Here is a 57671-nt window from a genome sequence, read left to right on the forward strand (position 1 = left end):
CCCCTCCCTCCTCCGTGCTGTTCCCGGAACACCCGGGCCTCGAACTGCGCACCGCAGGTGGTCTCGCCCTGCTGTGGCCACAGCCTGCCGGAGACCTCCCCCGCCGCGTGATCGCTCTCGACGCCGACGACCGCGTGATCTTCGAACGTCCCCTCCACACGACCAGGAGCTCCGCGTGACCCGATCCCCCCTCGACAGACCGGAGATGCCCGCACCCAGCGGCATCCCCCGCTACGCTGCGGTGATCTTCGACTTCGGCGGTGTCCTCACCACGCCGATGGACGACACCGCTCGCTGCTTCGCTCGCGAGGTCGGCCTGCCGGACGACGCCTACCGCCATGCCGTCGCCGTCCACCCCACCGGTCGGCAGCTCTACGCGCAGCTCGAACGCGGCGAAATCTCCCAGGAGGAGTGGAACACCGGAATCGCCGCGCTGCTCGGCATCGACGGCACGAACCTCATGGGCCGGGCCCTGGCCACCCTCCGCCCTGAGGAGACCGTGGTCGCCGCCGCCACGGCGATCCGGGCCGCGGGACTGCGCACGGCGATCCTGTCCAACTCCATGGGCCTGACCCCGCACGACCCCTACGAGCCGTGGTCGCTGGACGCCTGTCACGACATCGTCGTCTTCTCCGAGCAGCACCGCCTGCGCAAACCGGAGCCGGAGATCTACCAACTGACCCTGGACTTGCTCGGACTCTCGGGACCCGAGTGCATCTTCGTCGACGACAACCCGGCGAACCTCGTGCCTGCCGAAAAGCTCGGGATGACCACGATCCACGCGACCGCCCCGGCCCTCACCGTCGCCCAGCTCCAGCGGTTCGTGCCCCACCAGCAGTAGCCCGTCACCCCCTCGCCGCGGGCGTCCCGTCGATGCCCCCGGCGATCACACAGCGAGGAGAGTTCATGCAGCACGAGCGAGTCGCAGCCGGCTCCGCCCCCTACCGCGCCCCCGGCGACGTCTTCACCGGGACCGCCCGCTACTACGCGGACTTCCGCCCCGTCTATCCGGCGGAACTGATCGACGTCTGCGTGCAGTTCGCCTCGGCCTTTCCCGGCCGGCGCGTCCTCGACCTGGCCACCGGTACCGGCGCTGTGGCCATCGCCCTGGCCGAGCGAGGGGGCGACGTGGTGGCCGTCGACCCGTCCTCGGAGATGCTCGATGAGGCACGGCGCAGCGCCGCCGAGCGCGGCGTCACGAACGTGGACTGGCAGGAGGGCAGTTCGTACGGGCTGCCGGACTTCGACGATGTCGGTCTGGTGACCATCGGTGATGCCTTCCACTGGATGATCCCCCGCTCGGATGCTCTGGCCGCCCTGGACCAGCGGGTGGTGCCCGACGGGGCCGTCGCTCTGCTGTCCCATCGCTGGCCCGGTCATCCCAAGCCGTCATGGGATCCGTTTCTGAACCGGGTCCGGGCACGTCACCTCGGCCCGACGTTGACCGCGGGCCCCACCGGGGAAGTCAGCCGCGACGAGGTGGGAACCCAGGAGGACGTATTCCGCAACTCCGCGTTCTCGCACCTGACGAAGATGACCACGGACTACACGCTGAACGTCACCCTGGACCAGCTCGTCAACTGGCAGTTCTCGCAGGCTCAGACGTCCATCCCGGTCCTGGGCGAACGCCGTGGAGCGTTCGAGGCGGACCTGCGCGCGACCCTGCGAGCGTGGGAGCCGTCCGAGAGGTTCGAAGAGATCAGTCAGGCCCACCTCCTCCTTGGACGACGACCGAGCGCCCGCGGCGGGCGGTGACCTTGACGAGGCTCAGCTGGGAAGGTCTCCCCTGCGCCGTTCGCGCGGCGGTCGAGGCGCGGGTCGGGGCCGTCAGCGGCTCGGCCAATGCCGCCGCGGGTATGAACTCCACCGTGGCCTGCGCCCTGCACACCCCGTCCGGGACCGTGTTCGCCAAGGCCGCCGAGCACGGCCACCCCTGGGCGGCGCAGCACACCGAGGCAGCGATCAACCCGCACGTCACGCCCGTCTCACCTTGCCTGCTGTTCCGCGTCGAGAGCAGCGGATGGGACGTGCTGGTCTTCGAGTTCGTGCCCGGCCGGTCCGCGGACCTCGGTCCCGACTCGCCGGATCTAAACCTGGTCTCCGACGTCGTGAGCATCTTGGGCCGGCTTCCGCTCCCGGATCTTGCCTTGCCCACTGTCCAGGAGCATTTCGCCAAGGACGCCGAGTCGGAGGACCTGGAGCAGCTCGCGGGCCGGGATCTGCTGCACTTGGACCTCAACCCCGACAACATCCGGGTGGGAACCAGGGCGCAGGTCGTGGACTGGGCCTCCCCGGCCGTCGGGGCCGCGTGGGTTGATGTGGCCGGGCTGATCGTGCGCCTGCTGGACGCCGGCCACACGCCCGAGACCGCTGACCGGTGGGCGCGGCGGCTGCCGGCCTGGCACGCCGCGCCCGCTTCGGGCATCGCCGTGCACGCGGCGGTGAACGCCCGCTCGTGGGCCAGGACCGCACAGAAAGCGCCGTTTCCGTGGGCGGTGCGGCTGGCGGACGCGGCCGAGCGGTGGCTCCACTACCGCCAACGACTCGACCACGTCGCCGGGTCCGGCGGCGCTCAAGGGGTGTGGTGAGGGTGCCCGAGCAGGGCCGTCTTTCGGGGCCGGCAAGTCCGCGTGTGCTGGTAAGCGGGCCAGTTCCGCCGGCCGGGAGCGTGCCTGCTGCCCGGGACGTCTCCACGGTAGCCGCCGGCCTTGATGCGGTGCAGTGGATTCGCATATCCGGGGGCCGTGTCCCGGCGGGCGAGTGGCATCCCGCCCAGGACGTGCCGGATGTGTGGTGGGCGGCGGCCCCGCTGGCTCAGGACGGTCTTCCCGTGACCGGCCTGCCCCTCATCCAGGCGGCGCAGCTCGCGGCCCTCCTGGGCGGGCAGGTGCCGACCTCGGCGGAATGGGAGTGGATGGCCGGCCGCGGCAGGCGCCGCTTTCCATGGGGCGACGAGGCGCCCGCGGCCGGATCAGCCAACCTCCGCGGTCTTGGCCCCGGTTGCCCCACGCCAGTCGCCGCCCACCCCGCCGGCCGCACGCCCGAGGGCCTGTGGGACGTGGGTGGCAATGTGTGGGAGTGGACCACCGCCCCCTGGCGCCGCGACCGCGTCGCCCTCCTGCGCGGCGGGTCGTACCAATCCCTGGTCCAGTACGCCTCCTGCGCGCACGCCAACGACGTCCCCGGCCACTTGTCCTCCCCCGGCATCGGGATCCGGCCCGTACGCCGCATCCCACCGACGAATGGAGCAGACGCGTGAACATCGCCTTCGTCCTGTTGACCCACAACCCTGACGAGCCCGCGGGCATCGAACGCAGCGTCGCGGCGCTCGCGGAAGGACTGCGCGACCTCGGGCACCAGCCGCTCATCGTGGCCGCCGGCCCCGCCACCGCGGGTGACCCCGCCCACCTGATACGGCTGTCGTCCCTGGCCCTGCCGCGTCCCGCCGTGGAGGAGGACCTCACCCGCCTGCTCACCGACCCGGCTCCCGTGGAGAGGGAAGTCCGTGGCCTCCTCGCCGACCGCCGCGTGGACCTGGTGTGCTGGGTGGACGCCGCATGGGGGCTGGGCTACCTCAGTCCGGCGCCCGCCGGCACCGCCACCGCGCTGATGGTCCACGTGCCGCGCACCGACGCGCCCCTGCACGAGAGCCTGCGGCACCGGCCCGGCCGGGTGGTGACGGTCAGCCCGTTCATGATCCGGGAGCTGGCGAGGCAGGGCATCGACACTGCCTCGTGGGCCGTGGTGCCCAACGCGCTGCTGCACGAGGTGCCCGCACCGTCGCCGGCCGCCCGGGAGGAACTGCGCAGGAGCGGTTCGGTACGGATCGTGGCCCGTGCCGAACCGCACAAGGGCATCGCGGAACTGCTGCGCGCGTTCCCCGAGGATCTCGGCCGTCCGGTGGAGATCGTCCTCGCTGAGGCCGGCTTCGAGTACTGGCCCGGCATGCAGCAGGACGTGGTCAGCGAGTGCCAGGCTCTCGCCGAAGAACTGCCGCAGGTCCGCATCCTGCCCGGCATGCCCTGGCAGGAGGTGCCCGCCTTCCTCGCCGGCGCCGCGGTCGCCGTGGTCGGCTCGACCAGCCCGGAGACGTTCGGCAACGTGGCTGCCGAGGCGCTGTCCGTGGGCACGCCCGTCGTCGGGTACGGGCTCGGTAATCTCCCCGACCTCGTCGGTGAGGCCGGGCGGATGGCCGACCTGGCCGAAGGCGCTGACCGGCTGTGGCGTGGCCTGGCCAGCTTCCTGGAGGATCGCGTCGGCTACCACGCGGCGTCCCAGGAAGGCCCCCGGCGTGTCAGCGCGCATCACCCGGCCGCGGTGGCGCGCGCGTTCCTCGATGCGACCGCCGGGGTCCGGCGGTGAGCGGGCCGGCCGCGCACTCGCTGATGGGGCAGGTGACCGGCGAGCGGGCCCTGAAGCGGGCGGCCCGGCAGTGCATGGGTCGATCCGGTGCTCCGGGCGCCGACGGCATGTCCTGGCGGGCCTTCCGTCAGGACATGCCCGCCCGCATCACCGCCCTGTCCGCCGCCCTGTCCGAGGGCAGCTGGCGGACGGGGACGCCACGGATCGAGCAGTTCGACGCCTGGGGCAAACGGCACACCATCGCCATTCCGACCGTGACCGACCGCATCGTCCACCGCGCGCTGCGCAACGCTGTCGAAGCCGTCCTTCAACGCGATGCCTACCCGCCGTGGATGTACGGCTGGCGGCCCCGGGCCGGACGCCCGCTGGCCGTGGCCGCCGCCGACCGGCACCTGCGCAGCGGACGGAGCTGGGTCGTCGACGTCGACGTCGCCGCCGCTTCCACCGGCGTCGCGCTGGAAGACGCGATCACCTCCGTGGCCCGGTTCGTCCACGACGGCAGCCTGCTGGCGCTGCTGCGCCGCGTCCTGACCGCGCTGCCGGACCCGCTGGCTCCCGGCAGCGGCCTGTCCCCCATGCTCACCAACTTGCGCATGACCCCCGTCGACCTCAAGCTGGCCGGTCACACGGCGGTGCGCATGACGGACAACTACACCCTCTTCTGCTCCGCTATCCCCGAGGCGGAACGCGCCTACCAGCACCTGGTCGCCTTGCTGCACGCGTACGGGATGAAGCCCGCTTCCGTGAAGTCGAAGATCTGGCGGCCCAACGCTGAAGACCTCTACGCCGCCGGATGATCCCACCCGAGAAGGAGAAACTCGTGCCCGCCAGCCGCGCGCTGCTGTACTGCGCCGTGAACGGCATCGCCAACAACACCAACGGCATCGGCCGCCAGACCAAAACACTGCTGGGCGTCCTTGAACAGCACCACGACGAGATCACCGCGCAGGCCGGCGCCTTCGTTCCGTATCTCGCCGTACCCGACCCGGGCCCGGCCATCTGGGGCTACAACCCGGCCGACCTGGCCTACGCTCGGCAGGTCGTCGAACGGCTCGGCGGCCGGATCATCGCCCTGCCCTGGGACACAGCCCAGCCCCTGTGGCGGCCCAAGACCTGGCGCGCACTGTCCGCCCAAGCAGCCCGCGCCGCCGCGGATTTGGCCGACGAGGTCGTCGTGATCGGCGTGGACACCCCCTTCGCCGGGCTCGCCCACCACGCCGACGAGCACGACAACGTCGACACCCTGATCGCCTTGTTCTCCACCGCGCGGATCACCGAGCGGCCGCATCCCGACCCCGGCCGCCTCGCCTGGGAGAGGCAGGCCATCGCCGCCGCCAACCGGAGCCGCCGCGGTTGGGTGGCCGACATCGGCACCTTCCTCACCACGCATCTCCACACCGAGTACGGCCTTGACCCCGCACGGCTGCGGCCGTGGCCCTCCGGGCTCCACCTGGCCTCGACGGACCTCACGCCGCCCACCACCGCCGAAGCGGAACAGGTCGTGCGCGGCTACGACATCCCGGCCCACCGGCCGGTCGTCGCCGCCATCGGCCGCACCGACCACACCAAGGGACTGGACCTCCTCATCGAGGCGTTCGCCCCGCTGCGAGACCAGGCCCACCTAGCCATGATCGCCGTTCCCACCGACGACGACCGGGCCAAGCTGCTGGCCGTCTACCGCCGACGGTGCACCGACCTCGGGCTCGACGCCACCGTCATCGGACGGTACGACCGCGCCCTGCCCCGTGCCCTCGCCGCTCTGCCGGCCACCCGGGCGATCGCCGTCCCCAGCCGCGGCGAGACGCTCGCGAACATCGTCTTCGAGACAGCGCTGTGGGCCCAGCACAGCGGCGCGGTCATCCTGGCGCCCGCCATCGACGGATTCCCGGAGCAGATCACCAACGGACACAACGGACTCCTCTACGACCCCGCCGCCCCCGACGCACTGACCGCCGGCCTGCAACGCGCCCTGCGGCTCGCCCCCGACCAGCGCGCCGCCCTGCGCGCCGCCGCGCACCGCAAGGTCGTCGCCGAGCGGGACGCGGCCCGACACCTCGGCGCGCTGCTGGCCGGATTCTGGCTCCCTCGCCCGGGTCCGGTGACTACACTCATTGACCATCCGGACACGGATGCCCGTCTGCCGCGGTCACAGGCTCCTACCAGCACGCACCATTCCCTGGAGGCCGCGCCATGACCGTTCCCCTGCTTCTGGTCGACGGCCACAACCTCCTGCACCGGGCCTGGTTCGGGTTCGCCGCCCGGATCTGGAACCACGACAAGAGCATCGATCGCACCGGCGTCTTCGGCTTCGCCGCCCTCCTGCGCAAGGCGCAGGAGCAGCACGCTTCCAGATCCGAGGTCTTCGTCGTCTTCGATGCCGAAGACGGCTCCCAGGCCCGCGCCGAACTCGACGGCCAGTACAAGGCCCAGCGCGCCGCACCTGATCTCGGAATGATCGAGTCCCTCCCCCTGGTCAAGGCGGCCCTCGATCACTGCGGTGTGCGGTGGATCGAGCAGGACGGCTGCGAGGCCGACGACGTCATCGCCACCCTCACCGCCCAGGCCCGTGCCGGCGAGCGCCCGGTCGAGGTGATGAGCACTGACAAGGACTACATCCAGCTCCTGGCCGACACCGGCGTCCGGCTGCTCAATACCGGCCTGGCCCTGGAGCGGCGGTACACCACCGGCGCCCACATCGCCCCCCGCTACGGCGTTCAGGCCGAGCAATGGGCGGACTACCGTGCCCTGACCGGCGATCCCGCCGACAACATCGCGGGCCTGCGCGGCGTTGGCCCGAAAACGGCCGCGCGACTCCTGGCCGGCGGAAGGCGCCTGGAGCACATCCCCGCCGATGAACTCCGCCCGGCCTGGCACGAGCAGTGGCCGCAGGTCCAGCAGTGGCGCGAGATGATCAAGCTGGATACGAAGGCGGATCTGCCCGAGGACCTCCTCGCCGGTCTGCCCACGCCTTCGCTGCCCAGGGCGCCGGCCCTCCTGGAAGCCCTTCGCCTGTGGTGATCCCCGGCTCCCAGAGGCGCCGGGAGCAGTCCGGCGCCTCCTTCGACGAGGAGTCACGGCGTCTTCCGCGCCGCGCGCGGCACCCCCGCCCGGCATCCGAACCGCGTCCCTGACCCAGTAGGACTCAAGAGCGCCACTGCGCGTCTCCGGCGGTGCCCCCGCGCACCGGGTTGCCCTCACCTGCCCGGCCGGGTTCCCGTCGTACGCAATCCCCCGCGGGAGTGACACGGCCTGATCGAACGAGTTTGAGAGAGCACCGCCCAGAGCCTGCGCATCCAACATCCGGCATGAGAACTCGTGTTCAGAGAATGCCCGGTTCCGGGCCGTGACGGGACCAGATCCCGCGCGTTTCTAGAGCACCAGTGCCAAGCCGACGCCCAGACGGAGGACGCCATGCATCCCACCCCCGCTCCCACGCACCCGTCCCCCGGAATCGAACAGCGGCCCGCCCTGGCCGCGCACGGCGTTGACGGCAACCGCAGCTCAGCGCGACCGGATACAGGGTGGGCGGCATGAGCGAGCCCACCGATGCATCAGCCGACAGCGTCCCCGGGCCGCGCACCGCCCCGCGGGCGACGTCACCCGAGCCCGCAGGAGCCCAGCCCCAACCGGACACCGCGGACGCAACGAACCCCGACAGCGCACCGCAGATGCGGTACGTCGACCTGACCGGCAGCCGTGAAGCGGCCGGACGCTCGATCCGGATGCGCGACATGGCCCGGCGCCTGCCGCAGCTGGTGCGGCGATCACTCGCTCTGGCCTGGCGGGTCGACCGCAAGGCCACCGTCGGCCTGCTGCTGTGCCAGGCCGCCACCGGCGTGATGCAGGCCCTCGGCCTGATCGCCGTGAGCGGCACCCTGAGCGCCTTGCTGGCCAGCGGCGACGTTTACGACCGGCTTCTGCAAGCGTGGCCGTCGGTTGCGCTGCTGGCGGCCGCGGCCGGCGTACGCGCCCTGCTGGGGATCACCGTGACCTGGCTGTCCTCCCGGCTCGGCCCGCTGATGTCGCGCGAAGCCGAGCAGCTGCTGCTCACCGGCTGCGCCGAGGTCGAGCTGTGCGCCTACGACGAGCCCGACTTCAACCGTGACCGCGAGGCCGCCGACCGCGGTGCGCAGGTCACTGGAGACCTGATCAACGAAGGCCAGGACCTGATCGCCTCCGGAGCCTCCTTCCTCGCCGGCGCGATCGTGTTGGCCGGCGTCCACTGGGTCCTCCTCCCTCTTCTCTTCGCAGCCAGCCTTCCCCAGGCGTTGGCCCAGGTCAGCGCCGCCCGCGTGCGCTACCTGGCGAATCTCCGCAGCAACGGCGACAACCGGATGCTGTCGGTGCTGCGCTGGCACATCTACACCAGGGACGCCGCCGACCAGATCAGGGCCGGCACCATGGCCGGATTCCTCTCGGACCGGTACCGGCAGACGGTGGCCCGCATCAACCGCGAGGACCGGGCGGCCGCCGACCAGAGTGCACGCATGTCCCTGGTCGGCGCCTTGTGCGGAGGCATGGGATCCGCGCTCGTGTGGGCCGCTGTCGTGTGGCTGCTGGCCACCGGCCGCATCAGCGTCGGGCACGCCGGCACGGCGGTCTTCGCCTTGCAGACGGCGGGCCAGTCCGTCCGCGGACTGATGGCCATCGGCGCACGCGCCGTACGCACCGGCTTGTACATGGACGACTGGAGCAACTTCCTCGACAAAGCCGGCGGCTTTCGCATGCGCCGGGGTACGCGCCGTCCCGAACCGCCGAAGACGATCGAGCTCAGGTCCGTCTCTCATCGCTACGCGGGCAAGGACCGGGATGCGCTGTCCGACGTCTCCCTCACCCTGCGCCGGGGAGAGGTCACCGCCCTGGTCGGGTTCAACGGATCGGGAAAGTCGACGCTGTCGAAATTGGTGAGCGGCCTATACCTCCCCACAACTGGAAAGGTGCTGTGGGACGGCGCCGCGACCGCTGACGCCGAACCGCTGGCCTTGTGGAAGCAAGTGGCCCTGGTGCCGCAGGAGTACGCGCGCTGGCCCCTGACGGTGCGCGAGAACATCACTCTCGGGCAGCCCTCGCCGCGCGGCGACGCGGCCGTACACGAGGCGTGCGAAGCCGCGGACGCCGACGAGGTCGTCGACAAGCTCGGCGCCGGACTGGACACCCTCCTCGCCCGCGAGTGGCTCAACGGGGAGGAGCTGAGCGGCGGACAGTGGCAGCGCATCGCGCTCGGGCGGGCGTTCTTTCGGCAAGCGGGCCTTCTGGTTCTCGACGAGCCGACCGCGAACCTTGACCCACGAGCCGAATTCCGGATCTTCCAACGACTTCGTGGTCTGGCCCAGAACCGCATAGTGCTCCTGGTGACCCACCGCATCACCAACGTGGCCGTGGCCGACCGGATCGTCGTTCTCGACGAGGGCCGGATCGTCCAGGAGGGCACCTACCAGCAGCTCTCACAACAACCCGGAATCTTCCAGCAGTTGCTGTCCTACCAGGTCACCTCCGACCAAGACGACGAGAAGCACGAGGCGCGCACGTGAACGCCCACAACCTCTCATCACGAAGCCCCTTGACACCGACCACCCCGCCTTTCACGAACGAGGAGCGATCTGTGGGAATCAACCGGACCGACTGGTCCGAGCACTACAGCAGCGGGCAGAGCTTCCGGCAGCTCGGGGACGAGGAGAAGGGCCTGCTCATCGAGCACGCCCCGGCGCCCGAGGGCGGGCGCGCGCTCGACGTCGGCTGCGGAACCGGCGAGATGGCCGTCCACCTCGCTTCCCTCGGGTACGCCGTCGACGCCGTGGACTTCGCCGTGGGCGCGCTGGAGCGGGCCCGCGCGGAGCACGCCGGAGCGGAGGGGGTGCGCTGGCTGTGTCTGGACGTGGAGCACGACGGCCTGGCCGACCTCGCCGAGGACGGTTACGACCTGGTCGTGCTGCGGCTGTCCATCGCTTTCATCCGCGATCGCGCCCGTGCCCTGCGCCGTCTGGCCGCGCGGCTGCGCGAGGGCGGGGTGCTCGTCATCATCACGCCGGTCGTGGAGCACACCGCGAAGGAGCGACGCCACATCGCGCTGGACGAGAGCGAACTCGCCGCGCTCACCGACGGGTTCGAGCACGTCGACCGGTTCGACGCGCAGGGCCTGGCGGTGCTGGCCTTGCGCGGGACGGCCGCATTGTTCAGCGCGGAGGAGAAGGGGCGGCCCGAGCCGCAGGCCGTCTTCGGTGCCGCGGTGGTGGTCACCGACGCGTCCGGCCGGGTCCTGCTGGGCCGCTCGACCCGCGGCATGTGGGAGCTGCCCGCAGGCCGCATCGAGACGGGCGAAGCCGCGCCGGCGGCCGCTGTGCGGGAGTTGGCGGAAGAGACCGGACTGGCGGCGCGCGTGGAGGACGCTCACGTCATCACCGTGCTCCACGACGACCGTCTTGACGTGCGTCGCGTCACCGCCGTGGTCCGCGTCACCAGCTGGGACGGTGAAGTCGGTCTGCCCGAGCCTCACCGCTTCGTGCGCTGGGAGTGGCACGACCTGCACACCCTGGCCACCCTCGGGAAGATCTTCACGCCCAGCACCCAGGCCCTCACCGCCGTGTGGCCCGGGGTGCTGCCAGGGCTGCCGCCCGTCCACTCCTACGCGTGCTCCACCGCAGTCCCGCCGGTATCCGGGGAACCTGCCGAGGCCGCCCGGCTGCGCGAGCGGATGGCGGACATCGTGATCGGCAAGGGCTGGGCGCCCTCCCCGCGGGTTCAGGCCGCCCTGCGCGAGGTCCCCCGGCACCGGTTCGTCCCCGAGGCTTCGCTGGAAACGGCCTACCACGACGACCTCGCCGTGGTAACCGTCCGGGAGTCACTCCAGACCGCACTCAGCTCCGTCTCCGCGGCCTGGCTTCAGGCCGACATGGTCGAGCAACTCCGGCTGGAGCCGGGGATGACCGTACTGGAAGTCGGGTCGGGCGGGTACAACGCGGAACTCCTCGCGCACGTCCTCGGGGACCGCGGCCAGGTCATCACCGTGGACGTCGACCGGTTCGTGGTGCACCGCACGCAGCGGCTGTGCGCGGAGGCCGGCAGCGGAAGGGTGACCGCCGTCCTCGGCGACGGCGGCCTTGGCGCACCCGGTCATGTTCCGTCCGGCGGGTTCGACGGCGTGGTGATCACGCACAACGCGGTGGACATCGCCTCGGCCTGGCGGGACCAACTCACCCAAGGGGCACGACTGGTCGTCCCGCTGGAGCTGGGCGGCTACACGCGCTCGATCACCCTGGTCCGCCGCGGTGACGTGCTGCACGCCGAGCACTGGACGTACTGCGGTTTCGTGCGGGACCGCGGTGCCGCCGGCCGCACCGCTCCGGCCGTCCGCCTGGCCGACGGGGAAGTCACCGTGCGGTGGGAGGACGGTGCCAGCGGCGACACCACCGGGCTTGAGGAGGCGCTGCGCGGCCCCCGGCACGAGATCAGCACCAATCTCGTCGTCCCCGGCATGTTCAACTTCGAGACGTTGCAGGTCTACGCCGCGACCACCCTGCCCGGTTTCTGCCGGCTGGCCGCCCCGGAAGGGTCCAAGCTCGTAGCGCAGCAGGACGCGGCCGCGATGCTGATGGACGGCTCTCTCGCCTACCTCACGCACGGCCAGATCAAGGACGGTCCGGCGCCCGCCGACCGCCGCTACGAGTTCTTCATCCACGCCTACGGCCCGGCTGGCGCCGAGCTGGCCGAGCGGTTCGCCTCGTGCGTGCAGAGCTGGGACCGGGACGTGCGCGAATCCGGATACCCGCCCATGAGCGTCCACCCGGCCGGAGCGCCCGACGACCAGTTGCCGATCGGTGACGTGCTGGACAAGCCCTCCGCGCGGCTCGTCTTCCAGTGGCCGGGCCGTACTTGCTCCGCCGGTGAAGACCTGAGCGTCGCCTCGCCCGTCCAGGGGGCAGTGTGACGCCACGAGTGGATGTAGTCCTGCTGGCCATGGGCGACCGCCCCGAGGCGGAAGCACTGGCGCAGAAGACGACGCTGCTGGGCCAGGAAGAGGTCGAGGTGCGGATCGTTGTGGTGGGTAACGGGTGCGTCCCGCAGGCCGTGCCGCCCGGTGCGCTCGCCGTCGCCCTGCCGGAGAACATCGGCATCCCCGGTGGGCGCAACGCGGGTGCCGACACGCTGCGGCGGATCGGCCGGCCCGGCAGCCGTACGGGTGGCGGGTCGACGCCGCCCGCCGCTTCGTCCACGGCATGGGCGCACTCATGGCCGGCCATGAGCCGGCATCGCCATCAATGTGCTCGGCAGCTACGGCGTGTGCCTCGCCTGGAACGCCCCAGACGCTCGTGAAAACATGCCCCGTCCGTGGCAGCAACGCCCCGCCGGTAGATGGCACGGCAGGTGATCGCCCTCCCGTCGGCGCCGCGTCGGCGGCCTTCCCCACGTTCTCCGCCAAGAAGGAGCCCTTGATGGACGCCTCGCTGGATACGAGCCCCGCTGGCCTTCCCCGTCAGCCGCGGATGTCCGACGCCGAGTACGCCCGGTCCCGGCACGCGGTCTGGATGAGCGCTGCGGCGCTGTTCACCGACCCGCTCGGCCGTGTCCTGCTGGTCCAGCCCGCCTACCGTGAGCAGTGGCTGCTGCCCGGCGGGGCTGCCGAGCGCGGGGAGAGCCCCGCGCATGCCTGCGCGAGGGAGGTATACGAAGAACTCGGCCTGGCGCGGCGACCTGGGCGGCTCCTTGCCGTGCATTGGCTGTCCCCGGGCCACCCGGACGTCCGTGCCGGGATGGCCATGCCCGGTGAGGTCCGCTACATCCTGGACGGCGGCACCCTCACCCAGCAGGAGATCGCGACGCTGCGCGCACCCGCTGATGAGCTCCTGGGATTCGAGTTCGTCGACTCGACACAGGCACGCGAGCGGATGATCCCGGTCGACGGGCAGATCATGCTCGCCGCGCTGCGGGCCCGCCTGTCCGGCACGACCGCACACCTGGAGGGCGGCCAGCACGTCGGGGAGGCGCCGCCGCTGGACCGCCACGACGTGTACGTCCGGCCGCGGGCCGGCCGTACGTGGCCCTGGCATCCGGCACCGGTGCCGGACGTTCTGCCGGTGAAGCAGGCGTGGGGGTGGCTGTTCGCGCCAGACGGCCGCGTGGTCCTCGTCGTCGACCCCGGCAACCGGCTCCCTACCCTTCCGGGCGGCACCGTCGAGACCACGGATGCCACGCCCGAGGACACGCTGCGGCGCGAGGCGATCGAGGAGGCCCAGGTGACGATCGGCGACGACATCGTACGGCTGGGCTGGGTCTATGACGCGACCGGTGACGTCTACGGCGGGATCGGGCCGTGCGCACGCCTCCGTCTGGCCGCCCCCGTCACGGAGGTCGGACCGTCCGAGGTGGATCCGGCCACCGGCCGCACCTTCGCGCGGCTGCTCGCCACCCCCGATCAGGCGGCCGCGCTCTTGGGCTGGGGCGAGACCGGCTATCAGCAGGCCGAACTTGCCGCCCGCTGGGCGCACGAACGGTGGGGCATCCCCCACGCGGTGCCAGGCCCGATCAGCGAGCTCCGCGCGGCGCGCTCATGAGCATGCCCTCATCCCCGGCCCGGGGACCGCCCTGCTCCGGCCCATCTCTACGACGCGATCGAGCATCGCGCGCGAGTACCTCCGTACTCGCGCCTGTCCGAAATGGACCGCTATCAACAGCAGGGGAAACTGTGCATTGCACCCGCGCCATCGCCCACGCTATAGCCCTCCGCCGTCTGGCCGGGATTCGGCCGCGTCGCGTCCGCGGGCGCCGCGCCCGAAACGGGAGGGCGGCATGACCCAGCTGCGGATCGTCTCCTACAACACGCTCTTCGGCGGCCGAGACGACGGTCTCGGCACCGACGTCCGCTGGCAGGCTGCCGCACGGTTCCTCAGGTCGCTCGACGGTGACCTGTACGCACTCCAGGAATGCAACTTCTGGAACCTGCTCGGCCAGCAGCGCCTCCACCAGGCCCGCGGACAACTCGGCATGACCTCGGCTTACTTGGCCGAGGCGAACAGCACCACCGCAGACCACCGATTCCATACAGCCCTGCTGGCCAACCCGCGCTGGGACGTGATCGGGCAGGGCGCCGAGCGGAACAAGTACCACCATGTCCTGGGCTGGGCGAACACCCGCGTCGACGGCAGCGATGCCGTGTGGAGCATCCGGCACGTCCACCTCGACCCTTTCTCCCCGGCGCACCGCGCCGCCGAAGTGGAGCCGCTGCAGACCCTGGCCGCGCCTGGGCGGCTGTCTCTGGTGCTCGGCGACGCCAACATGCTCGGCCTTGGGCACCCCGAGCCGGACTGGCGTCCGCTGCCGCGGCATCTGCACCACACCCAACTCGTGCGGGACGAGCACGGCCGGCTGGTAGCTGACCGTACGGCCGCGACCGTACTGGAGAACGCCGGGTTCATCGACGCCGCCCATCACGTCGGCGATGACCGTCCCACCGGCGGCTTCGGCAAGGACGACGTCGAGCGGCGCCAGGACTTGTTCCTGCTCAGCCCTGCCCTCGCCGAAGCCATCGTGGCGTACGACGTCCACACCGAACCCATCTCGCAGGGCTTCAGCGACCACTGCGCTGTCTCCCTCACCCTCGACTGCGATCGGCTTCCCGGAGGTATCAAGTGAGTTCGCATCCGCTCCGCATCGGCACCTACAACATCCACGAGGCGGACGGCGACCTCGCCGAGCGCCAGATCGAGATGCTCGCCGCCCACGACCTCGACATCCTCAGCGTCCAGGAATGCGGCGGCACCGGCTGGCTGGACAACTCCGACCCAAAAGCGTGGGAGGGAACCGGCCCCGTCCTGGAACGCTACGCCCGTGGCCTGGGTATGGAAGGCGCCGCGGCCCGTAGCCGCGCCGACCACCGGCATACCGCGCTGCTGTGGCGCCGGGGCCGCATCCGCCGCTGCTCCACGAACGACTACTCCCGCATCGCGCACCGCACGTTCGCCCAGCACCGCCTGGACGTCGACGGAGTCGGCGCCGTCAACGTGATGGCCGTGCACGCCCACCACGCCAATGGCGAAGTGCGCTACAGCGAGGCCAAGCACATGGCGCGTCTGGCCGCCGGGCCTGGGCGGGCCGTGCTGGCGGGCGACTTCAATTCGGTCCACGGCCGCCCCTGCGGGGCACGGTGGGAGCACCTCGCCGAGCCGGACCTGGAGCCGGACATCAGCCTGCTGCCCGACTACATGCTCGCCTCGCAGGCCCTGGTCGACGCGGCCGGCGACCCTGTCCTCGACGAGGAGGGACGCCCGCTCTTCGACCGGCGCCCCAGCAAGGTCCTCCAGGTCGGCGGGTTCCGCGACGCGGCCGCCGAACTGCTCCCGCCACCGGAGCGGCTGCAGACCGGAGCGTTCCTGCACGACGACGCGCCCCGGCGGCTGGACCGCGTCTACACCTATGGGCTGGCCCCGGTCGCCTTCGAAACGGTCGAGGACGCCAAGGCCCAGCTGTCCGACCACTACCTGGTCATCGCCACCGTAACTGTGCCGTGACACCCCCTTATAGCTAACGTCCGGTAGGACAGGGAGAGTTGAACTGCGCAAGTTCATGGGCCCCAACCGGCTGCGGGGCAGCGAGGACGGCCCGACGAAGACTGGGTCAAGCCCCACCTGCTGTGACTTCCCCAGAGTGAGCCGCAGGTGTTGGACTACTTCCGGCGACTGCGCGAGATCGCCGAGCTGTACCCCGACGTGATCACCCCGATCGCCGACGAAGACCTCCACCTGACGGTCCAGTCGGTCAAGCAGCACAACGAAGGCGGCGTACATGTGGACGACGAGCAGCTCGCGCGCGCCGCGGGGAGAGGTAGGTCTCGTCGTCGGGGATGGTGACCTGGAGCTCGGCGAGGGCGTCGTTGATCCAGTTGTGGGCGGCTTCACGGACGAGGTCGCGGCCTAGCACAGCAGCGAGCTGCCCGGACCTTGCTGCGCAACCAGGGGTACGGCGACGAATGGGGGGTCTCACTTTGACCTCGCTTTCGTCCATCGCCAACACCAGCGAGATCCTGCCAATTCTGCGGGCCGCCGGAATCGCCGGACAGCCGGTTGAGCAGGCGCTTGACTTCCTCGTCGGTCCAATCCCGGAGCACCGCCAGCCCCACCACAAGGGCTGCCGGAGAGGAAGCCACTCGATCCTGAAGTGGGCGACCACCAATATCCGGATCGGGCTAATACGCCGACCACAGACGCTGCACGGCAGGAACCAGGTCCAGTATGCGGTGGTGTGCGGTCCGGCGCAGGCTGGAGGTATGGCTGCTCCCATCACCGTGCACCGGCTCGACGCCGAAGGCGGCCGCAGGGTGGCCGTGCGGCTGTCGGGCCGTACGCAGATCCTCGGTATCGCCTACGCCGACACCGATGTCCTGGAGTTTTTGCGTCGCGCGGGTCTGCCGGACGCCGAGGTGCTGCTGGATGACCCGGCGTGGGTGGAATGGCACGGGGCCGGCCCCCACGAGTGGGCGTGATCCGTGAACGCAACTACCGGTAGCGTGAACGGATGAGCGATGGAGCGAGCGTTTCCTGGGCGAGGGCGGTAGAGCAAGCCCGTGCGCTGTTCCGCTGGCACAGGGTACGGCGGCTCGATTGGGAGGCGCAGGAGCTGCTGTGGGCGCAGACGGTGCTGGCGGTCATTTTGTGGCGTACGGCGCGAGAGCAAAAGTGCGCCGTTGACGACATCACGGTCTCGGCCGCGGTCGTCGCCGCCCAGCGTGCTGCGAAGGCTGGGAGTCTTCATTCCGGGCTGCTGCCCACGCTCGGGCCACGAGACGGTGAGCTGCCTCCGCCCGGGGACGCGGCGGATGCCCTGCGGGCGGTGGAGCAGGTGCTCTCCGTGCATGTGCGAGGGCCCGTCGTGACCGGGGCCACCCCTGGCCCCGGCCAGCTGGGGTACGTGGTCCGGGAGCTGCGCGCCGACCCTGCGATGCCCGGTGAGCACGGCGGGTGGGCACCTCTGCTGTCCGTCGCCCGCTTTCACATCCGTACGGTGGGAGAGCAGTGGCGCAGCAGTTTGTGGCAAGTTACCGGGCACGACCACGTGGCGGCCCGTGCCACCGGCCTGGTCACCACCTCGCTGCCGGCCTACGACTACCCCCCGGCTCCGGATCCGATCACCCGCACGCACCCTTCCTGGCTGCAACGGGCTTGCTGGCTGACGGGTCTGACGCCCACGTTGCACACCGCCGGCAAGATGCTCCCCCGCAGCGCGCAGGGCACGCTGCGTCCGCTTCACATCGTGTTCCAGAGCTACGCCGGGCTGTGCGCCTCATTGGCTCCGGCGGTCGGAGAGTTGGAGGCTCTGTGGGCCCGCGGAGACGTATCGGACTGCGATGCCTGGGAGCTGGAGCATGTTCCGGCACCACTGCTTCAGCAGACGATGGATATCGAGGTGGCGGTCAACCGGCTGGCCGTCTTTCTGGGCTCCATAAGCCGGATCGACGCGTCATAGGTGCTTGGCGGTGTCCAGACGCTGCCACAGCTTCTCGACCGCCGCGACCAGCTGCTCGGGTTCAGTGCCGTCCAGCGGTCCGCTCTGGGCCTCGGGGTCCGTGGGCCTACCGCCGGCTATCCACCGGCCGGCGAATAGCTCCACTGTGGTGTCATAGAGCGAGGTGTTGATGCCCAGCCACCGCTCGCCCACCAGGATCCGCTCCTGGGTCAGCCCGAATGGCTGGCAGCGAGCGTGGCCCCAGCCGCGTGCCTCCACGATCTGCCGTGCGATGGTCGCTGCCATAAGCCCCGCTGCCATGCTCTCTCCGTACCGTAGTCATTCGCCGTGTCCGCGTGCCTAGCCGTGACACTAGGGTGCCCGGTATGGGAGCAGACGTATGCGCGATGCAGTTGGATGCCATCAAGATAGCCAGACCCGAGCGGCCGAAGTGCGTGGATTCACACACGGTGTGGCAGGTGCCGGTCGAGGGGGCTATCAAGATCCGCCACCCCGACCACGTCGCCCGTGGACTCAACGACCTGTATGCGGACCAGCCTGGCCTCGTGCTGTGGATGGACGGCTACTTGCCCGAGTGGAACGACGAGCAACTCGCGTGCCCTGAGTGCGGCTGCACCACCGGGCTGACGCTCCAGGGCCGTTGGGGCGATCACGCCACCCTTGGATGTCCGGCCGGCCACCAGTGGACACCCACCGCCCACTGGAGCGCTCCACTGCTCCAGGAGGCGATCACACGCAGCCTGGACGAGCACGGGGCACCCCCGATGCCGGCAGTCTGACCCACGTTCCGGGCGCTGGTACGCGAGGACGTCACGGTGTCCCCTCGCTGAGGGTGATCGTCACTTCCACGCCGCTGTCGGTAGTACAGGCGGTGACGGCAGAAAGGTCTGGAACCACTGCGTCGGCGTCAAGGTCGCTGGCGTTGTGCGTCGTGGCCACTGCCACGGTGGTCATGCCGGCCGCACGGGCGGCAGTGAGTCCTGCGGGCGCATCCTCGAACACGATGCAGCGTGCGGGGTCGACCCCCAGGCGCTGGGCGGCGACCAGGAAGGGCTGCGGGTCGGGCTTGTGGCGCGTGATGTCATCCACGGTGATGACGTGTCTGGCGTGCACACCCGCTGCGGCGAGCCGGGCATCGGCGACTCGGCGCGTGCCGGAGGTGACCACGGCCCAGCGGTCAGCTGGCAGGGATGCCAGGAGTTCCTGCGAGCCGGGGATGGGGACGACTCCTCCTGCGGCGGCGTCGGCAACCTCCGCCCGTTCCAGCTGAGCCAGGGCCGAGGCGACTCTGTCGGCGGGCAGCAGGTCAGCCACAATGGCGGCGGCCGGGCGGCCGTGGGGCTGGACCGCCTTGATCGCGTCGACGGTGATGCCATGCTCATCCGCCCACTGTGACCAGCAGCGGAACACTGACTTCATTGAGGAGACGAGTGTCTCGTCACTGTCGAACAGGAGGGCATCGGCCGAAAACTTTCTCACCATGGTCATCGACGCTACCTGCCCTCGGGTAGTACCCCGGTGCTGGGGTCGGTATGACCAGACCACATTGAACCCGAGCAGGGCGCTATCAAGTCCTATGCCCGTTATGGCGAAATAGCCGATGCCCATAGATGGTGAGGTACGGCACACGTATTCAGCTACCTGTGATGCATCCCGATCGGTTCTCCACACGGCAATTGCATGCCGGCACGGCACGTGCGGCGCGGCTGCCGGATGCGGCGGGACGGGCACGGCCTCTGACGCCGACACTTGCGTGTCCTATGCTGTCGCAGCATCGGGAGGGACCTTCCGTTTTGCCCAGGGGACACAATGGCGCCCCTGGAATGGGATGAGCCATCCGAGAATCGGTGGCCGCCGCGTGAGAGGTGCAGCAATGGGGGCCCGGCGATCAATGCGACTGGGTGGCGAGATGCGCCGGCTACGGAAGACCTGCGAGCGCCGGCTGGCCGATCTTCCGCTTCCTGCCACTTTCAGCCTTGCGGGTTTGATTGCCGGCATGGAGGCGGCCCGGAACTGCAGTATTCACCTTGTCCCCGTGCAGGAACCGCACGGGGACATGAGGACGGCCTGCGGACTGCACGTCACACTGGAGCGAACGAGAACGACGTTCATCCTCTTTCGCCCACGCCCCACCCCGAATCAGACCGAGCACATAATTTTCCATGAGCTTGCCCATTTTTGGCTTGGTCATGGGAAAAGCCTCACGCGGGACGACGAGGAGCACCTGCTCCCTTCCCTGTTCCAGGACTTCCTCGGCGCGCAGCGGGACGAGGAGATGGTGGTCCACGCACGCGCCCACTATGCGATGCCCGAAGAGCGCCAGGCCGAACTGTCCGCGTGCCTCATCAAACGGCTGGCCCGTAGGCGAACAGCCCCGGCTGGCACCGACCTCATCAGCGTGATGGAAGCCAGCCTCACCCATCCGCTGGCACCGCCCCGACGCCTGCCGTAGTGACATGCAGATTCTGATTCTCATCGTTTCGGTGGCGATGACCGTGCTAGCGCTGTGGCGTCTGCCGGGTGCCCGCTACGGCGACCCTCTGCGCCGGACGCTGTGGGGGTGCAGCGCCGGCTTCGCCGCCGCGCTGTGGACTCGCTTCACCCCGGTCAGCGATGCGTTGGGCGAGCTCGGCGTCACCGACCTCGACGCCTTGGTGAAGTACCTGGTGTCGCTCGCCGCGTCCCTGTCTCTGCTGAACTTCGCCGTGACCAGCTATCTGCTCGCCGGGGACGACGCCCCCAGACACATCGCCATCTCCCGGAAGGTCGCCCGCATCGCACGGCGGTCCACCGTCTTCGTCGTCCCGCTCATGGGGTTGCTGTTCTTCCTCGCTGTTGACCGGACCAGGCCCAGCCGCGATTTCGCCGCAGACCATGCCGGTGAATGGGGCGCTGCTGCCTTCATGACGTGCTTCTACCTCTATCTGGTGGCGTCCGCCTGGACTGTGGCCTATCAGTGGACGCATGTGAGCCGCCGGGCCGAGTCGCTGGTGCTGCGCACCGGACTGGCCCTGGGTGCGGCAGCGACGTGGCTCTACGCCCTGTACGCAGTGGTGCGTTTGATGTACATGTGGGTCGCGATGTTCGTCCCCACTTCCCCGGGCATCAGCCGACCCATCCGGAGCCTGAGCGACGGGCTTAACGTGCTGGTGGCGATCCTGTTCGCTGCCGGGGCGAGCTTGCCCACCACCAACGTGGCGGCAGACCGTCTGCGGACCTGGCGGTCGCTGTGGTCCCTGCACCCACTCCGGCGTGACCTGACCGCGGCGTTCCCGGAGGTCGCGTTCCAGCCTGCCGGTTCACGTCTGCGGGAGATGAGCAGGCTGAATCCCCCTGCCGACGTGCGGTTGGACGGATGGATCCAGGAGATCGGCGATGCCGTCGATCTTCTCCGGCATCACGCCGCCCCCCAGTTGTGGCAGGCCGCGGAGGAGACGGCGCTCGGCCATACCGACCCGGAGCCGGCGGCGGAGGCGCACTGGATCAAGGCCGCGCTGGACTCCGTCGCGCACGGGTGCCGATCGGCCGTTCCGGCGGGGCCTTTGCCGGAGAAGCCGTTCGCCACCAGCCAGGGCGAAGCGTCGTGGCTGGTGCGAGTCCAGGTGGCCTACGCCGGAATCCGGCCGCATCAGACGGCGGAGTTGCTGACCGCGGCAGGCAAGCCCTGCCGGGCCGTGCAGGGCACGTGTGCGGTGCACGCCGTTTGACGGCGCCCCTCCGCTCCTGCCCGGCAGGAGCCCGGGTCGGAAAGCTGTGCCGCGGGGAGGCGGCGCCGAAGCGGCGTGGGCTGCCGTCCCGTGCAGTTACTCCTCGTCCCTGCGGGCGTCTTCATGCCTCACCAGCACCTCACTGAGAGTAGCCAGCATCTCGGCGGAGACACCTCGGCCGGCGCCGCGGGCTGCCACAGTGATTCCGTCGCCGCGCCAGAAGTTCAGAAAATGCAGCCGGTCAATGATCTGCCGCTCGATTTCCTCGCGCGTGTCGAAGAAGTAGGACTGGACGCCGAGCGCGTCCGCCAGCCCTGCGAACAGGCTGTCCGGCGGCAGACCGGCCCGCACTTCGGCCGAGCCGCTGTCGGTGCGGAGTGCCTGGATACGCTCGGCGTCAACAGCAGGGAACCCCGCCCTGGCGTTGACCGCATCGGCAAGTTCCTGGTCCGACAGAGCCCGCTTGCGCTGGAGGAGGTAGGTGATTTTCTCCCCGAGCGTCTGAGGCATGCGGCCGGCGGCCGCGGAAGTGGTGGAGCCGCTGAATGATCTGCCCTGAGCGGCTTCCAGCTCTTCTCGGCTCACCTCGTACAGGTCGGCCAGTGGCTGCACGTACTTCTCGTTGAGCCGGCGCTTGCCTCCCTCCGCGTTGCTGAGCGGCAATCGGCTGATGCCGAGTTTCACAGCTGCTTCCGCCTGCGTGTAGCCGGCATCACAGCGCAGGTCCTTGAGATCCGGCGGGCCGATCCGAGGGAAAAGCACGTCGAGGTCCTGCCCCAGGACCCGGGCGATGGCCGGAAGCCGGTCGGGAGGGGGTGCGCTAAGACTCCGTTCCCATTCGCTGATGGGAGTCTTGCTCAGTCCGAGGCTCTTACCCAGCTCGTGCTGCTGGAAGTGGGCAGCCCGCCGTGCGGCCAATAGACGCCGTCCATCGAACTGGCGAACCGCCACCGGGACTCCTGACGCTGAAGGTTTTGTGAGGGGCTATTTTACCCCCCTCTTGATACGTAAGCCTGCCTAGCGTAGGTTTACGCATCAAGGCCGGTCGGGCCTGCATCCCTTTGGAGTCACGCATGAGTTCCGCCCCGCTCACCCCTCGTCGCGAAATCCTGTCTCGTGGCAGTCGCGCGCGAGCAGGGGCAGCGGAAGCGAATGCGTCGTGACAGGCACCGCACGAGGGCTTGATTCCTCTCGGCTCCTTCCCCGTACACCGCCGTCCGACAGTGCCTTATGCCGGTCAATGCCCCCGCGCACGCAGGTTCCCTGCGACGGATCCGCATGAAGATCAGCGGCGCGCCGCGTCCATGAAACCTCGTGGCCACGGCTGACGGGTAGTTGCGGCGACCCTTCAACGAGTTGTGGAGAGTTGTAGAGCTATCTCTGGATCTTGACGCGGCATCCGCATATGTTCGTCGTCGCTCACCGGGCAGCCCGCCCGGCAGGGACGACAGCACGGAGAGTGATATGCGGACTGCTCGAATCAACCTGGCCAGTTAGGCCCGGAATCAGCGACGGCGCCTGAGAGAGGCAACTCTCAGACGCCGAACGCACATGGAACTCCCGCCCAGGCAAGGGCCGGAGATTTACCCACCATCACCGCACCGGCCCTATCCACGGGGCATACCGGCGCGGGATCACTTCAATGGAGAGTGTCGCATGCCGACTGCCCTGCGCAAAAGGCCGAAGGTCCCGGCCACCAACGCCCAGGAGCCGGCGCCCCTTTCGGGCCCCGTTCGGCGGCACGGGGGCGGTGCCTGATGGCGCGCATCCGCACGGTCAAGCCCGAGATGTTCGAGTCGGAGTCGCTGGCCGAGTGCTCGGTGACCGCCATGCTCACCTTCATCGGGCTGATGACTCAGGCAGATGACTCCGGCCGCCACCGTGACCACCCGGCGATCATCGCCGGACGGTTGTGGTCGCTGCGTCCGGAGCACACCGCTGCCCACGTCGCCCAGGACCTGGAGGAGCTGGCCGCCGCCGGGCTGATCTGCCGGTACACCGGCTGTGACGGGCGTACCTGGCTCCACATCGTGACGTGGGACCAGCACCAGAAGATCAACAAGCCCACGCCGTCGCGGCTGCCCCTGTGCAGCAGCCACCAGGCCGGCCAGCTGTGTGGGAAGTGCCAAAAGACGGACTGCTCCAGGACGCAGCCGGAGGTCACTTCGATGGCCTCCGCAGCTCCTGCTGGAATGCTCCGGGAGGATTCCGGTAGTCCGCACGGAGGGCTCCGTCGCCCGGATTCGCCGAGCGCCGACCCTCTGGAAGATGCTCCCGCTCCCGCGGAAGCGCCTTCGGTACCAGTCGGTGACCGTGCAGGTGCCGCCGCAGCGCCACCCGAGAAAACCGCAGGTCAGGCGGCATTCCCGGAGGGCTCCCGGAACACTACGGGAGGAGTGCGGGAGGAGTACGGTCCTGGATCTAGGATCTTGGATCCTGGATCTGTACCTACGGGGCGCGAGGCGCCCGCACCCGATGCCGTCTCCGAGTCGGTCACCGCGAAGCAGCTGGTGACGGAGTACGTCCGGGGCTGCAAGCGCCGCCCGCCGGAGGACTTCCTCGGCCACCTGGGGCGCAGGACCAAGACCTTGCTGGACGAGGGCTTCGCCCCGGACGACATCCGCATGGCCATGGAGCGGCTGCGGGCCAAGAGTCTGAACCCCAGTGTCCTGCCGAGCCTGGTGAACGAGGTCGTCAACGCCTCGCCGCCGTCGTCCGCCTCCGGCGCGGGGCCGTGGGCCAGCAGCGGATCCGCCTACACCCCGTACTTCAACCCGGCCGCTCCCGCTCCGATCACGTTTGGAGGCCGACTGTGACCCGCGCCCGCCTCGCCGATCCGCAGCCCGTGGTGTCCGACCGGCTCCGTGCCCGCCTGGGGGCCGCGCTGGCGGCACGCGGCATCGACCTCGCCGAGCGCCCGCTGTCCCCGGCCCCGGAGCCGGTCCCGGCCCTGGAAGCCGCCCAGCGTCGCATCCCGGTCGACTACCGTGACGCCGTCGCCGAGCACCCCGACGTCGCCAAGTGGGTGCGCATGATCGCCGACGCCGCTGTGGTTCCGCACGCCGACGCGCTCAACCCGCACTACGGCAGCGCCGGACGCCGCATGATCGCCCGCGGCCCCTCGCTGCTGCTGTGGGGCGCGACCGGCACCGGCAAGACCCACCAGGCGTACGGGGCGATCCGTTCCCTGACCGCGGCGGGCTGCGCAGTGCGCTGGCATGCCGTCAAGGCCGCTGACCTGTATGGCCAGATGCGACCGCGCCCCGGCGTAGACGTCGAATCTCAGCTCCGCGACGTCGTCCGCATGCCGCTGCTGCTCCTGGACGACCTCGGTGCCGCCAAGAACTCGGAGTGGACCGAGGAGCTGACCTTCCGGCTCCTGGCCTGGCGTGGCGAGAACCATCTGCCGACGCTAATCACCACCAACTTGCCGCCGGTACGCACCGAAGGCACGGACCCGCGCTGCGAGGTACTGCGCGACAAGGTCGGCGACCGGATCCTGTCCCGCCTGTCCGGCATGTGCGACGCCATCGAATTCACCGGCCCGGACCGCCGCTTCCAGCGGCGCTGAGCCCCACCACCTTCACCGCCTGCGGTGCGGCACTCCGCCGCTCCCCTGCCCCGCCTCGCCGCCAGGCCGCCCACACCCGCTCGCCGCCGGTGTGCCGCGCTGCTCGCCCGCCGGCCTCACGAGGCGTATCCGGAGAATCCCTTGCGCTACATCACCACCAACGCTCCGCTCCCGGCCCTGCGTGGGATCGCCGACCACAGCTGGCACGTCCGTGGCCTGTGCCACGGCATGCCCGCCGAGGACGCCGACGAGCTGTTCTTCCACGCGCCCCGTGACCACGAGGCCATCACGGAGGCCAAGTTGATCTGCGGCCGGTGCCCGGTCAAGAAGGACTGCTTCACCTACGCCCTCGACAACGAGATCCGTCACGGCATGTGGGGCGGGCTGACCGAGACCGAGCGCCGCCCCTGGCACGCCAAGGTCAGCAAGCGCCTGGACTACAGCCGCGTACGCGCCGCCTTCCAGGGCCGCGACGTCCACCTCAGCAACGCCGAGCGCGAGGCCGTCACCCGCCACGCCTACACCCGTGGCTGGAGCCCGGAACGCCTCGCCGACAAGCTCCGGCTCGACCTCGACTGGGCCCGCGACCTGATGCGCAACGCCGCCCACGCTGTCGCCGACCGCGACCGGTACTGGGGCTTGTACGACGAGGCCGACACCACCGACGACGAGCGCCCCCAGGACGAAGACGAGGTCACCACCTCGCCGGTGCCCCGCCAGGTACACACCCGCGCCCTGATCATCGCGCTCGGAAAGGCCGCATGATCCACCCCATCGCTATGCCCCTGGCTGCCGCTGCCTTCGAGCCCCCGCCCCTTCTCGCGGTCGTCGCGCTGCTCGCGGTCGCCCTGCCGCTGGCCGGAAGGCTGATCCGGCGGGGCCGTGCCCGGACGGGCGGAGCGCGGTCCGGCGCCCCCGCAGTCCGGGTCGCTGCCCTCGCCGCCGTCTGCTGCACCGCCTACAGCGCCGACACCAGCTGGGCTTTCGCCGCCGACTACCTCGACATGGCGGGCACGACGGAGCGGGTCACCATGTTCGGCGCTGCCGAACTGGGGTTGTTCGCCACCGCGCTCATGGCCCGGCAGAACCTCAACGGCCCGCAGAGGGCGCCGGGACTGCCAGGGATCCTGGTCTGGGTGATCACAGCGGTACAGATCATCCCGGCATTCGCCGAGTCGGGCCTGGTGGGCGGAACCGTGCGCGCCTTCGTCGGCCCGATCATGGCGGCGCTGCTCTGGCACCAGGCCATGGGCATCGAGCTGCGGCTGCGCAAGCCGGAAGCCGCCTCTCGCGGTGTCCTGGCCACCCTCGGCCGGGAGGTACGCGAGCGCGTGCTGTCCCGCCTCGGGGTCGCCGAGCGCGACCGCGACGCCGCCCAGATCACCCGCGACAGGGCCACCGTCCAGGCGGTGGCCCTGGCCGCCCGCCTGGCGGAGCGGTCCCCGAAGCGGCGTGAGAACTGGCGGAGCCGACGAATCGCTCACCGGCTTTCGAAGGCCGTCGCACGGGCCTGCGTGGGCACCGATCTCCAACAGCGGCGAGACCTTCTGGACCAGCTCGCCGCCCGCCGACATGCCACAGCTCTGATCACCGTCGATCTTCCCTCGCCCTGGACGGAGTCCACAGGGGACCAGGAGCAGGGCGGCGGGGACCGGCCGGCTCTCCACCTGCTCGTCGCCGATCGATTGACGGTCGGGGACCACCCAAGTCGCTTGCTCCGCACGGTCCCCGATGCCGGTCCCGAGGCAGACGGTTCACCGATCGGGGACCGTCCCCAAGGGGACCACGCGGGACCAGGTACGGGGACCGAGCCCCACATGCGCCGGAAGCGTCCCCACACGGTCCCCACCAACCGGGACCGAACATCAACCGGGGACCGTACCGACACAGAAGACCCGAACCGGGCCGCCGGGACCGCCGAGGCCACCAACGGGGACCACGACAGTACGGTCCCCGGGACCGACAAGGCCGGGGACCGCGCGGCCGGAAGCGCTGACCGCGTGCACGAAACCACTGCTCAGGGCGCCACACCGCCGTCCCCCACCCCGGTCCCCCGCGACCGGGACCAGAACGGCTCCGTCCCCGAAATGGGGACCGAGCCCCACGAAAGCCGGGACCGTCCCCACACGGTCCCCACCAACCGGGACCGAACATCAACCGGGGACCGTACCGACACAGAAGACCCGAACCGGGCCGCCGGGACCGCCGAGGCCACCAACGGGGACCACGACAGTACGGTCCCCGGGACCGACAAGGCCGGGAACCGTCCCCGCCCGGTCCCCACAGCGAAGGGGACAGGGGACGGGGATCCGTACCGAAGGGTCCCAGACCAGCAGTCCGGGGCCAGGCTCTCCGAAGACGAACTCATCGCCCGCGTCCGTCCCCATATCCCGGCAGCGCTGGAGCACGACGGCAACGGCACCGTCACTCGCGTCCAGCTGCGAAAGATCCTGCGCGCCCAGAACATCCCCATCCGAAACGACCGCCTGACGCCGGTCCTACAACGCCTGCGCAGTGAGACGGGCACCACCGCGAAGAGGAGCAGCACCCGATGAAGACCTGCCCGCGCTTTGCGCGCATCAAGTCCGGCTACGAGCAGGACATCCGCTTCCTGTGCAGCTACGCGGAGCGTCACCGGGGCACTGGCCCCGCGAAGGCGAGCGAGAGGAACGCGTTCACGGTGAAGCGGAGCATGGCCAGGGCACTGAACCGGCACATCGACCGCTGCCCCGAATGCGGCTGAGACCCGCAACGGCGCACGTCAGCGCCCGTACCCCACTTCATCGACGCGGGACCCGGCACAACGCTGGGTCCCGCCCACCGCGGAGGTCACGCCATCCACCCCCGTCACGCTCATACCACCGCGGCAACCGCCGCCGAGGCCGGCGCCTGGGCAGACGTCCTGGTCCGGTTCCAGCTCCTGCACACCGCCTTCCCGGCACCGAACGGCCAGTGGCTCATCCAGCACACCCCCCAAGCACCGGTCCGTGTCCTGGCCGGACCAGCCGCCATGATCGAACTCGCCGCCGAAATCCAGCACCGCACCCGCGCCACAAGGACCCGTACACGATGACGAACCCAAACACACCCCATCCCCACACGCCGGATGGTCAAGGAACCAACTCGACCGCAACGCGAGCAAGTTATCGGCCAAGCTACTCTTCCCCGTCGGGGAAGGCAGCTTGGCCCTCTCCCGCCCCAGGGGTGGCGGGAGCGGGCCAGCACCGGGGGGTGCTGGACCGTCAGGCAGCGATCGAGGGCGGATCGCAGCCAGAGGCGGAGAAGCAGCAGCGAAGCCATGCCAACGCCGCTCCAGCATCCACCGCGCGTAAGCGTTCCCCCCAGAAGAACAAACGCGCACGCATCTGCAACATCCGTCTCAACGACGACGAGTGGAACCGGCTGACCACCGCAGCACGTACGTCACGCAAGAGCCTGCCCGCCTACCTCGTACGTGCCGGTCTCGCTGCCTCCGACGACTCCGAGAACACAGCAGCGATCATCGCCGGCCACCGAGACCTGATAGCCGAGCTGTTCGCCGCGCGCCGTCATCTCGGGCAAGTCGGCAACAACTTGAACCAGGTCGCCCGCGCCATCAACAGCGGCGGACAGCCCTCACTCGACGCCGTCGTTTCGGCCGTTCAGCGAGCGGTCGCACGTGTGCAGGCGGCCACTGACCGGATGCTCGAACAGGATTGACCGAGCCGCTCAGGCGGACCACGAGGCGCTGCCGGCCAGCAGCCCGCGAACGTCGCGCCGGACAGCCACCTGGAACCGGTCGCGCAGGATTCCGACCTCATCCTTCATAGCGAGGAGCCCCGGAGTGTCCCGCAGGTCCGCAATCGCGACGTAGTCACTGGCACGCCGTAGAGCCCGAAAGACTTCGTCGGCCGCCCGAACGACATCGAGCGGAGCCAGGACGTGGATCCGCTGCCGCGTGCCGCCGAGGTTGAAGCCGGCGAACGCCACCTCGGCTGCCGTCTCGCGTTCCTCGCCCGCCGTGGTCCGCAGCACGCGCAGGAGGTCTCTTCCCGTTTCCTCCATCGCGATCAGGTACTCGGCATACAGCTGCGTACGCAACTCCAGCAGCCGCGTGACCGCCTCTCGACGCCACCGCCGACGATCCGCCAGCGCCGTCGCACCAGCACCCAGCAGAACGCCCAGCAGCGCGGCAAGAGGAGATATCCAGCTCATCCGTGAGCACTTCCCGCCCGACGCACGTGGAACGCCCCCTTCCCGGTACCCACCCCAGTTGATCAATTGGTCGAGGACAGCAGCATGATTCCCCGGATCCAGAAGCGCGGACAGCGCACCATCGGCCTGCTCTATTACCTCTACGGACCGGGCAAGTTCGAGGAGCACACCGACCCCCACCTCGTCGCCTCTTGGGATCACAACGCTCCCGACCCCGGCCGCGACGCCACCGCGACCCTCAAACAGCTCCAGCAGCTCCTGGACCAACCCGTCGAGAACATCGACCAGTCGCAGCGCCCGAAGAAGCATGTGTGGCATCTATCCGTACGCAATGGCGGCGCGGACCGGATCCTCTCGGATGAGGAATGGGGCGCCGTGGCCCGCCGTATGGTCGCCGCTGCGGGGATCGACGACCCCGAGGCAGGAGCGGGCTGCCGGTGGGCGGCCGTGCGGCACGCCGACGACCACATCCACATCATCGCCACCCTCGTCCGCGAAGACGGGTACAAACCTGACCTCGACAACGACGCCAACCGTGTGCAGGCCCAGGCCCGGGTCCTCGAAGCGGAGCTGGGTCTACGTCGCCTCAACAAGGGAGACGGCACCGCGGCGAAGCGGCCCACCAGCGCCGAACGCCACAAGGCCCAACGCCACGGCAAGGAGCGCACCCCGCGCGAGGAACTACGCGAAACCGTGCGGCGCGCGGTGGCCGGCGCCACCAGCGAGCCGGAGTTCTTCGACCGCCTAGCCGCGACCGGTCTCCTGATCCGGCAGCGAGTCGCGCCCTCCGGCGATCTGCTCGGCTACAAGGTCGCTCTACCGGACGACCACAACGAGGACGATGAGCCGATCTTCTATTCGGGCTCCACGCTCGCCCCCGACCTCTCCCTGCCTCGCATCCGCGCCCGCTGGTCCCCGACCGCTGGGCCGGACCAGAGCAGCGATGCGCCGACGGACCGCGCCTCCCGCCAGGCGCCAGACCGCCCGGCCGCTGCACGGCGCAGGGCGGCCTCGGCTGCCTGGCAAGCGGTGCTCGTCATCGACCACGGCGACGACGCCCAGATCGCCGCGCACATCGCGGCGACCGGCGAGGTCCTCGACGCATTCGCCAAGACCTCCGCCGCGCACACCCGCAAGGAGCTGCGCGAAGCTGCCATCGCGTTCGAGCGGGCCTCACGCTCCCACATACGGGCAGAACACGGACACGACCGCGCCCTGCGCCAGGCCGCCCGTGACCTCGTCTACAGCGGCCCGGCGCTCGGCCGCGGGGAGGACGGGGCCACCACGGCGATGCTCATCGACATGGCGTTCTTCCTTGTCACCGCCGCCGCGCACTGGCACGGCAGGAAGCAGCATGCCCAGCAGGCCGCCGCCGCCCAGCAGGCCGCAGAGCACCTGCGCGCCGCCTACCAGGCAGCCGCGCCCGTCCCCCTGGGCGCTCTCTATCAGCGCGGTCGGCGTCTGTCCCAGCCCTTGCGGCACAAGCACGTCGCCTACCTGCGCCAGTCGGTGCCCGAACTGGCCGAGCAGATCCTGGCCGAGCCCGGCTGGTACGCCCTGGCGGCCACGCTCGCCGACGCCGAGAGCGCCGGCCACGACGCGGCCGAGCTTTTGGCCGAGGCCGCTGACCGCAGAGAGCTGGACACCGCGGGGTCGGTCAGCGACGTGCTCGTGTGGCGACTGCGGCGCATGGCCGATCTGCCGGCCGACGCTTCCGCAATGCCCGAGCACGGCACCACCGCGCCCCAGCCCCCACAGGCATCGCCCGGCCCTCCACGAATCGCAGCGACCGCCCCAACAAGGCCCGGGAATTCAAGAACTTAAGAGTTGCGGCAGGTCAGAGACTCGGGCATTCTCCTCGTGCCCGCAAGACGACAGAGACGGAGACGGCATGTTCCGACGCACTCGCGCGAACCGCGAGTTCCGCGAGGCCCAGCGTGCTGGCCAGGCGCTGCTGGCGATGCACACCGAGTGGCCGCTGCCCGACGCCCCTGCCCCGGCAGCCACTTCGGCCCCGGCCACACCGGAGACGGCGGTTGCGCCCGACTTCCTGCCGCCGGACTTCCGGGCACCGTCCCGCGAGGATGTCGCCGGGTTCATGATGCGCCGGGACCAGCCGCTGGTCATCGACGGCGAAGTCCGCCAGTGCCCGGAATGCGGCGCGTACCGGAACTGGATCGTTTTCAGCATGCGCGACGACTCGATCTGGCTGCGCTGCCGGGCCGGCCACGAGACCAAAGAGCGGCGCCTGGACACCGCCTGGTACAACCGCAACTCCGGTCCGGTCGGCTGCTGGCACCGCACCCTCGACGAGGGCCTGCGCCACCTCGGCCACTAGATCCCCCGAAACCCCACTCCCCTATTCCCACGTATCGCCGGCGCCCGGAGGGCCGGCCCTGTCAGACCGTCCGCTCCGCAGACACCTAGGGGTTTCACATGCGCCTTCACACCATCACCGCCTTGGGCCTGAGCGCCCTCGCCGTACTTGCCCTGGCGGGCTGTTCCAACGGCGGCGCCCCCACCGACGCCCCGGCCTCTTCTGCCTCCACCTCCGCGAGCCAGGAGGGCAAGAATCCCCCGGTGCCCGCGTCGCTGTCCTCGGTCGCGCTGAGCAAGCGGCTCCTGAACGTGAGCGACCTGGGCGAGGGCTACACCCTCAAGGCGCAGCGCACCGCGCAGCACGACGACGTCACGGTGATCGGTTGCCCGGCGCTGGAGAAGCTCGGCGGCGACGCGGCTACCGGGTCCAGTCTCGACTTCCCGCGCAAGGCGAAGGCGTCCTTCACCTACGCCGGCGGCAGCGACTCCGAGGTGAGCGAGGAGCTGTACAGCGACAGCGCGACGAAGCTGTCCAAGGGCACCAGCGAAATCTTCGACGCGATGGCCTCCTGCCCCACATACCAAGTGACCTCGGGCAGCACCGCCATCGACGTGGGCACCCAGAAGACGGCCGCACCGGACCTGGCCGACCAGCAGTGGAGCCAGGTGCTCACCTACACCGCCAGCGGTCAGCGCAGCGTCGTCAAGCAGACGGCGATCCGCACGGGCAACGTCCTGGTAGTCCTCTCCGGCTCGCCGGGGCTCGTGGACACCCACGTGGACAAGGCGCTCGCCAAGGCCCAGGCTGCCCGCTGACCCTCCCGCACCCCGCAGTGCCCTCTGCCTTCCGGCAGGGGGCACTGCCGCGTTCGATACCCACGGTGCCCTGACAGCTCTCCAGTGCACGTCATAGCAGATGACCGGACGTGGTATGTCGAAAAGCCCCGAGAGTTCACGATTTCTGAAGGTGTCACGGGGTGAACTGTAGGTGTGGTGCGGATATTTGGGGCTCCGTGGCAGTGGGTTCGACGTGTCCTGCGGCAGCGGGGCTGGACTGATTGCCACCGAAGTTGGACCGGTGTCGGCTTGTCACGGCGAAGACTGATCGGCGTAGGGCAGCGGGCCAGGCTGACTGTGCAGTCCCAGGACTTGCTTGACCCGGGTGTCACGGGACTCGTTTGACGGCCGCGGGAGGTTCTTGACGGTAATGGCACATCCGTGACGAGTGGCGTGTCACCGTGCGGGCCATGGACAAGGCAGCGCACCGTGACGGCCTGGATGGTGAGGAATGGACGGTGAGCATGCGGTGGTGAACCTCGATACCACCCAGTATTCCCCCAAGGTCCGTCATGGACCGATGCCGGCGGCCCGCCACGCCGCGAACAGGTCGTCGCGCGCGGAACGGAAGTCGTCGTCACGCTCGCCCTTGAGGAGCAGCGTGATGGACACCGTTTGGACTGCGGAAATGTCCAACGACAGGACGGCCAGGATGCGCTCCATGTCGGTAACCACATCGTCGACACGGCGCGGCGGAAGGAAGCAGCGCATTGCGTAGTCGCGAATGAGCTCCAAGACCTCGGTGGCGTCCCCGTCCGCGTCCCGTGCACGCCGCAAGACGCCCAGGGCCTGCCACAGAGCCTCCAGTTGGAATGCTGGCAGGACCATCAGATACATGGCGTCGTGACGAGCGGGTGGCATGTCGGATCGGATCTGGCCTATGGTGTCGGCCGCGACCTGGAACGGAAGGTGCGGTAAGACGTACTTCTCGGGGTCTCCGTAGTCGTGGGCGACCGCCGCTGCGGCAGCAAGGGAGGCGAGGATGTCCTGCACGTATCGGGCATCGCGGATCCAGGTAGGGTCTCCCGGCAACACACAAGGGTAATCCGCTCGTTGCTTCGTCACCCACTCACCCTGCCCGTGCGGAGCACCCGCATAACTCGCTGAGCTGTGTTCGACTGTTCCGTCGCGGGCGAGGACGTCCAGGCGATCGGCGACCTCGCCCGCCGCGCCCTGCGGGCACTGCTGTCCTTCACCACGGACGGGGACGACCCGGTGGAGTATTCGGTTGCAGGGGCGGAGCGCTGGCGGTAGAGAGTCGGACATCGTCCCAGACTGGCGTCTACATGAGGCAATTCCGCCCCAGCACAGCTCCGACCCGAGGGGGAAACACATGTCCACATCCGCATGCGCCCAGACGGCTCCCGCCGGCGTCTCTCAGCCCAGTGAAGCGCCGGTCGTCATCGCGCTGGCCACCCGCCAGGGCACCGACGGCGACATCGCCGACGCAGCCGCCACCTACACCGCCGCCGACGGCACCGTGGCCATCGCCGTCATCGACGGCATCGGCCACGACCCGGACATCGTCGCGCTCGCCCCCGTGCTCGCCGAAGTCGCCGTCCGCGTCGGCGCGCAGCGCGGTGCCCTCGTCGGCCTGCTCACCACCGCCCTCCTCGTCGCCGACGAGGGACCCGGCGGCCGAGGCCCGGACGCAGTGGGCGCACTGGCCGTGCGCAGCCCGGGGCGCCCCACCGTGGGCGTGTGGGCGGGAGACGCCCGCATCTACGGCCTCAGCCGGGACGGGCGCCTGCGCCAATACAGCACCGACGAGACTGTCGGCCAGCAGCTCCGCGACCGGGGCATCCCCGTGGACGTGGCCAGCCAGGGCGACCACATCATCCGCACGCCCCTGTCCCGCACCACCGCCGCCACGGTCACCGAGGTCCTCATCCCCGCCGACGAGGTAGTGATCATCACGAGTGACGGCGTCCACGACCAGGTCGGCCCCGAGCGCCTGGAGGCCCTGGCAGCGGAGCACGGTGATGATTTCCTGGCGTTGGCCGACGCACTCGTGGCCGCCGCCCAGCCCGACCAGGACGGCTACCGGGACGACGCAACCACCATCGCGCTGGCGCGCGGCAATCGGCAGACTAGTCCCGGCTGATGCTACGGCTCAGCCCACGGTCTTTGCGCCGAGCGGACGGTGCCCGCGCACGAGGAAGTGCACGTGTCCGCTCACGGCGTCTCGCAAGTCCAGAGCGTGCCATGTGGCTTCCGATTGCGATTCTCGATCGCCCCGAGGGACGACCGCCAGCAGGGACGACAACCGCGAGCGCGGGCAGCCCCAGGGCGTTGCGATTCTCGATCGCCCCGAGGGGCGACCGCCAGGCCCGCTCCCGCTGGGCGTCGGCGTTTCCCAGGGAGTTGCGATTCTCGATCGCCCCGAGGGACGACCGCCAGTGCTGCCTGATGGGTCCTGGGTCACGTTGACGATGCGGTTGCGATTCTCGATCGCCCCGAGGGACGACCGCCAGGCCGGAGCCGGAGGACGAGCCCAACGAGGACGAGACGTTGCGATTCTCGATCGCCCCGAGGGACGACCGCCAGCCAACGCGTCCTGGCGGCTCTCGCCGACGCCGCGAAGTTGCGATTCTCGATCGCCCCGAGGGACGACCGCCAGCAGCAGCCACCTCGACGAGGGCCCGCTCCAGAACATGTTGCGATTCTCGATCGCCCCGAGGGACGACCGCCAGCGTGTGCGCCATCGACACTGGGGCGTGGGAGCGGAAGTTGCGATTCTCGATCGCCCCGAGGGACGACCGCCAGATCCTCCGCCTCCCTGCATGCGACAGGCATGCCCAATCGTTGCGATTCTCGATCGCCCCGAGGGACGACCGCCAGCGCCTGCCCTCGTCTCCACCGACCGGATCCGCGAGGGTTGCGATTCTCGATCGCCCCGAGGGACGACCGCCAGGTCGCGGGCGTACTCGTCGTCGTCGGGGTCCTCATCGAGGTTGCGATTCTCGATCGCCCCGAGGGACGACCGCCAGGAGGTGGAGGCCATCGCCACGGACGACCGGACGGAGCGTTGCGATTCTCGATCGCCCCGAGGGACGACCGCCAGCCCCAGCCACGACGGCGGGTCGCCTCGGAAACCAAAGTTGCGATTCTCGATCGCCCCGAGGGACGACCGCCAGACGATGGCTGAGCTCTACCAGCGCGTCGGCCGATGTGTTGCGATTCTCGATCGCCCCGAGGGACGACCGCCAGCCACCCGGGAGCCTGCACGCGAGTGCTGCTCTTGTGGTGTTGCGATTCTCGATCGCCCCGAGGGACGACCGCCAGCACATCGCCATCAGCGACTCGTAGGCCGCGCAACTCAGTTGCGATTCTCGATCGCCCCGAGGGACGACCGCCAGCAGGCGCCTGGAAAGGGCCCGCCACCTGCGTGGATGTGTTGCGATTCTCGATCGCCCCGAGGGACGACCGCCAGCGGTGAGCTTCCCGCGCCTGCTCTTGTTGTTGGACAGGTTGCGATTCTCGATCGCCCCGAGGGACGACCGCCAGCCCGCAGTGTGTGGACTTCGTTGAGGCCGTTGTGGGGCAGTCGGTAGATGCGGACGCTGTCGGAGTCGGCGTTGATGATTTGTTCTATGCGGTGAAGGAGTTTGAGGAGGTCCTTGTCGTCGGCGACGATCTCGAAGACCGACTTCTGGACGCGTAGTCCGTGTCCTTCACAGAGTTTGGCGACTTTGCGTAGCCGGCGTCGGCCTTCGGGGGTTGTCGTGTCAACGTCGTAGGTCAGCAGGAGATCCATCAGCTGGCGGTCCAGGGTAGGTATCCGGGGAGTTCTCCGCGTAGGTGCCTGGCTAGGAGTCGGGCTTGGACGACGGGCAGAAGTCCGGCTGGTACGTCTCTGCCGGCGAGCGGGTGGGGCCACGGTTGGAGTTTCCATTCCTGCCAGGCGCTGATGACGGCCTTTCGTCCGTCTTCGGTGAGGTGGACGGCGCCTCCTGCGAGGTGGTCGAAGTGTTCGGTGCGGAGTTGGCGGCGGTTGAGGAGGGTGAGGGCGAAGCGGTCGCCGAGGACGGGGCGGAACTCTTCCATCAGGTCGAGGCTGAGGGCGGGTTTGGCGGGGCGCAGGCCGTGGAGGTAGCCGATGTAAGGGTCGAGTCCGATCTGTTCGGCGGCACCGTGGACGAGGCCGCGGAGCAGTCCGTAGGTGAAGGAGAGCAGTGCGTTGACTGGGTCGGTAGGGGGCCGGCGGTTGCGGTGGGTGAAGGTCGGGATGCCGTCGGCAGGGCGGAAGGTGTGCTGGAGTGCGGTGAAGTAGTCACGGGCTGCTTTGCCTTCGATGCCCATGAGGGTGTCGAGGGATTCGGCTGTGGCGGTCGCTGTGAGGGCGTCGGCAAGGGTGGCTGCGGCGGTGCGTATGTGTTCGCGGGGGGTAGTGGCGGCGTCGCGGGCGGCGCGCAGGAGGATCCAGCGGCTGTTGCGGATTTTTCCGGCGACCATGTTGCGGGCGATGGCGAGGCGGATGTCGGGGTGGTCGTGCATCTGGTGTTGGGCGTGGCGGAGGAGGACGTTGCCGCGTGTGGCGCCGTCGAGGCGGGCGAGGTAGCGGCCGCTTCTGCTCATCCAGGTGATGGGGCGGGCGTCTTGTGCGCAGCGGGTGATGAGTTCGGTGGAGAGGTTGATGTGTCCGTAGAGGACGATGCTGTCGAGTCGGCGCAGGGGCAGTGTCTTGCGTCCGGGGGTGTCGGGGAGGTGGACGCGGAGCGTGTCGTGTTCCAGTCGCAGGTCGGTGCCTTGGGTTTGGACGTAGAGGGTGTTGAGGAGTTCGGTCGTCACGCGTCCTCCGTGGGGTGGTGGGGGCGGTAGAGGTCGGTGAGGGCTTGTTGGTAGCGGCGGGTGCCGGTGAGGAGTTTGGGCATGCAGCCGGTGGCCATGGAGCAGTTGCGGCAGCGGGTGTCAGCCACGGGTGGGGGCAGCTGCGTGGTGCTGAGCATGACGCGTACGGTGCGGGCCAGTTCCACGACTCGCGTGCGGAGGGTGTTGTCGACGGTGATGGGGTGGCGTTTGCGGTCGGCGGCGGAGTAGACCGCGGCGTCGGGTACGGGGCGATGGAACATCTCTTCGAGGCACATGGCTTGTGCGGCGGCTTGGATGTCGGCGGGCCCGCCGGGGTGGTAGCGGCCGGATTTGTGCTCAATGGGCAGGATGCGGCCGTCGGCGTGGAGTTCGACGGTGTCGCAGATGCCGGTCAGGCCGTAGCGGTCGTGCCAGACGGGTAGGGCGTGCAGGGTGCGTATGGTGTGGCGGCCTCGGTTGCCCGGGGTGTCGACCCGCTGGTGCAGGAGGGTGCCGCGGACGGTGGCGGCGTCGTCCTCGAAGGCGTCCTCTAGGAGGATGAGGCCGCACTGGCGGGGGCAGTAGGCGTAGTGCTCCAGGGCGGAGAGGGAGACCTGGACAAGGTCGCTCTCTCCGCCCTGGTGCGTGTCCGGGGTGTTCACCCGAGGGTCGGGGCGGCGGAGATGAGGGTGGTGAGGGTGAGGCCAGGGGGCAAACCGGTGTCCTGGACGTCGATAGTGCCGTAGTCGGTGAAGCTGCGGGCGCTCGCGTCGCCGCGGGGTTTGACAGCGACGCGCTCGAAGAGTGTGTGGGCGGGGGCGCGCCCGAAGGCGTCGTCATGAGTGAAGACGTACAGTCCGCGCAGGGCGAGACCGGTGCGGGCAGCGGCCCGGTCGTGTTCGAACATGAGGGTGAAGGCGCGCCAGAAGGCGGCGAGGTCGTCGGAGGTGACGCCCGTCTTCGTGGCGAGGGGGGCGCTGAAGTGTCCGGTGCCCTTGTACAGGCCGTAGGGGACGACGTGCTTGGAGCCCATTTCGGTCTCCTTGCCCTTCCTCTTGCCGTCTTCGCCGTCCTGGGAGTTGTTCCAGGCGTCAACGTCCTCTTGCTTGGTGGGGGTGACGCGGGTGATGCCGATGTCGAAGGGGGTGACGGGGTCGATGGAGCGGGCGAAGCCGATCTGCACCGGGCCCTGGACACGGCCGGCCCGCTTGTCGCGCTTTCCTGTGGACATGACGGCGCCGAACATGCGCACGTCGAAGAACGTGGTGCACATCCATGCCTGGGCGGACTGCTTGTCAGTGGCGGTGTCGGCGTAGGCGCGTTCGTGCTGGGCGTTGAGGGCGGTGCCGGCCTCGACGTAGATCTCGTAGCCGGGCTTGTTCTCGATGCTGTTGATCAGGGCGATGGTGTTGCGGATCTTCCGCTTGATGGCGACGTCCGTGATCAACCCCTGGCCGGTGATCGGGTCGGTGCGGGGGATGCCGCCGTTGTCGGGGTCGCCGTTGGGGTTGGAGTCAACGGCCTCGATCAGGAAGACGAAGTCGTGCTTGCGGGCTGGGTCCAGATGCGCATCGTTCACAGGAGCTCTCCTTGGAGCGGGATGAGGGAACGGGCGTTCGGGGTGCGTTGTTAGGCGTCGCTGTCCTGCGTCGGCCGCGCGGCGGCCTTGGCGTCAGTGGCCTTGCGTTTGTCGGAGAGGTCCTCGGCGCGTTGGTGCTCGTAGCCGATGACGAACCGGCCTTGCTGAACCGGCGTGAGATACGCGGGCAGATCCCCAGTGATCTTGGTGTACAGCCCCGCGAGCCGCGCCTCCAGCGCATTGTGGGCGCCCCGCTTGTCGCGACGAAGCCGCTTGAGGTGTGCCATGGCGCCGAACCGCAGGTTCGCCAAGGTCGCCTGGGGAGCGGTGGCGGCGGTACGGAAGTGCTTGTCACGCAAGGTGGTGTTCAGATCGGGCAGCGCCTCGTGCTGGATGGCCTCAAGGACGGCGAAGAGCCGGCCGGCCACATAGGCGGGATCGGTGCTCTCGGTGTCCAGCTTGGGCATCACGTGGTCCCTGGGGTCGGCGGAGCGGTTGAGGATCAGGCGCAGCAGAGCGATGCGCGCGGTGTCGATTCGCTGGTCGGCGTGGATGCGCTGCAACACCAGCGGCAGGGTGCGGGCCGGCAGCGGCTCGCGACGCAGCGCCGAGCGCAGGAGTTCGGACTCCAGGCCCTGCGGGGCGCTGTCGGGGGCGTATCGCTCGCCCGCCCACCGCCCGCAGGACAGCGCCAGCAGCCACAGCGGCACGTACTTGGTCTGTCCTGTCCAGCCGTCGAAGACGCCGTGGTCCTCGTACCAGGCACCGAGGGCGGCCTTGATGCCTGCGAGGGGAATGTCGAGCCACTCGCGGACCACGAGCCGTGCCTTGTTTAGGCCCAGGGAAAGGGCGTAGAAGTCATCGCCGTTGGTGCGCCCGACGGTGTGGGGGCGGGGCTGGGTGTGGAGGGTGTTGATGAGTGAGGCGATGTCCCGGGGGTCGGGCTGGTCGTCGAAGAACATCGCCAGCACGGAGTCGTCCCCTGCGTTGCGGGTCCACCACAGCAGGACACCATCGTCGCGGAAGCGGCGGCTGTGCGCCGGGGACGCCAGCAGGTGGTTGAGCACCGCCATGGCCCGGCCCCCACAACGGTGGCAGATGGGGGTGTTCGCCAGCTGGGTGACACCACCACGGCCCTGCGCGGCGGTATTGATGCTGACCAACTGTCCCTCGTTGCTGCCACCAGCCGTTGGGATCGCTCCCTTCTTCACCGGCTCGGGGATCGTGGTGAGCAGCTCCCGCTGCTCACCACAGACCAGGCACACCCCCCGCCGGCCTCCTGCGCCGCCCTTGCGGGCCCGGACAACCTCGCCCCACAGGCGCTCGACGGACGACGCCGCGTGCAACCACCGCGCACCCACCATGACCGCGACGGTGTCCTTGGCCTCCACCCCCTCGGGCAGCTGCACCAGAGCCTCGACACCGCCACGGGAGAAGAAGCCGCACACCGCCTTCGCCGCCGCATCCCCGTGCTCGGCCCCGGCCCACCGCAGCGCCAGCTCGCGGTAGGCGGCATGCCGCCGTACCGCCTCCTGGCTCGCCTTGTCGGTAGCGGGCTGGTTCTTCTCCGTCTTCGGCACGCCGAGCACGAACTCGGCGGTGTCCACCAGCAGATAGGGAGGCACCTTCGTACCGGAGCGCTGCACGTACGGCACGAACTCGACGAGAGCGGCATCCCGCTGCCGTGCCGGTACCCGCCTGTCGCGCACCACGGCGCCTGAACCGTCCTCGGCGATGTCCAGGACCCAGTGGATCTGCTTGGCTCGGTAGAACTCCGCCGGCAGCTCATCCGCCACCCGCTCTGCATACTCGGTCAACCGCTGCAACAGCACGCGGATCACCCCCTGCCGTCAGCGCGCCAGGGCGCCTCGGGCATCGCCACCGCGTCGTCCGGCAACGCCTCGGGCGGCACCTCAAGCACCCCCGAATTCACACTCGCCCGGAACCAGCGGTAACGCTCACCCTCAGGCGTGTAAGCGATGGAATGCAGCATCACCCCCAGCTCCTCCGTGTGCTCCAGCACCCGCCGCCCCGGATCCGCCGGCCCGAAGAACGCCGTGAACTCCCGGCACCCGAAGAACGGCTGGGAAAAGCACGCCCCCCGCTCAACCCGCCGCCGCAATTGCTCGCGGAACTTCTCCTGCGACACCGGCGCAAAGCCGGCCGACCCCTTGCGTGCCTTCGGTGAGACCACGATCTGCGCATGGACGCGGTAGCGTACATCCCGCAATGCCATCGTGCTGCGCTGGTCCCTGTCCTCCTCCGCGTCATACCGAGCCCGCCGGTCGGCCCGCAGGGCCTTCACCCGCGGCGCGGTGACCACGCTCTGCACCTCGTTGCGCCGCACCCGCATCCAGCGGATCGGCTCCAGCACCTCGATCCTGCGGATCACGTACCGGAACTCCGGCTTCCAGAAGATCGACTTCAGCAGTCCATCAGCCGCTGACGGCGTCATCACCTGATAGCTGACACGCTCCGTCTTTAACTCCGGCCGCGTGAAACAGGCCAGCTCCCCCCACGTCTCCACCACCACATCGGGAAACGTCCACCCGCCGTTGCCCCGCCGATCCTGGCCAGGCGCCACCGTCGTGCTCACTGAACTCCCTCCCCGACCGCCCACACCATGGACGATCAGCCAACACGGGCTACAGCAGCTGCCGTTGCCCAACGATGACGGCACCATAGGGCCGCCCACTGACAATCAGCCCGACCAGCACAAACGCACCTCAGAAGACATAGCCGCCACGGTCCTCGGGATCGTCCGCATCCAGGCCGCGGACGCTGTCGTAGTGCCCCAGCCACAGGACCAGGTCTCCCACGACCGGCTCGGCGAGCCCCACACGAACGGCCGCGGACACCTCATGACGCGGAAGAGTTGCAAGATGCGGTTGCAGACGCCGCAACGGCTCCGGACCGCACGGGAGGCAACTACGCAGCGCGGCGATGCCCGCCTCGATCAGCTCCCGTTCCCGCGGCGACGCCTCCGGCCGGATGACGACGACCGGCTGCGCATACCGGTCATCGATCATCTGGAAGGCGTCCGCCACCGCCGGGAAGTCCAGGGCCTGGCGCAGCCGCTGGATCTCCTGCCCCATGGCCCGGCCATCCGTGCCATGCGAGGCGTAGCGCTTCGCGTAGTACCGGGACAAGGCACCCAGGTCATCGGGGTCAGCGACCCCCGGACCGAAGAACTCCCCAGTGGCATCCAGCGCCGCACGGTAGATCGGGTCCTTGGGCACCCCACCGTCAGCCGGACGGAAGACGACGACCGCCCCCTCCTGCAAATGACCGTCCCGGTTACACCGGCCGGCCGCCTGTTGCAACGACTCCGCCGGCGCCCACGCCCGGTACACCCGCGGAAAGTCCACATCCACCCCGGCCTCGATCAAAGACGTCGACACCACATGCACCGCCGTACCGTTCTTCAAATGGCGCCGGATCGCGCCGATCGCCTCCCGCCGGTGCTCGGCCGTCATCCGAGTCGACAAGTGCAGCACCGGAACACCCGCCCCCTCCCCCGGCACTTCTCGGTGCTCCCCCCGCCCTGAAGACGACAGACGCTCGGTCAGCAACCGATGCAACCGAGCCGAGTCTCGCGTCGTGTTCACCACCGTCAAAACCCTGTCGCCTCCCTCAGCGACGATCTCGTCCGCCACCGACTCCCACGTCACCTCCGCGCCCAGCCGCCACTCATAACGCACCCTGCTCAACGCCCCGAACAGTCCCTTGACGTCCCCCACCATCACGCGCCGAGCCAGCCCCTCCATCTGCGGCAGCGTCCAGAACTCCGGCTGCGTGGCCGAAGCCAGCACCACCGTCGCCCCGAAGTGCTCGACCAATCCCCGAAGCACGCTCAAAATCGGAACCAGCAACCGGTCCGGCAGCGCCTGCACCTCGTCCAGCACAATCACCGACCCCGCCAGCCGGTGCACCTTCCGCATCTGCGACGGCCGCCTGCCGAACAACGACTGGAACAACTGCACCGTCGTCGTCACCACCACCGGCGCATCCCAGTTCTCCGCCGCCAGCCGATCCCACCGACCGGCACCGCCCCCCGCCTGCCGCCTGCCCTTTCCCTCAGCCTCCTCATCCTGATCCAGCCTCACCCCACTGTGATGCTCCAGCACCACCGGTTCCCCCTCATCACCCTCAGGATCGAGAAGATCCCGGTACACCTGAGCATTCTGCTCAGTGATGCTGATGAACGGCACCGCGAACACCACCCGCCGAAGCCCGTGCACCGCCGCATGCCGCAGCGCAAACCCACCCGCCGCCATCGTCTTGGCACCACCGGTCGGCACATGCAGCACATACATCCCCCGCTCCCCCGCCGCCGCTGCCACCGCCTCCTCAAAAACCCGCTCACGCACCACGTCCACTTCCGACGCCCTCCGTGAACCCCTGCGCAGCGCCTTCTGCCCCGCGAGGTACTCCCCGCGCCTCATCGCATACCGGGCAGCCAGCACCCCCATATCCACGTCGCCCGCCACCCGCGGGGCCGTCCCATCGAAATGAGCGGCCGTATCCAAGAAGTCGGCATCCACCAGACAGCTGAACACCATCCGCACCAGCAGATCCGTCCCCAGCCCCACACCTGCCTGGCCGCCCCCACCCAGATCCAACAGCCAACCCGGCGGCATGATCCGCCGCTCCCGGAAAATCTCCGGAACCAGCACCCCAACCGCCTCGATCGCCTCACGTGCATCGCCAGCCTCAATACCCTGCCCACTCAGACACGCCAGCACATCTCTGACCTTCTGCTGATCAGGAAGCCCCCCGTGATGCCCCTGCACCACCGCAGCAAACGGCCGCCCCGCGAACCGCGCGGCCATCTGCACCCCAGCCCCCTTGTGCGGCACACCCACCGGCGCCCCCGCCGCCTCCGCACACCGAAGCAACCCCTCTTGCCACGCACCACAACCCTTACCCACGTCATGCACCACCGCCAGATACTCCGCCAGCTCCCCCGCCCCGAACACCTCGCCAAACCGCCGCGCCAGCACAGCCGAACCCCGAAGGTGGTCCACCAGCGAATGCCGCACCCCATCGCGGTTGACACTGTGCGCAATCAAGGCATCCCCGGACACAAATCCCCCTCGCTCATGCGCTGAAGGCCCCCAGCCGACAGACCCACATGACGATAGAAGCCACCCCTGACACCCACCCCCAAACACACAAACCGCACCGCATCAGAAGCAGAGGTGGTATATACACACCTACATCCCGCTCATGCGGCAGACAGCCTCTCAGCACGACTGAGGATCACAACAGGCCAAGCGCCGCATGCGCGTTGATAGGCCCCGCCCCACGGCGACCGCCAGGTAGCTCTCGGCAACACTCGCCGGCATGGCTACGGCCCTCGGTCGCCGTCAACGGCATATAGCCCGGAGCAGCTGGTGTTCACCTTGATGCTGCGATTCTCGGCCGCCCCGGAGGACGACCGCCAGCGGGGCCGAACGCGTGCCGGTTGCCACCCAGATAGTGAATTCCCGCGAGCGCTTCGCGGGCGATCACCGGGCGAACCACGTGCAGGAAGTGCCGTCCCGGTCCGGCATCTGCGATGACGTCCACCATCGCGGGCCGTCCACGGAGCAGGGGTGAAGACGAAATGAGGGTTGATCTGTCGCGTCGGCTGGCTCCGGACGAACTATGGGGGCCGACCGCTCCGTTGTTGCCGAGGTTCATGTCCCGTCCGCAGGGCGGAGGTTCTGCTCCGGTGGATGAGCGGGCGGTGTTCACGGCTGTGGTGTACGTGCTGACGAGTGGGTGCGCGTGACGGTGTCTGCCGGAATCGTTCGGTGTCTCGCCGGCCACCGCGTACCGCCGGTTCACTGCGTGGACCGAGGCCGGGCTGTGGGGCAGTCGGGCGGTGCTGGACGAGCTTGGTGCCAGGGGTGAGCTGGACCGGACGTCCGTCGGTGCCGCGTCGGTGCGGGCGACAAGGGGGGCTCGCTGACCCGACCGAACCCGGTCGGTCGCGACAAAAAGCACATCGCACTACATGTGTTGTCCGAGGCTCAGGGTCTGCCGTTGGTGGTCGCGGTGTCAGGTACGAACCTGCATGACAGTCAGGCGTTCAGGCCGCTGGTCCTCGGCATCCCGCCATACGTTCCCGGCGCGGGCCGTGACGGCGGCGAACCGTCATGATCCTTGCGGACAAGGGGTATTACTCCGCCGAAAGCCTCCCCCAGCTTCGGGGCCGGAACTTCATCCCACAGATCGCACGGCCCGACATCGAGTCCGGCGAGCGGCTCGGCCGGCACCGCTGGAAGACCGAGCGGTCGATCTCCTGGCTTTTCGGCTACCGCCGCCTCACCACTTCCTCGCCTTCCTCGACCTCGCCGCAGCCCTGACCCGCTACAAGAGGCTCGCGAAGCTCACCACGGTGGACATCCTCTAATAAGTGTTCGCTGGGCCGGTGTGGGCATGTCAGCTGGCGGCGGTGTCGGCTCTCCTATGCCCGGATGGGGGCGCTCGGAGGCCCACCGCGGCACGCTGGAGAACCGGCGTTGGTGGCGAAGGGCGATCGGGCATGGCCGGCACTGCTGGGTCTGGGGCGCATCGCGCAGTCGAGCCCGTGGTGCCGGACTTTCTCGGCCTACGCCGGACCGCGGGACACGCAAATGAATTCGATCAGCTAATGCGGAAAGATGGCCGCGGCATGGAAATTGCCAGGGCGGCGACGAAAATATCAGGGTCTCCTCGCGTTATGTACCCCGCGCGTCGCGAAACCAACCCCGGGCGCTGTAGCGTCCATTGATGCGCCCCGGCGGGCGGCTAAGCAGCGCCGGGGCCCTTCCAGCCGTCGAGCTCAGGAAAGGATTTCGAGTGGACGACCAGTATGTTCGAAGCGCTTTAACTCTCACTTCGAACCGAATTGACAGTAGCAACACACGGCCTCCGCGCGGGGAAAGTGGCATGGAAATTGCCTGGAGTGTCACGCACCTTGGCTCTCTCCTGGCGCTGGTGGCGGTGCCCGTGCTGCTGGCCGCTCAGGCATGGAAGACATCCGGGGGAGCTTTCGCGCTGACGTATCTCACGGGATTGTCCATGCACTCCTGCACCGGCTACCTGCGCGCTCGCTGGCGCTGACCCTGTGGCGGTCCGGCGCTGCGCCACTGGGGCAGCGCCGGACCGCCTGTGGGAGTGGCCTCGTTGCGGTGCCGGGAATGCTCCTTCGCCAGAATTCGAGAAGAGCAGCGTTATCGCAGGAAAAGAAAACAGGGAGGGGCTCCCGTGAGGGAACAGCTGAGCACGTGCTGCGTGTGCGGGGTCGGCATCGTCCAGACCGAAGGACCAGGCCGTAGGAAGAAGTACTGTTCGCCAGCGTGCCGACGCAGGGCCCGTCGGGCGGGCAACGGTGATTTCGTCGGAGTGCAACCGAAGCGTCTGGGCCTGCACATGGCGGAGAGGCTGCCGCGCCTGGCGCGGGAACTGCTCGGGGGGGAATACACCGGCGAGGATCTGGCGACCCTGCTGCGACGCGCCAGGGAACTGATCAAGGAAGTCGAGAACTACAGTGCCGGTGCCGTGCTCGATGCCCGACGCAGAGGAGCGAGCTGGGACAGCGTTGCCCGGGACGCGCTGATCAGCCCCCACACGGCGCGCGACCGCTGGAGCGAGGCGGAGACCGAACGCCGGCTGTCCCGACAGCTGGACGAGCACGCCGCGCATGCCTTACGGCTCCCGACGCAGCCATCGACGCGACTACCACCTTCATCTGTGGCCAGTGCCTCTTCGATGCAGGACGCAGTGGGGTCTGCGGAACGCGCAGCACGGCTCCTTGCCGACGCCTTGTGCTACCTGCATGAATCGAGCGGGATCGCACCGAGGGACGTGGCCGACTCGATGGGGGTGTCACCGTCCTATGTCTCCCGCATCCTGAGTGCCAACAGACTGCCAGCATGGCCCGTGGTGCAAGCCATGATGGAACAGTTCGGCGAAGACCCGGCGATGCTGCGGCACTTGTGGGAGATCAGCCACGGGCTAGTGCCTGCCGCGCGCCCGTCGGTCACGCGGGCTGCCGACCGCGTGTTCCACGCCCTGCGGGGCCTCTACACCGCGGCCCGCCGGCCGGACCCTGACGCCCTTCACCGAGATTGCGCCGAAGTTCTGTCGCCGGCAACGATCGAGTTGGTACTCAGCGGCGGCTGCATGCCGGACTGGCCCGAAGTCAGCGTCCTCGTGACGGCTCTAAATGGCGATCCGGAAGACGTGCGTCCCCTGTGGGAGGAGTTCCACTACGTCTGGCTGCACACCTTCGACCAGTCGCTGGCTGTGAGAACTGACGGGCTGGCCGACAGCGAAAAGGACGGTGAACTCCACTGAAGGCGATCACGACGCGGCCTTCCGCCCCCTGCACGAAGGCGGTGTTCGCCCCGAGCCCACATCGTTCCTGGCCCCGCTTCGCAAGGGCGAGGAGGATCCCGATCCGACTGCCCGCGGATTACACGGTGTTCTGCTGCACCCACCGGCCCGTCTACCTCCAGTACAGCAGGGTCCGGCTGAAGAACGAGCACGCGAGCCGCCTGGCGGTGGCGTGTGCCCTCGGTGACCTGGCCTTGAAGTGGACCGCAGCGCTGAGCAGCCCCAGCCTCCCCGCCGTAGCGTGGGAGATCCTCACCGCCCGTGTGGATGCAAGCGTCCGCCACTGGGACCCCCTTCGCAGCCTGCTCCCCGACCAGCAGGCCGATGCAGTGATCCTCCGCCATCGACTGGGACTTCGTGTCCGCGACGTGGCCCAGATCATGGGGGTGCCTCAACCGGTGATCACCGGCCAACTTCACTGGGCTCGAAGTGCGCTGCAACATTCAGTAATTGCCAGGTGAGACGCTCGGACACCCTGTTGCCTGACCTGCTTCGCTTGGCACATGCATATGCCCTCTGGCCGGATGGCAGGGGGCACGCACCATTCGTTACATCGCCGCTCCACGATCGCCTGCACCAGTGCCTAAAATGAGCGCTTCCCGTATCGGAGCGTGACTGTCACGGGCACGAGGTGACATATGAGCCAGGGGGAGCCATCCCAACACGAACAGCGGCCGGTCGACACCGACACCCCTAGCGTCGCGCGAATGTATGACTACTATCTGGGCGGACGCAACAACTACGCCGTCGACAGGGCCGCATGCGCGGAGTTGTCCGCCCAAGCCCCAAGCACCGAAATCCTCCTGCGGAACAATCGCAGATTTTTGCGTCGCGTTGTCCGCGTACTTGCCGCTGAGTATGGTGTCCGCCAGTTCATCGAACACGGCTCAGGCATGCCCACGCAAGACAACGTGCACGAAGTGGCACAGCGAGCACAACCCGATGCGCGGGTCATCTACATCGACAACGATCCCATCGTCACCGCCCACGGCAAAGCCCTGCTCAAGACAGACACGAACACCGACGTCATAAAAGCCGACATCCGCGATACCGACTACATCTTCGCGCACCCCAGCGTCAGAAAGCTGATCGACCCCAGCCAGCCGACAGCGGCACTGTTCGTCTGCGTCCTGCACTGCATCCCGGATGAGGATGACCCCGCCGCGCTGATCCGCCGGGTTGCCGGCAAGCTGGGCGCCGGCAGCTTTCTGGTGATCTGCCAGCTCGTCAGCGAGAAACCGCATGTACGGACGTGGGTCACCGAATTTATGAGGAAGAGCACCGGAGGAAACTGGGGAAGAGTGAGGAAACACCACGAGGTCGACCACTACTTCGACGGCCTGGAAATTCTCCCCCCCGGACGACTGATGGACGTCTCAGACTGGCGGCCTGAAGACTCGGCACCCAAACAGCCCGGCGACGAATGGATCGACTACGGAGGCGTGGCCCGTATCCCCGAGTGACAACACGGAGGAATGGTTCACGAAATGTTCTCGAACGACTGCACCGCCTTGCCCAAGAGCGCGGGAATCTCTTCTCCGTCAAGAGCTGAGCTGACGAGCCTATCGATCGTCTTCTTGTGTCTCTCGACCGCGTCAGCGTCGTCGTAATACGTGGCACCCGCGGGGCTTTCCGTGTAGACCTTGTCCGAAATTCCTTCCAGGTTGAACCGGAGGTACGTGAACGAACCGCTGGGACGCGAGACACCCGCGTTGGTCGGCAGGATCTGGACCTTGACTTGCGGATCGCTCTCCGCCAGGTGCTTGAGATGCAGCATCTGTTCGCGCATGACGTGCCGATCGCCAAACTGCCGGTACAGCACGCCTTCTTCGAGGACCACCCACACAAGAGGTCCGTTCCTGCGGAAAACCTGCTCCTGCCGTGCCTTCCGCAACCTCAACCTGCGTCGGGCCAGCGACGCAGCGCCCATTGCGTCCCCTTCGACAATGGCCTGCGCGTACGAATCGCACTGCAGCAGGCCCGGCACTGCCCGCGTCTCGAACAACCGGATCTGACGGGCCGCAGACTCCAGGCCGACGAACAACTCGAACCACTCGGGGAGCACGTCGGGGCGGAAGCTTGCGGTCCACTCGGGCTTGGCAGAGGCACGCAGAAGCCTCCGGGCGAGATGGTCCTCCTTGGAACCCACGCCATACGTGCGGAGCGCCGCTACGAGGTCCTCTTCATTCCAGCGCCGCTTCCCGCTCTCCAGCCGGCTCACCTGCGAGGCGCTGACCCCGATGGCCTTCGCAGCAAACGAGGAGGATACGCCAGCTTCCTCGCGAAGCTCTTTCAGCCGCTTAGCGAGCATAAGCCCCAGCGCAGTCGGACTCTGATCGACGTCCTCCAGATACTGCTCTATCGACGTTACGTTCGAACGCATGCTGACTCCTCGGTGGATACGTCGTTTGACAGTATCCACCGAGGAGTCGACTGCGTGCCAACAACCGCAACTACGAGCCGAGTTCTGCCACGCCCTACGCTACGAGGTAATCGAACTCGTTGCCTTTCACCCCATCGATGAAGGCGATCATCTCCTTGCGGGTGTACACCAGTGCAGGCCCGTCAGGCTCGCGAGAGTTGCGGATTGCCACACCACCCCCGGGCAGCGCGGCTGTCTCCACACAGTCCCCTTCCTCCATCGTCTTGCGGCTCTTCTTCCAGACCACGTTCGGAATCGAACTCGCTCGAACGCCGTTGCTGAGCTCCTGCATCTTTCCCTCTTTCGTGCTAGCCGTTCGAATCTCTCGGTCGCCCTCAACTCAAAAGTTCACAGGCAGGCATCTGTCCGATGCCGCCGTGGCAATTTCCATGGAAATTGCGCGAGCGCCTGAAAGTGAGAATAGTCAGGGCCCTGGAGCTGTTCGACGTCCATGACGAAACGTCCCCCGGGGGGATGAATAATGTGTAAATCCGGCAGCGGGGAGGGGGCGGCCTCAGTGGGCCGCCAGCCCTCACACGAGGATGTGTGGCCCATGGACGTGGCGGGTGTCCTCAGCCGTGGACAGCACGACTGGGTCGACGGCCTGGGGTTGGCAGCCGGGGGGCTCGTTTCGCTCCGCTACGACGGGGACGCCGACGGTCTCACCCGCACGCGGAGGGTTCTGGAGGAGGTGCTCGGCCGATGGGAAATCCGCTCTGCCTTCGACGATGTCGCCTTGGTCGTGACAGAGCTGGTCGCCAACGCGATCCAGCACGCCCTCGCCGACCGCGGGTGGCTGACTGTCGGCATGAGGGGCACAGGAGTGATCTGTGCTGTCACGGACCCTTCGACCATTCCGCCCGTTGTCAGGTCTCCGCTGCCTGGTGAGGAATCGGGGTACGGGCTCCGGATCGTGGAACAGCTGAGTGAGTCATGGGGGCATTCACTCGTGGCCGATTCTGGGAAGGCCGTATGGGCGCGGATTCCCGTGGACGTCAAGTGCGGTAACACGAGATGATCTCCGCGTGCATTCAACGAACAGCCAACTCGACTAGCTGTGCCGGACGTTGAGGTGGCAGTGTGCCGGCCCGGTAGTTCGGCTGATGGGTGGTTCAGCAGACTAGCGGGCTGACGGGCACGAGTTCGGTGCTGTGCTCTCATCGTGTGGGTCGTTAGGCGGCTGTGCCCGCCGCAGCCTAGCCCACCCTGACGAGATCGCCTACTACCTCTTACGACCTGGTGCGTATGAGCGACCGTCGTGCAGTGCGAGGTCGGTGGCCCGCGTGGAACGCGCCCGCTGTCAGCCGCGGCGGACGATGGTGAGCCGTTCTTGTGCGCTCTTCGGCAGCGTGCGTCGTGGCACCGGGGCCGGTGAGGCGAGCGAGGAGGCGAACGCGGCGACTAGATCGTGGGGCACGCTCGCGCTGAAGCCGGCGCACCACAGGTACGGAGCCCCTAGGACGGGCTCCGCCCACGCCTGCCACCCGAGAAGGTCATCGCGCGGGTCCGCATCATGGATAAGCGGCGGCGACATCTCCAGGGAGACGCTGGTGGAGAAGCCGGGATCCGTGGCGGTGGTGCGCGGACGGTCCATGTCGCGCAGCCAGCCCCGTGCGCCGAGCGCGGTGAGTACCGTCTCGGGGCTCGCGAACCCGATGTCGGGGGCCTCGCGGGCATCGAGGGCGACCAGGAGGTCGGTGAGCGCTTCGTGCGGGACAGCGGCAGTGAAGTACGCGTTCCACTCCGTCATGGCGGAGTCGGCATGAGGGCGGGCCGACAGTTGCCAGGCCACGGGCAGTCCGCCGAGTTCGAACGGGTAGCTGGCGAGGATCCACTCGGCGCCGCGCAGCTCGTCCGGGCTCACATAGAGCAGGGTGCCGCGAGAGGTCGGCCACATACGCCAGCCGAGCCCGCTGAGAGTGTCGCCGATCCGCTCGGCGAGCGCGTCGTCGTTACCGGCTAGGTGGCGCGGGGTGACCCAGTACACCGGGTCCGGCGAGTTGGGGTGGTGCGGGTGCAGAGGCACCTCCGTGGGTTCAGGGGTGATTCACTGGCCGCCGTTCGGCCCGGACACGCCGCGTCGGCGGCGCGAGGGCGCCTCGGCCGGCGGCTGCCAGCTGAGGGCGACAGCGACATCGGGCGGCAGGTAGCCGAGCTGCTCGGCGTCTTTGGCCTCGGCGATGAAGACCACCGGGTTTCCGCCCTCGTCCACCGTGGCGATCACCTCGCCCAGGCGGTGGGCCATAGGAAAGAACGGGTTGATGGCCAAGCGCGCGGGTGCATTCCGGTCGCAGGCGGACAGGCGGTCGACGAGTTCTCCGACGGTCATCTCGCGCGGGTGTGGATCCAAAGTGCTCTCCAAGCAGCAGCAGGTGGGGGTGCCCAGCAACAGGGCAAGGTACGCGTTGCGCACGAACAGCAGGGCGGGCGAGCAGATCACAGGGGCCGAGAAGTGGCCAGCACCTGGGCCACAGCAGCGGCGATGATCCCCGCTGGAGTCTCGGTGTCGAAGGACATCCGGTACCCGGGGGCCGTCTCGGTGCCGGTGACAGCGATCACCCAGCCTTCGCCAGTCACCCAGTCCTTCTCGTCGCCGACGGGCCGGCCGGTCGGGAACCAGCCGAGGTAGAACCGCCCGTCGCGGGAGTTGATGTGGACATCGCCCCTGTCGTCTACGACATGCTTGAAGTCGGCGTCCGTGAACTGGTCGATCACCTGCCGCGGCTGGCCGGGGCCGAGCTTCCAGGAGCGGAGTCGCAGTGCCTCAACCGTCGTGGCAAACCCGAGTGTGGTGACATGTATAGCCACCGGCATCACCTCTCTGACCTGGGGTTTTCCAAGAAGATCTCTACGTTGACATGCTCCCGCAACCGTTGGCCAGTCCTTCTGGGGTCTTTGCTGTCTGCCGCCGGCGAACTCGCAAAAAGCGACGGAATCGTCCCTGTGGCTGAGGACATAGGCTCGCTAGGACGAACGGGGTCCTCTCTTGGCTGAGGCACATCGACGGCACGGACGACGGCTTCATTGTCTCCATCAAGTAACTACCGTTGAGCAGGGGGCCGTGGCCCTTTGCCCATTCCCCCCGCAACCCGGGCTGGACCGTCGAGAGCAATCTTGAGGAGACGGGCCTGGCGAATCGCGGGTATCCCCGGCAGCAAGTCGCCCGGGGTGAGCACGACTGGGTGACGGCCTGGATGTCCGAGAAGACGTTTCATGTCGCGTGCAGATCCGGCAACCTGACCGAGGCGCTCGCGCTGTTCCGCACCTGGGTGTCCGAAGGCGCCCCGTAAGTGCAGCGTCCGGAGGCCGTCCCGTTCTTCCCGCTGCGGACACATGCGCTCGCGGCGTTGGCCGCAAGGACGTCGAGGTGGGGGGCATCCGAGTTGCGCCAGCGCAGCCAGACGTGCGTGAGGCCCTGGGAACCCAATTTGGTTCCCAGGGCCTCATATCAGGGCGGATCTGGCTGTGTCAGCTGTCGTTGTGGCCGTCGGCTGATCGGCGTCGGCGTGTGGCGATCACCGCGCTGCCTCCAGCGGCGAGCAGCAGGCCGGCGCCGCCGAGCAGCCATGGAGTGGCGTCGGCGCCGGTGTGAGCGAGGCTGCCGGACGGCGGCGGGGTGTCCGGCGTGTGTGGGACGGCCGGTGGAGTGGTAGGCGGTGCGGGCGGCGGGGTGGTGGGCGGTGCGGGCGGTGGCGTGGACGGAGGAGTGGCCGTGTCGGTGAGGGTGACGGTCACGGCTGTGCCGGGCTTGGCGGTGAACTCCACGGGAGTGTCGTCGAGTTGATAGCCGTCGGGTGCTTTGGTCTCGGTGGCCCAGTAGTGGGTGCCGGCCCTCAGTGTGACGTCGAGTTTGGTGGTGGCGGTGCCGTCCTTGCCGGTGGTCAGGGAGAGGACCTGTTTGCCTGGGCGGTGCTTGCCGGACGGGGTTGCGATGTCTTCGCTGATGTTGATTACGGCGCCGGGCAGGGGCTTTCCGGTGGTCTTGTCGGTCTTGCGGACCAGCAGGTCGGCCTGCCGGTAGGGGTCGATGACCGTGAGGGGGTTGGCATGGGCGGTGCGACCCGCTGTGATGGTGACGTCCTGGTCGGGCACCAGTGCATGGACCGTGTCGCCGGTCGAGGTCTCCTTGAGCCGGTAGACGCCCGGGGCGATGCCGTCGAGGATGAGCACGCCCTGGGCATTGGTCGCGCCGGCGGCGACGACGGCGCCGGTCTTGGTGTCCCGCAGTTGGAATGCGGCGCCGGTGATCGTGTCGCCTGCCGGGTCCTTCTTGTGGATCTCCACGCCGCCGGGTGCTTCCTCGACGGCGATGGTGGCAGAGTCCTCGGCGGTGGTGGTATCCCCGGCAAGCAGCATCCGCTGGGCAGCGGTGTTCTGGGGGGTGAGGACCTTCAACTGAGTGCCGGGCAGGCCGGTAGCGCTCGCCCTGACCGTGGCCTTGCCTGTCGCGGCGGCCGTGAACTGCCAGCTCGCTGTGCCGTCTTCACCGGTAGTGACCCTTCCGGTGGCGGTTTTGGGGCCGGTGCCGGATTCGGCGAGCGTCACGGACACGCCGGGTATGGTGGCGCCGGTGAGGGTGGAGGTGACCTTCACGGCGACGGTGACCTTCTGGCCGGTGTGGGTCGTCTTCACCGATGGGGTGATGTGCAGGGCGTAGGGGCCGGCGTAGCGCTTGGCCTCGTTGATGTAGCGCAGTGCGAGGGTGCGGGACGTGGGGGAAACCACCGGGTATGCCAGGCGTTGTGCGCCACGCTGTCCGTTGATCGCGTAGGTGCCGCCGGCGAGCCACTCGTAGACGGTGGCATCGACAGCGGCGGCCTGGGCGGCGTCATGGGTCTGTCCGTAGCGGCCGATGACGTAGCTGGCGTAGGCGAGGTTCGCGGCCGGAACGGTCTTGCCGGTCACCGAGGAGGTCCAGGACGCGACCGCCGTCGGGGCGCTGTAGCGACCGGCCTCGGCCGGACCCTTTCGGGCAGGGTCTGCGCAGTATGTCTCGGAGTCGCCCCAGACCTTTTGGCCCGGCGGACCGTAGGCGCCGATGTGGCTGGTGCCCGGATTGTTCTGACTATCCGGGATGCTGAATCCGGGGCCGAATGTGTCGGCCTGCGGGGCCGCGTGGGCGGGCGTCCAGGCCAGCGTTCCGGCGATGCCGGCGGCGACGGCCACGGCAAGGACACGGGAGGTGCCGCGGACGAGCGTTGCATGCAAAGGGGTCGTACTCCTAGTCGTTACAGATGGCCGGACGGGTCGGCCGGAGCAGGGGTGGTGGCGACGCGTGTGGAAGGGGACGTCCCGCATCGCGCGGGTAGGCGGTGTGTCCGAGACCATGGAGGCGGTGAAGGCCGCGACGTAGGTGTGGGTGTGCGGGCGCTGAAGGATGCCCGCCAATCCGGCTCGGAGGTGTAGGCGGCCGATGCGGCCCAGACCGAATGGTGGGTGTGCCGCATGGGCTTAGCGATGTTGCAGCATGCCCCCAGGGTGTCCGGGCTGCGGAAGACCTGCCTTCCGTCCGTTGGATCCGATCCCCCGTAGAGCAGCGGCAGGGACGCCGCTACGGGCGTGGTGTCGTCGGCACACAGCAGGTCATGGTCGAAGGGGAGGGCCAGCCGTCCGGGGGTCCTGATTGCCGGGGCCTGCCCGACGCCGCGTCAGGACGTGGACCGTGGCATCGGCTTCGAGCCCGTCGACTGGATGGGAGGACACGCGTGCCCTTCGTCGGCGAGGGTGGTTCGCGGTCGAGGTCTATCTGCCGCCGCGGGCAGCGGTCCCTCGCCCACGGGAGGCGCGGGGAGGCAGAGGGGCCTGGGTCGGCGCCGACACTCTGGTCGACGCTGGGACAGACGCGCCGGCGGTGGGGAACCAGACCTGGGCATAGCGTTCGATCGCACGGCGGAGAGGGGTGAAGTCGCCTTCTTTCCAGGGTGGTTCGTTGTCGTGGGGCCAGTCGCGGAAGACCCCATAGCCGTCGGGGCCGGGGCGGCGGCGCAGGCGGACGTCGCGTGCGCGGAAGACCTCGTGGTCGGCGAATGACACGACTGCGGTATCGGTCGTTCCGTTGGCAAGGTGGATGGCGTTCAAGCGCAGCCCGTCGTACTCGCCGCTGTGGAAGTTGATGCGCAGCCGGAGCGGCGAGCCGCGTTCGGGGGCGGCGTAGTAGGTGTTGGCGACAATGGTGCTCTCATATGGCAGCGCGAGGGTCTGGGTGAAGAATTTCTCGGCGAACGGGGCCAAGACAATCGCCTTCTGGCGTACGGGTGAGCGTGTGGAGGGGTGTCCTCAGCGGTGCGGGCCTGGGCGGGTTGTGGGTCCGGCGGGCGGGAGCGGGGTGGTGGTGCTCCAGCGTGCGACGCTGCGTGTGCCGAGGGACGGTGCTCGGCGGGTGGTAGTGCGCTGTACGTCGAGCGGTGTCGGCACCAGAGGCGGCGGTGGCGTGACGGGGGTGAGGTGAGCGTGGTTGCGCAGGGAGATGGCCATCGTGTCCTCCCAGCGCGGGAGCGGTGCGGGGTCGCAGACGCTGGTGGTGATCGCGGTGACCAGGCGTACGGGGGTGTGCGAGGAGGCGGTGGCGTACCAGCGCGGTCCCTTCGGGGGCCCGCCCCACAGGTGCCAGCGGGCCTCCAGCGTCGTCAGCTCCGCTTCAGGTTCGATGCGGCCGGCGGTGTACTTCAAGCCGGCCATGCCATCGGGGGCCTTAAGTTCCACTCCCCAGCGAAGGTGGTGTGGGGCGAGTTTCCAGCCCCGGTTGATCAGCGGCGCCACGGCGGCGAACTCTGACTGGTCCAGGTCTTCGGTGTCCGGGCGGGCGAGGTAGGCGTCCGGGCCGTCGGTGTATGCCTGGGCCAGGACTGTGGTGAAGGCGGTGACGAACTCGGTCGGGCACCTGTCGTTGAAGCAAACCCCCCAGTTCGGTTGGGCGAAGGCATCGGCGTAGGCGTTGATCCGCCACAGGCCGTCGTCGTCGCCCTCGGGGAGGTAGCCGAGGCGGATCTTGTGGTCGGGAGCGGTGACGAAGACGTTTGCCAGTTCGTCGTGCCGAAGATCCCAGCCGAGAGCGAGCAGGGGTTCAAGGGCCGGGTCGCCGGTGAAGGTGCTGTCGGCGAGGTAGACGTCCCCGTCGATCGAGTCGGGGTCGGGCATGGGCATATCCAGTGTCGGGGCAGGGCGCGGTGTTCAGCGGCTGGACGCAGGCCGGGCGACGGTCACGCGGCGGCGTGTACGGCGGGTGGGGTGACTTCGACGGTCAGCCGTCTGTACGCCTCCTCGGCCCGTGTCTGGGCGAGTTCGCCTGTGGGGCCGGTGGTGATCAGGAAACCAACGCGTGCGGTGAACATGTCGCCCGCCGGGGGCAGGAGGAGCTGGTCTCCGGCCTGGCGCTGGAAGTGCACACTCTCCAGCCACGGCTCCTGGGCCAGGAGGTCGTCGTCGAGGTGGCGGGTGGTGAGCGTGCCGGAGGTGTCGGGGTAGATCAGCCGGATCGCCGCGGCCTGGTGGCGGGTAGGGGTGAGGTCGGGGATGCGTCCGCAGGCGATGTCGGCTGCGGCACGCGGCAGGTCGATGCCGGTGGCGAGGCGGACGAGGTGGCCGATCATGTCGCCGGCGATCCTGGCGTTGACCTCGATCAGACGCGGACGCCCCTGCACCAGGCGCATCTCGACATGGCTCACGCCATCGGTGATGCCGAGGGCTCGGACCGCTGCCGCGGCGACGGGGGCCACTGTGGCGAGCAGCGGATCGTCTGCGTCGACCAAGTGGGCCAGCTCTTCGAAGTACGGCTCCATGCCGACGGACTTGCGGGTGACCGCGACCGCGGTGGTCTCGCCCCGGCAGGTGACGCATTCGACGGAGACCTCCGGGCCGTCGAGGTACTCCTCGACCAGTACCCCGGTGCTCTCGATGCCGAGGCCGGCGGCCTGCGCCGCAAATGCATACGCCTCGGCGAGATCGTCCGGGCCCGAAGCGCGGATGACGCCGACGCTGGCCGCGTGCGAGGCGGGTTTGAGGACGACCGGGTAGCCGATCCTCCTTGCTGCCGCGGCAGCCTCGCCGGTCGAGCGCACGCTGACGGAGGCG

At 68.9% G+C, this 57671-nt stretch carries 56 protein-coding genes, 2 pseudogenes and 1 CRISPR repeat array (1 of these 59 running past the window's edge); of the genes and pseudogenes, 37 read left to right on the plus strand and 21 right to left on the minus strand.

Annotated elements, in window-relative coordinates:
* Positions 1–175 precede the first annotated feature (175 nt).
* The 17 genes from ACLJWH_RS08025 to ACLJWH_RS08105 all read left to right on the plus strand — a co-directional run bounded on the left by ACLJWH_RS08025 (position 176) and on the right by ACLJWH_RS08105 (position 17814).
* Entirely contained in the window at positions 176–841 is a 666-nt protein-coding gene (locus ACLJWH_RS08025) for an HAD family hydrolase (RefSeq protein WP_411140902.1), read from the plus strand.
* Positions 842–906: 65 nt separating this feature from the next.
* Positions 907–1755, plus strand: a complete 849-nt coding sequence (locus tag ACLJWH_RS08030; protein WP_411140903.1) for a class I SAM-dependent methyltransferase — start codon at positions 907–909, stop codon at positions 1753–1755.
* Between the two features lie 101 nt (positions 1756–1856).
* Complete coding sequence (locus tag ACLJWH_RS08035) at positions 1857–2588, plus strand: aminoglycoside phosphotransferase (protein ID WP_411140904.1); 732 nt, start codon at positions 1857–1859, stop codon at positions 2586–2588.
* A gap of 200 nt (positions 2589–2788) precedes the next feature.
* Entirely contained in the window at positions 2789–3259 is a 471-nt protein-coding gene (locus ACLJWH_RS08040) for a formylglycine-generating enzyme family protein (RefSeq protein WP_411141338.1), read from the plus strand.
* On the plus strand, positions 3256–4362 hold the full coding sequence (locus ACLJWH_RS08045; protein ID WP_411140905.1) for a glycosyltransferase family 4 protein: 1107 nt from the start codon (positions 3256–3258) through the stop codon (positions 4360–4362). The genes ACLJWH_RS08040 and ACLJWH_RS08045 overlap by 4 nt, the downstream gene beginning before the upstream one ends.
* On the plus strand, positions 4359–5159 hold the full coding sequence (locus ACLJWH_RS08050; RefSeq protein WP_411140906.1) for a reverse transcriptase domain-containing protein: 801 nt from the start codon (positions 4359–4361) through the stop codon (positions 5157–5159). Before ACLJWH_RS08045 ends, ACLJWH_RS08050 begins: the two co-directional genes overlap by 4 nt.
* 23 nt (positions 5160–5182) lie before the next feature.
* Positions 5183–6556, plus strand: a complete 1374-nt coding sequence (locus tag ACLJWH_RS08055) for a glycosyltransferase family 4 protein (protein ID WP_411140907.1) — start codon at positions 5183–5185, stop codon at positions 6554–6556.
* Entirely contained in the window at positions 6553–7380 is an 828-nt protein-coding gene (locus ACLJWH_RS08060; RefSeq protein WP_411140908.1) for a 5'-3' exonuclease H3TH domain-containing protein, read from the plus strand. The genes ACLJWH_RS08055 and ACLJWH_RS08060 overlap by 4 nt, the downstream gene beginning before the upstream one ends.
* A 650-nt stretch (positions 7381–8030) precedes the next feature.
* The gene (locus ACLJWH_RS08065) at positions 8031–9893 is read left to right on the plus strand and encodes an ABC transporter ATP-binding protein (RefSeq protein ID WP_411141339.1); all 1863 of its coding nucleotides are present in this window, start codon (positions 8031–8033) and stop codon (positions 9891–9893) included.
* 71 nt (positions 9894–9964) lie between these two features.
* Positions 9965–12286, plus strand: coding sequence for a methyltransferase, FxLD system (fxlM, locus tag ACLJWH_RS08070; RefSeq protein WP_411140909.1), 2322 nt, complete (start codon positions 9965–9967; stop codon positions 12284–12286).
* On the plus strand, positions 12283–12672 hold the full coding sequence (locus ACLJWH_RS08075) for a hypothetical protein (protein WP_411140910.1): 390 nt from the start codon (positions 12283–12285) through the stop codon (positions 12670–12672). Before fxlM ends, ACLJWH_RS08075 begins: the two co-directional genes overlap by 4 nt.
* Positions 12673–12791: 119 nt before the next feature.
* Positions 12792–13910 (plus strand): NUDIX hydrolase, encoded by a 1119-nt coding sequence (locus ACLJWH_RS08080; protein WP_411140911.1) that lies wholly within the window; start codon positions 12792–12794, stop codon positions 13908–13910.
* Between the two features lie 235 nt (positions 13911–14145).
* Positions 14146–14988 (plus strand): hypothetical protein, encoded by an 843-nt coding sequence (locus tag ACLJWH_RS08085; protein WP_411140912.1) that lies wholly within the window; start codon positions 14146–14148, stop codon positions 14986–14988.
* On the plus strand, positions 14985–15863 hold the full coding sequence (locus ACLJWH_RS08090; RefSeq protein ID WP_411140913.1) for an endonuclease/exonuclease/phosphatase family protein: 879 nt from the start codon (positions 14985–14987) through the stop codon (positions 15861–15863). Before ACLJWH_RS08085 ends, ACLJWH_RS08090 begins: the two co-directional genes overlap by 4 nt.
* Positions 15864–16010: 147 nt before the next feature.
* Complete coding sequence (locus ACLJWH_RS08095; protein WP_411140914.1) at positions 16011–16202, plus strand: hypothetical protein; 192 nt, start codon at positions 16011–16013, stop codon at positions 16200–16202.
* Positions 16203–16336: 134 nt separating this feature from the next.
* Positions 16337–16834 carry a hypothetical protein gene (locus ACLJWH_RS08100; RefSeq protein WP_411140915.1) on the plus strand — a complete coding sequence of 166 codons (498 nt, stop codon included), beginning with the start codon at positions 16337–16339 and terminating at the stop codon, positions 16832–16834.
* Positions 16835–16866: 32 nt separating this feature from the next.
* Entirely contained in the window at positions 16867–17814 is a 948-nt protein-coding gene (locus ACLJWH_RS08105) for a hypothetical protein (protein WP_411140916.1), read from the plus strand.
* Here ACLJWH_RS08105 and ACLJWH_RS08110 read toward each other — a convergent pair.
* The gene (locus ACLJWH_RS08110; protein ID WP_411140917.1) at positions 17809–18114 is read right to left on the minus strand and encodes a hypothetical protein; all 306 of its coding nucleotides are present in this window, start codon (positions 18112–18114) and stop codon (positions 17809–17811) included. The two genes, ACLJWH_RS08105 and ACLJWH_RS08110, sit on opposite strands and share 6 nt — an antisense overlap.
* A 65-nt stretch (positions 18115–18179) precedes the next feature.
* On the opposite strand from ACLJWH_RS08110, the gene ACLJWH_RS08115 reads away from it, so the two are divergent.
* Positions 18180–18593, plus strand: coding sequence for a hypothetical protein (locus ACLJWH_RS08115; RefSeq protein WP_411140918.1), 414 nt, complete (start codon positions 18180–18182; stop codon positions 18591–18593).
* A gap of 31 nt (positions 18594–18624) precedes the next feature.
* On the opposite strand, the gene ACLJWH_RS08120 is transcribed toward ACLJWH_RS08115, so the two are convergent.
* Complete coding sequence (locus ACLJWH_RS08120; RefSeq protein ID WP_411140919.1) at positions 18625–19302, minus strand: HAD-IA family hydrolase; 678 nt, start codon at positions 19300–19302, stop codon at positions 18625–18627.
* Between the two features lie 385 nt (positions 19303–19687).
* Here ACLJWH_RS08120 and ACLJWH_RS08125 point away from each other — a divergent pair, with 385 nt between their 5' ends.
* Positions 19688–20266: a hypothetical protein gene (locus ACLJWH_RS08125; RefSeq protein WP_411140920.1), complete on the plus strand. Its 579-nt coding sequence runs from the start codon at positions 19688–19690 to the stop codon at positions 20264–20266.
* Positions 20267–20297: 31 nt separating this feature from the next.
* Positions 20298–21521 carry an MAB_1171c family putative transporter gene (locus ACLJWH_RS08130; protein WP_411140921.1) on the plus strand — a complete coding sequence of 408 codons (1224 nt, stop codon included), beginning with the start codon at positions 20298–20300 and terminating at the stop codon, positions 21519–21521.
* A gap of 96 nt (positions 21522–21617) precedes the next feature.
* Here ACLJWH_RS08130 and ACLJWH_RS08135 read toward each other — a convergent pair whose 3' ends face one another.
* Positions 21618–22472 carry a helix-turn-helix transcriptional regulator gene (locus ACLJWH_RS08135; protein WP_411140922.1) on the minus strand — a complete coding sequence of 285 codons (855 nt, stop codon included), beginning with the start codon at positions 22470–22472 and terminating at the stop codon, positions 21618–21620.
* A 1478-nt stretch (positions 22473–23950) separates the two neighbouring features.
* Between ACLJWH_RS08135 and ACLJWH_RS08140 the strand changes: the two genes are divergently transcribed.
* The 6 genes from ACLJWH_RS08140 (at position 23951) to ACLJWH_RS08165 (ending at position 28791) form a co-directional block, all read left to right on the plus strand.
* Complete coding sequence (locus tag ACLJWH_RS08140) at positions 23951–24337, plus strand: hypothetical protein (protein WP_411140923.1); 387 nt, start codon at positions 23951–23953, stop codon at positions 24335–24337.
* Positions 24334–25092: an ATP-binding protein gene (locus tag ACLJWH_RS08145; protein ID WP_411140924.1), complete on the plus strand. Its 759-nt coding sequence runs from the start codon at positions 24334–24336 to the stop codon at positions 25090–25092. The genes ACLJWH_RS08140 and ACLJWH_RS08145 overlap by 4 nt, the downstream gene beginning before the upstream one ends.
* Before the next feature lie 141 nt (positions 25093–25233).
* Positions 25234–25857, plus strand: a complete 624-nt coding sequence (locus ACLJWH_RS08150; protein ID WP_411140925.1) for a WhiB family transcriptional regulator — start codon at positions 25234–25236, stop codon at positions 25855–25857.
* On the plus strand, positions 25854–27647 hold the full coding sequence (locus ACLJWH_RS08155) for a hypothetical protein (RefSeq protein ID WP_411140926.1): 1794 nt from the start codon (positions 25854–25856) through the stop codon (positions 27645–27647). The genes ACLJWH_RS08150 and ACLJWH_RS08155 overlap by 4 nt, the downstream gene beginning before the upstream one ends.
* Entirely contained in the window at positions 27644–27835 is a 192-nt protein-coding gene (locus tag ACLJWH_RS08160; RefSeq protein WP_411140927.1) for a hypothetical protein, read from the plus strand. The genes ACLJWH_RS08155 and ACLJWH_RS08160 overlap by 4 nt, the downstream gene beginning before the upstream one ends.
* Before the next feature lie 488 nt (positions 27836–28323).
* Positions 28324–28791, plus strand: a complete 468-nt coding sequence (locus ACLJWH_RS08165; protein WP_411140928.1) for a plasmid mobilization protein — start codon at positions 28324–28326, stop codon at positions 28789–28791.
* 9 nt (positions 28792–28800) lie between these two features.
* Here the strand turns inward: ACLJWH_RS08165 and ACLJWH_RS08170 are convergent, their stop codons facing one another.
* Positions 28801–29286: a hypothetical protein gene (locus ACLJWH_RS08170; protein ID WP_411140929.1), complete on the minus strand. Its 486-nt coding sequence runs from the start codon at positions 29284–29286 to the stop codon at positions 28801–28803.
* Between the two features lie 84 nt (positions 29287–29370).
* Between ACLJWH_RS08170 and ACLJWH_RS08175 the strand changes: the two genes are divergently transcribed.
* The 3 genes from ACLJWH_RS08175 to ACLJWH_RS08185 all read left to right on the plus strand — a co-directional run bounded on the left by ACLJWH_RS08175 (position 29371) and on the right by ACLJWH_RS08185 (position 32421).
* Entirely contained in the window at positions 29371–31110 is a 1740-nt protein-coding gene (locus ACLJWH_RS08175) for a relaxase/mobilization nuclease domain-containing protein (protein WP_411140930.1), read from the plus strand.
* A 67-nt stretch (positions 31111–31177) separates the two neighbouring features.
* Positions 31178–31624: a hypothetical protein gene (locus ACLJWH_RS08180; RefSeq protein WP_411140931.1), complete on the plus strand. Its 447-nt coding sequence runs from the start codon at positions 31178–31180 to the stop codon at positions 31622–31624.
* Between the two features lie 98 nt (positions 31625–31722).
* Positions 31723–32421 (plus strand): hypothetical protein, encoded by a 699-nt coding sequence (locus ACLJWH_RS08185; RefSeq protein WP_411140932.1) that lies wholly within the window; start codon positions 31723–31725, stop codon positions 32419–32421.
* 531 nt (positions 32422–32952) lie between these two features.
* On the opposite strand, the gene ACLJWH_RS08190 is transcribed toward ACLJWH_RS08185, so the two are convergent.
* Entirely contained in the window at positions 32953–33507 is a 555-nt protein-coding gene (locus ACLJWH_RS08190; RefSeq protein WP_411140933.1) for a hypothetical protein, read from the minus strand.
* Positions 33508–33552: 45 nt separating this feature from the next.
* Between ACLJWH_RS08190 and ACLJWH_RS08195 the strand changes: the two genes are divergently transcribed.
* Both ACLJWH_RS08195 and ACLJWH_RS08200 read left to right on the plus strand, forming a co-directional pair.
* Positions 33553–33696 carry a hypothetical protein gene (locus tag ACLJWH_RS08195; protein WP_411140934.1) on the plus strand — a complete coding sequence of 48 codons (144 nt, stop codon included), beginning with the start codon at positions 33553–33555 and terminating at the stop codon, positions 33694–33696.
* Between the two features lie 79 nt (positions 33697–33775).
* Positions 33776–34546 carry a hypothetical protein gene (locus ACLJWH_RS08200; protein ID WP_411140935.1) on the plus strand — a complete coding sequence of 257 codons (771 nt, stop codon included), beginning with the start codon at positions 33776–33778 and terminating at the stop codon, positions 34544–34546.
* A 113-nt stretch (positions 34547–34659) separates the two neighbouring features.
* Positions 34660–35949: direct repeats of the CRISPR family, unit length 37 nt; unit sequence GTTGCGATTCTCGATCGCCCCGAGGGACGACCGCCAG.
* Between the two features lie 55 nt (positions 35950–36004).
* Here the strand turns inward: ACLJWH_RS08200 and cas2 are convergent.
* The 7 genes and pseudogenes from cas2 to ACLJWH_RS08235 all read right to left on the minus strand — a co-directional run.
* Positions 36005–36199 (minus strand): annotated as a pseudogene (cas2, locus tag ACLJWH_RS08205) (CRISPR-associated endonuclease Cas2); the annotation flags it as partial.
* On the minus strand, positions 36199–37233 hold the full coding sequence (gene cas1c, locus ACLJWH_RS08210) for a type I-C CRISPR-associated endonuclease Cas1c (RefSeq protein WP_411140936.1): 1035 nt from the start codon (positions 37231–37233) through the stop codon (positions 36199–36201). The gene cas1c and the pseudogene cas2, both read right to left, overlap by 1 nt.
* Entirely contained in the window at positions 37230–37895 is a 666-nt protein-coding gene (gene cas4, locus ACLJWH_RS08215; RefSeq protein ID WP_411140937.1) for a CRISPR-associated protein Cas4, read from the minus strand. Before cas4 ends, cas1c begins: the two co-directional genes overlap by 4 nt.
* Positions 37892–38812, minus strand: coding sequence for a type I-C CRISPR-associated protein Cas7/Csd2 (cas7c, locus tag ACLJWH_RS08220; RefSeq protein ID WP_411140938.1), 921 nt, complete (start codon positions 38810–38812; stop codon positions 37892–37894). The genes cas4 and cas7c overlap by 4 nt, the downstream gene beginning before the upstream one ends.
* A gap of 50 nt (positions 38813–38862) precedes the next feature.
* Complete coding sequence (gene cas8c, locus ACLJWH_RS08225) at positions 38863–40629, minus strand: type I-C CRISPR-associated protein Cas8c/Csd1 (protein WP_411140939.1); 1767 nt, start codon at positions 40627–40629, stop codon at positions 38863–38865.
* Between the two features lie 20 nt (positions 40630–40649).
* Complete coding sequence (gene cas5c, locus ACLJWH_RS08230; protein WP_411140940.1) at positions 40650–41408, minus strand: type I-C CRISPR-associated protein Cas5c; 759 nt, start codon at positions 41406–41408, stop codon at positions 40650–40652.
* Between the two features lie 130 nt (positions 41409–41538).
* Complete coding sequence (locus ACLJWH_RS08235; RefSeq protein ID WP_411140941.1) at positions 41539–43899, minus strand: CRISPR-associated endonuclease Cas3''; 2361 nt, start codon at positions 43897–43899, stop codon at positions 41539–41541.
* Positions 43900–44420: 521 nt separating this feature from the next.
* Here ACLJWH_RS08235 and ACLJWH_RS08240 point away from each other — a divergent pair.
* From ACLJWH_RS08240 to ACLJWH_RS08255, 4 genes and pseudogenes are all read left to right on the plus strand, one after another.
* Positions 44421–45212: pseudogene (locus ACLJWH_RS08240) on the plus strand (IS5 family transposase).
* 518 nt (positions 45213–45730) lie between these two features.
* Positions 45731–45904: a hypothetical protein gene (locus tag ACLJWH_RS08245; protein ID WP_411140942.1), complete on the plus strand. Its 174-nt coding sequence runs from the start codon at positions 45731–45733 to the stop codon at positions 45902–45904.
* A 282-nt stretch (positions 45905–46186) separates the two neighbouring features.
* Positions 46187–47140 (plus strand): helix-turn-helix domain-containing protein, encoded by a 954-nt coding sequence (locus tag ACLJWH_RS08250; RefSeq protein WP_411140943.1) that lies wholly within the window; start codon positions 46187–46189, stop codon positions 47138–47140.
* A 677-nt stretch (positions 47141–47817) separates the two neighbouring features.
* Positions 47818–48642: an SAM-dependent methyltransferase gene (locus ACLJWH_RS08255; RefSeq protein ID WP_411140944.1), complete on the plus strand. Its 825-nt coding sequence runs from the start codon at positions 47818–47820 to the stop codon at positions 48640–48642.
* A 17-nt stretch (positions 48643–48659) separates the two neighbouring features.
* On the opposite strand, the gene ACLJWH_RS08260 is transcribed toward ACLJWH_RS08255, so the two are convergent.
* Positions 48660–49562, minus strand: a complete 903-nt coding sequence (locus tag ACLJWH_RS08260) for a helix-turn-helix domain-containing protein (protein WP_411140945.1) — start codon at positions 49560–49562, stop codon at positions 48660–48662.
* Positions 49563–49656: 94 nt separating this feature from the next.
* Complete coding sequence (locus tag ACLJWH_RS08265) at positions 49657–49893, minus strand: DUF397 domain-containing protein (protein WP_411140946.1); 237 nt, start codon at positions 49891–49893, stop codon at positions 49657–49659.
* Between the two features lie 261 nt (positions 49894–50154).
* Here ACLJWH_RS08265 and ACLJWH_RS08270 point away from each other — a divergent pair, with 261 nt between their 5' ends.
* A complete protein-coding gene (locus tag ACLJWH_RS08270; protein ID WP_411140947.1) occupies positions 50155–50619 on the plus strand; it encodes an ATP-binding protein in 465 nt (154 codons plus the stop codon).
* A gap of 282 nt (positions 50620–50901) precedes the next feature.
* Here ACLJWH_RS08270 and ACLJWH_RS08275 read toward each other — a convergent pair whose 3' ends face one another.
* The 3 genes from ACLJWH_RS08275 to ACLJWH_RS08285 all read right to left on the minus strand — a co-directional run bounded on the left by ACLJWH_RS08275 (position 50902) and on the right by ACLJWH_RS08285 (position 52409).
* Positions 50902–51588 (minus strand): DUF317 domain-containing protein, encoded by a 687-nt coding sequence (locus ACLJWH_RS08275; RefSeq protein WP_411141340.1) that lies wholly within the window; start codon positions 51586–51588, stop codon positions 50902–50904.
* 60 nt (positions 51589–51648) lie between these two features.
* On the minus strand, positions 51649–51930 hold the full coding sequence (locus tag ACLJWH_RS08280) for a hypothetical protein (RefSeq protein ID WP_411141341.1): 282 nt from the start codon (positions 51928–51930) through the stop codon (positions 51649–51651).
* 107 nt (positions 51931–52037) lie between these two features.
* Positions 52038–52409: a DUF317 domain-containing protein gene (locus ACLJWH_RS08285; protein WP_411140948.1), complete on the minus strand. Its 372-nt coding sequence runs from the start codon at positions 52407–52409 to the stop codon at positions 52038–52040.
* 239 nt (positions 52410–52648) lie between these two features.
* Here ACLJWH_RS08285 and ACLJWH_RS08290 point away from each other — a divergent pair, with 239 nt between their 5' ends.
* Positions 52649–52891: an Imm53 family immunity protein gene (locus ACLJWH_RS08290; RefSeq protein ID WP_411140949.1), complete on the plus strand. Its 243-nt coding sequence runs from the start codon at positions 52649–52651 to the stop codon at positions 52889–52891.
* A 178-nt stretch (positions 52892–53069) separates the two neighbouring features.
* On the opposite strand, the gene ACLJWH_RS08295 is transcribed toward ACLJWH_RS08290, so the two are convergent.
* The 4 genes from ACLJWH_RS08295 to ACLJWH_RS08310 all read right to left on the minus strand — a co-directional run.
* Complete coding sequence (locus ACLJWH_RS08295; protein WP_411140950.1) at positions 53070–54809, minus strand: collagen binding domain-containing protein; 1740 nt, start codon at positions 54807–54809, stop codon at positions 53070–53072.
* Positions 54810–55343: 534 nt separating this feature from the next.
* Entirely contained in the window at positions 55344–55832 is a 489-nt protein-coding gene (locus ACLJWH_RS08300) for a hypothetical protein (protein ID WP_411140951.1), read from the minus strand.
* Between the two features lie 45 nt (positions 55833–55877).
* Positions 55878–56738: a DUF317 domain-containing protein gene (locus ACLJWH_RS08305; RefSeq protein WP_411140952.1), complete on the minus strand. Its 861-nt coding sequence runs from the start codon at positions 56736–56738 to the stop codon at positions 55878–55880.
* Between the two features lie 62 nt (positions 56739–56800).
* Positions 56801–57671, minus strand: the 3' portion of a protein-coding gene (locus tag ACLJWH_RS08310; RefSeq protein ID WP_411140954.1) for an ATP-grasp domain-containing protein. Its footprint extends 383 nt past the window's final position; the window shows 871 of its 1254 coding nt (coding positions 384–1254); its start codon lies beyond the right edge, outside the window — the gene reads right to left on this strand; it ends in the stop codon at positions 56801–56803.

This window comes from Streptomyces sp. x-80 (genome assembly GCF_046549095.1).
Taxonomy (GTDB): Bacteria; Actinomycetota; Actinomycetes; order Streptomycetales; family Streptomycetaceae; genus Streptomyces; species Streptomyces celluloflavus.

Excerpts from the sequence above, each read along its gene's own strand:
- ACLJWH_RS08030 (WP_411140903.1), top strand. The coding sequence starts at position 907 with ATGCAGCACGAGCGAGTCGCAGCCGGCTCCGCCCCCTACCGCGCCCCC.
- ACLJWH_RS08035 (WP_411140904.1), top strand. The coding sequence starts at position 1,857 with ATGAACTCCACCGTGGCCTGCGCCCTGCACACCCCGTCCGGGACCGTG.
- ACLJWH_RS08060 (WP_411140908.1), top strand. The coding sequence starts at position 6,553 with ATGACCGTTCCCCTGCTTCTGGTCGACGGCCACAACCTCCTGCACCGG.
- ACLJWH_RS08065 (WP_411141339.1), top strand. The coding sequence starts at position 8,031 with ATGCGGTACGTCGACCTGACCGGCAGCCGTGAAGCGGCCGGACGCTCG.
- ACLJWH_RS08080 (WP_411140911.1), top strand. The coding sequence starts at position 12,792 with ATGGACGCCTCGCTGGATACGAGCCCCGCTGGCCTTCCCCGTCAGCCG.
- ACLJWH_RS08085 (WP_411140912.1), top strand. The coding sequence starts at position 14,146 with ATGACCCAGCTGCGGATCGTCTCCTACAACACGCTCTTCGGCGGCCGA.
- ACLJWH_RS08105 (WP_411140916.1), top strand. The coding sequence starts at position 16,867 with ATGAGCGATGGAGCGAGCGTTTCCTGGGCGAGGGCGGTAGAGCAAGCC.
- ACLJWH_RS08110 (WP_411140917.1), bottom strand. The coding sequence starts at position 18,114 with ATGGCAGCGGGGCTTATGGCAGCGACCATCGCACGGCAGATCGTGGAG.
- ACLJWH_RS08115 (WP_411140918.1), top strand. The coding sequence starts at position 18,180 with ATGGGAGCAGACGTATGCGCGATGCAGTTGGATGCCATCAAGATAGCC.
- ACLJWH_RS08120 (WP_411140919.1), bottom strand. The coding sequence starts at position 19,302 with ATGACCATGGTGAGAAAGTTTTCGGCCGATGCCCTCCTGTTCGACAGT.
- ACLJWH_RS08125 (WP_411140920.1), top strand. The coding sequence starts at position 19,688 with ATGGGGGCCCGGCGATCAATGCGACTGGGTGGCGAGATGCGCCGGCTA.
- ACLJWH_RS08155 (WP_411140926.1), top strand. The coding sequence starts at position 25,854 with ATGATCCACCCCATCGCTATGCCCCTGGCTGCCGCTGCCTTCGAGCCC.
- ACLJWH_RS08160 (WP_411140927.1), top strand. The coding sequence starts at position 27,644 with ATGAAGACCTGCCCGCGCTTTGCGCGCATCAAGTCCGGCTACGAGCAG.
- ACLJWH_RS08170 (WP_411140929.1), bottom strand. The coding sequence starts at position 29,286 with ATGAGCTGGATATCTCCTCTTGCCGCGCTGCTGGGCGTTCTGCTGGGT.
- ACLJWH_RS08175 (WP_411140930.1), top strand. The coding sequence starts at position 29,371 with ATGATTCCCCGGATCCAGAAGCGCGGACAGCGCACCATCGGCCTGCTC.
- ACLJWH_RS08180 (WP_411140931.1), top strand. The coding sequence starts at position 31,178 with ATGTTCCGACGCACTCGCGCGAACCGCGAGTTCCGCGAGGCCCAGCGT.
- ACLJWH_RS08185 (WP_411140932.1), top strand. The coding sequence starts at position 31,723 with ATGCGCCTTCACACCATCACCGCCTTGGGCCTGAGCGCCCTCGCCGTA.
- ACLJWH_RS08200 (WP_411140935.1), top strand. The coding sequence starts at position 33,776 with ATGTCCACATCCGCATGCGCCCAGACGGCTCCCGCCGGCGTCTCTCAG.
- ACLJWH_RS08245 (WP_411140942.1), top strand. The coding sequence starts at position 45,731 with ATGGAAATTGCCTGGAGTGTCACGCACCTTGGCTCTCTCCTGGCGCTG.
- ACLJWH_RS08255 (WP_411140944.1), top strand. The coding sequence starts at position 47,818 with ATGAGCCAGGGGGAGCCATCCCAACACGAACAGCGGCCGGTCGACACC.
- ACLJWH_RS08260 (WP_411140945.1), bottom strand. The coding sequence starts at position 49,562 with ATGCGTTCGAACGTAACGTCGATAGAGCAGTATCTGGAGGACGTCGAT.
- ACLJWH_RS08265 (WP_411140946.1), bottom strand. The coding sequence starts at position 49,893 with ATGCAGGAGCTCAGCAACGGCGTTCGAGCGAGTTCGATTCCGAACGTG.
- ACLJWH_RS08270 (WP_411140947.1), top strand. The coding sequence starts at position 50,155 with ATGGACGTGGCGGGTGTCCTCAGCCGTGGACAGCACGACTGGGTCGAC.
- ACLJWH_RS08280 (WP_411141341.1), bottom strand. The coding sequence starts at position 51,930 with ATGACCGTCGGAGAACTCGTCGACCGCCTGTCCGCCTGCGACCGGAAT.
- ACLJWH_RS08305 (WP_411140952.1), bottom strand. The coding sequence starts at position 56,738 with ATGCCCGACCCCGACTCGATCGACGGGGACGTCTACCTCGCCGACAGC.